The 54,554-nt window shown below is 67.2% G+C and carries 57 protein-coding genes (2 of these 57 only partly in view); 23 read left to right on the top strand and 34 right to left on the bottom strand.

Features of this window, described 5'->3' with window-relative positions; all coding sequences use genetic code 11:
- Window positions 1-68: the beginning of a type II toxin-antitoxin system VapC family toxin gene (locus ACLD0W_RS06435; RefSeq protein WP_410306651.1), read on the bottom strand. 340 nt of this gene lie to the left of the window's left edge; 68 of the gene's 408 nt are visible here — the first part of the coding sequence; its start codon is at window positions 66-68; its stop codon lies off the left edge, out of view.
- Window positions 65-262 (bottom strand): type II toxin-antitoxin system VapB family antitoxin, encoded by a 198-nt coding sequence (locus ACLD0W_RS06430; protein ID WP_410306650.1) that lies wholly within the window; start codon window positions 260-262, stop codon window positions 65-67. The genes ACLD0W_RS06435 and ACLD0W_RS06430 overlap by 4 nt, the downstream gene beginning before the upstream one ends.
- A 225-nt stretch (window positions 263-487) precedes the next feature.
- On the opposite strand from ACLD0W_RS06430, the gene ACLD0W_RS06425 reads away from it, so the two are divergent.
- Both ACLD0W_RS06425 and nhaD read left to right on the top strand, forming a co-directional pair.
- A complete protein-coding gene (locus ACLD0W_RS06425; RefSeq protein WP_410306649.1) occupies window positions 488-904 on the top strand; it encodes a MerR family transcriptional regulator in 417 nt (138 codons plus the stop codon).
- A gap of 93 nt (window positions 905-997) precedes the next feature.
- Entirely contained in the window at window positions 998-2,227 is a 1,230-nt protein-coding gene (gene nhaD / locus ACLD0W_RS06420) for a sodium:proton antiporter NhaD (RefSeq protein ID WP_410306648.1), read from the top strand.
- A gap of 7 nt (window positions 2,228-2,234) precedes the next feature.
- Here nhaD and ACLD0W_RS06415 read toward each other — a convergent pair whose 3' ends face one another.
- The 12 genes from ACLD0W_RS06415 to ACLD0W_RS06360 all read right to left on the bottom strand — a co-directional run bounded on the left by ACLD0W_RS06415 (window position 2,235) and on the right by ACLD0W_RS06360 (window position 14,551).
- The gene (locus tag ACLD0W_RS06415; protein WP_410306647.1) at window positions 2,235-3,029 is read right to left on the bottom strand and encodes a DODA-type extradiol aromatic ring-opening family dioxygenase; all 795 of its coding nucleotides are present in this window, start codon (window positions 3,027-3,029) and stop codon (window positions 2,235-2,237) included.
- Window positions 3,030-3,122: 93 nt separating this feature from the next.
- Window positions 3,123-4,592 carry an ArnT family glycosyltransferase gene (locus tag ACLD0W_RS06410; protein WP_410306646.1) on the bottom strand — a complete coding sequence of 490 codons (1,470 nt, stop codon included), beginning with the start codon at window positions 4,590-4,592 and terminating at the stop codon, window positions 3,123-3,125.
- Window positions 4,576-5,604, bottom strand: a complete 1,029-nt coding sequence (locus ACLD0W_RS06405; protein WP_410306645.1) for a glycosyltransferase family 2 protein — start codon at window positions 5,602-5,604, stop codon at window positions 4,576-4,578. Before ACLD0W_RS06405 ends, ACLD0W_RS06410 begins: the two co-directional genes overlap by 17 nt.
- The gene (locus ACLD0W_RS06400; RefSeq protein WP_410306644.1) at window positions 5,579-5,977 is read right to left on the bottom strand and encodes a GtrA family protein; all 399 of its coding nucleotides are present in this window, start codon (window positions 5,975-5,977) and stop codon (window positions 5,579-5,581) included. The genes ACLD0W_RS06405 and ACLD0W_RS06400 overlap by 26 nt, the downstream gene beginning before the upstream one ends.
- Complete coding sequence (locus ACLD0W_RS06395) at window positions 5,974-6,645, bottom strand: class I SAM-dependent methyltransferase (protein WP_410306643.1); 672 nt, start codon at window positions 6,643-6,645, stop codon at window positions 5,974-5,976. The genes ACLD0W_RS06400 and ACLD0W_RS06395 overlap by 4 nt, the downstream gene beginning before the upstream one ends.
- Complete coding sequence (locus ACLD0W_RS06390; protein WP_410306642.1) at window positions 6,638-7,363, bottom strand: lipopolysaccharide kinase InaA family protein; 726 nt, start codon at window positions 7,361-7,363, stop codon at window positions 6,638-6,640. Before ACLD0W_RS06390 ends, ACLD0W_RS06395 begins: the two co-directional genes overlap by 8 nt.
- Window positions 7,364-7,462: 99 nt before the next feature.
- Window positions 7,463-7,675 (bottom strand): hypothetical protein, encoded by a 213-nt coding sequence (locus ACLD0W_RS06385; RefSeq protein ID WP_410306641.1) that lies wholly within the window; start codon window positions 7,673-7,675, stop codon window positions 7,463-7,465.
- Window positions 7,676-7,744: 69 nt separating this feature from the next.
- Window positions 7,745-8,365 (bottom strand): class I SAM-dependent methyltransferase, encoded by a 621-nt coding sequence (locus ACLD0W_RS06380; RefSeq protein ID WP_410306640.1) that lies wholly within the window; start codon window positions 8,363-8,365, stop codon window positions 7,745-7,747.
- A 207-nt stretch (window positions 8,366-8,572) separates the two neighbouring features.
- Entirely contained in the window at window positions 8,573-11,719 is a 3,147-nt protein-coding gene (locus ACLD0W_RS06375; RefSeq protein WP_410306639.1) for an efflux RND transporter permease subunit, read from the bottom strand.
- A gap of 9 nt (window positions 11,720-11,728) precedes the next feature.
- A complete protein-coding gene (locus tag ACLD0W_RS06370; RefSeq protein ID WP_410306638.1) occupies window positions 11,729-12,889 on the bottom strand; it encodes an efflux RND transporter periplasmic adaptor subunit in 1,161 nt (386 codons plus the stop codon).
- Window positions 12,886-14,163, bottom strand: coding sequence for a TolC family protein (locus ACLD0W_RS06365; RefSeq protein WP_410306637.1), 1,278 nt, complete (start codon window positions 14,161-14,163; stop codon window positions 12,886-12,888). The genes ACLD0W_RS06370 and ACLD0W_RS06365 overlap by 4 nt, the downstream gene beginning before the upstream one ends.
- A 49-nt stretch (window positions 14,164-14,212) precedes the next feature.
- Window positions 14,213-14,551: a hypothetical protein gene (locus ACLD0W_RS06360; protein WP_410306636.1), complete on the bottom strand. Its 339-nt coding sequence runs from the start codon at window positions 14,549-14,551 to the stop codon at window positions 14,213-14,215.
- A 239-nt stretch (window positions 14,552-14,790) separates the two neighbouring features.
- On the opposite strand from ACLD0W_RS06360, the gene ACLD0W_RS06355 reads away from it, so the two are divergent.
- From ACLD0W_RS06355 to ACLD0W_RS06320, 8 genes are all read left to right on the top strand, one after another.
- Entirely contained in the window at window positions 14,791-15,240 is a 450-nt protein-coding gene (locus ACLD0W_RS06355; protein ID WP_410306635.1) for a response regulator, read from the top strand.
- Between the two features lie 30 nt (window positions 15,241-15,270).
- The gene (locus tag ACLD0W_RS06350) at window positions 15,271-16,731 is read left to right on the top strand and encodes a sensor histidine kinase (RefSeq protein ID WP_410306634.1); all 1,461 of its coding nucleotides are present in this window, start codon (window positions 15,271-15,273) and stop codon (window positions 16,729-16,731) included.
- Window positions 16,721-17,431, top strand: coding sequence for a DUF6901 family protein (locus ACLD0W_RS06345; protein ID WP_410306633.1), 711 nt, complete (start codon window positions 16,721-16,723; stop codon window positions 17,429-17,431). Before ACLD0W_RS06350 ends, ACLD0W_RS06345 begins: the two co-directional genes overlap by 11 nt.
- 39 nt (window positions 17,432-17,470) lie before the next feature.
- A complete protein-coding gene (locus ACLD0W_RS06340) occupies window positions 17,471-18,232 on the top strand; it encodes an SDR family NAD(P)-dependent oxidoreductase (protein WP_410306632.1) in 762 nt (253 codons plus the stop codon).
- A gap of 207 nt (window positions 18,233-18,439) precedes the next feature.
- A complete protein-coding gene (locus tag ACLD0W_RS06335) occupies window positions 18,440-19,036 on the top strand; it encodes an RBBP9/YdeN family alpha/beta hydrolase (protein ID WP_410306631.1) in 597 nt (198 codons plus the stop codon).
- A gap of 67 nt (window positions 19,037-19,103) precedes the next feature.
- Window positions 19,104-19,439: a hypothetical protein gene (locus tag ACLD0W_RS06330; protein ID WP_410306630.1), complete on the top strand. Its 336-nt coding sequence runs from the start codon at window positions 19,104-19,106 to the stop codon at window positions 19,437-19,439.
- Between the two features lie 55 nt (window positions 19,440-19,494).
- On the top strand, window positions 19,495-21,366 hold the full coding sequence (locus ACLD0W_RS06325) for a copper resistance system multicopper oxidase (RefSeq protein ID WP_410306629.1): 1,872 nt from the start codon (window positions 19,495-19,497) through the stop codon (window positions 21,364-21,366).
- The gene (locus tag ACLD0W_RS06320) at window positions 21,363-22,085 is read left to right on the top strand and encodes a copper resistance protein B (RefSeq protein WP_410306628.1); all 723 of its coding nucleotides are present in this window, start codon (window positions 21,363-21,365) and stop codon (window positions 22,083-22,085) included. The genes ACLD0W_RS06325 and ACLD0W_RS06320 overlap by 4 nt, the downstream gene beginning before the upstream one ends.
- 7 nt (window positions 22,086-22,092) lie before the next feature.
- Here the strand turns inward: ACLD0W_RS06320 and ACLD0W_RS06315 are convergent, their stop codons facing one another.
- From ACLD0W_RS06315 to ACLD0W_RS06290, 6 genes are all read right to left on the bottom strand, one after another.
- A complete protein-coding gene (locus ACLD0W_RS06315; protein WP_410306627.1) occupies window positions 22,093-23,142 on the bottom strand; it encodes a sulfate/molybdate ABC transporter ATP-binding protein in 1,050 nt (349 codons plus the stop codon).
- On the bottom strand, window positions 23,139-24,035 hold the full coding sequence (cysW, locus tag ACLD0W_RS06310; protein WP_410306626.1) for a sulfate ABC transporter permease subunit CysW: 897 nt from the start codon (window positions 24,033-24,035) through the stop codon (window positions 23,139-23,141). Before cysW ends, ACLD0W_RS06315 begins: the two co-directional genes overlap by 4 nt.
- A gap of 5 nt (window positions 24,036-24,040) precedes the next feature.
- Complete coding sequence (cysT, locus tag ACLD0W_RS06305) at window positions 24,041-24,859, bottom strand: sulfate ABC transporter permease subunit CysT (RefSeq protein ID WP_410306625.1); 819 nt, start codon at window positions 24,857-24,859, stop codon at window positions 24,041-24,043.
- A gap of 9 nt (window positions 24,860-24,868) precedes the next feature.
- On the bottom strand, window positions 24,869-25,867 hold the full coding sequence (locus ACLD0W_RS06300) for a sulfate ABC transporter substrate-binding protein (RefSeq protein WP_410306624.1): 999 nt from the start codon (window positions 25,865-25,867) through the stop codon (window positions 24,869-24,871).
- An 83-nt stretch (window positions 25,868-25,950) separates the two neighbouring features.
- On the bottom strand, window positions 25,951-26,121 hold the full coding sequence (locus ACLD0W_RS06295) for a YezD family protein (RefSeq protein ID WP_410306623.1): 171 nt from the start codon (window positions 26,119-26,121) through the stop codon (window positions 25,951-25,953).
- A gap of 20 nt (window positions 26,122-26,141) precedes the next feature.
- On the bottom strand, window positions 26,142-27,152 hold the full coding sequence (locus ACLD0W_RS06290; protein ID WP_410306622.1) for a porin: 1,011 nt from the start codon (window positions 27,150-27,152) through the stop codon (window positions 26,142-26,144).
- Between the two features lie 211 nt (window positions 27,153-27,363).
- Between ACLD0W_RS06290 and ACLD0W_RS06285 the strand changes: the two genes are divergently transcribed.
- Window positions 27,364-28,170 carry an EAL domain-containing protein gene (locus ACLD0W_RS06285; RefSeq protein WP_410306621.1) on the top strand — a complete coding sequence of 269 codons (807 nt, stop codon included), beginning with the start codon at window positions 27,364-27,366 and terminating at the stop codon, window positions 28,168-28,170.
- 30 nt (window positions 28,171-28,200) lie between these two features.
- Here the strand turns inward: ACLD0W_RS06285 and can are convergent, their stop codons facing one another.
- Window positions 28,201-28,839 (bottom strand): carbonate dehydratase, encoded by a 639-nt coding sequence (gene can / locus ACLD0W_RS06280; RefSeq protein ID WP_410306620.1) that lies wholly within the window; start codon window positions 28,837-28,839, stop codon window positions 28,201-28,203.
- Between the two features lie 75 nt (window positions 28,840-28,914).
- The gene (moaA, locus tag ACLD0W_RS06275; protein WP_410306619.1) at window positions 28,915-29,901 is read right to left on the bottom strand and encodes a GTP 3',8-cyclase MoaA; all 987 of its coding nucleotides are present in this window, start codon (window positions 29,899-29,901) and stop codon (window positions 28,915-28,917) included.
- 170 nt (window positions 29,902-30,071) lie between these two features.
- Here moaA and ACLD0W_RS06270 point away from each other — a divergent pair, with 170 nt between their 5' ends.
- Complete coding sequence (locus ACLD0W_RS06270) at window positions 30,072-30,560, top strand: peptidylprolyl isomerase (protein ID WP_204427573.1); 489 nt, start codon at window positions 30,072-30,074, stop codon at window positions 30,558-30,560.
- A gap of 125 nt (window positions 30,561-30,685) precedes the next feature.
- On the opposite strand, the gene ACLD0W_RS06265 is transcribed toward ACLD0W_RS06270, so the two are convergent.
- From ACLD0W_RS06265 to ACLD0W_RS06245, 5 genes are read right to left on the bottom strand one after another with little or no spacing between them, the layout of a single operon-like run.
- Complete coding sequence (locus tag ACLD0W_RS06265; protein ID WP_410306618.1) at window positions 30,686-32,092, bottom strand: FAD-dependent oxidoreductase; 1,407 nt, start codon at window positions 32,090-32,092, stop codon at window positions 30,686-30,688.
- A gap of 2 nt (window positions 32,093-32,094) precedes the next feature.
- Window positions 32,095-33,030: a polysaccharide deacetylase family protein gene (locus ACLD0W_RS06260; RefSeq protein ID WP_410306617.1), complete on the bottom strand. Its 936-nt coding sequence runs from the start codon at window positions 33,028-33,030 to the stop codon at window positions 32,095-32,097.
- Window positions 33,027-33,971 carry a polysaccharide deacetylase family protein gene (locus tag ACLD0W_RS06255; protein WP_410306616.1) on the bottom strand — a complete coding sequence of 315 codons (945 nt, stop codon included), beginning with the start codon at window positions 33,969-33,971 and terminating at the stop codon, window positions 33,027-33,029. The genes ACLD0W_RS06260 and ACLD0W_RS06255 overlap by 4 nt, the downstream gene beginning before the upstream one ends.
- Entirely contained in the window at window positions 33,968-34,636 is a 669-nt protein-coding gene (locus tag ACLD0W_RS06250; RefSeq protein ID WP_410306615.1) for an isochorismatase family protein, read from the bottom strand. The genes ACLD0W_RS06255 and ACLD0W_RS06250 overlap by 4 nt, the downstream gene beginning before the upstream one ends.
- Window positions 34,637-34,647: 11 nt before the next feature.
- Window positions 34,648-35,529, bottom strand: a complete 882-nt coding sequence (locus ACLD0W_RS06245) for an oxaloacetate decarboxylase (protein ID WP_410306614.1) — start codon at window positions 35,527-35,529, stop codon at window positions 34,648-34,650.
- A 194-nt stretch (window positions 35,530-35,723) separates the two neighbouring features.
- Between ACLD0W_RS06245 and ACLD0W_RS06240 the strand changes: the two genes are divergently transcribed.
- From ACLD0W_RS06240 to ACLD0W_RS06210, 7 genes are all read left to right on the top strand, one after another.
- Window positions 35,724-36,524: a GntR family transcriptional regulator gene (locus tag ACLD0W_RS06240; RefSeq protein ID WP_410306613.1), complete on the top strand. Its 801-nt coding sequence runs from the start codon at window positions 35,724-35,726 to the stop codon at window positions 36,522-36,524.
- Window positions 36,525-36,666: 142 nt separating this feature from the next.
- The gene (gene leuC, locus ACLD0W_RS06235; protein ID WP_410306612.1) at window positions 36,667-38,070 is read left to right on the top strand and encodes a 3-isopropylmalate dehydratase large subunit; all 1,404 of its coding nucleotides are present in this window, start codon (window positions 36,667-36,669) and stop codon (window positions 38,068-38,070) included.
- Window positions 38,071-38,073: 3 nt separating this feature from the next.
- On the top strand, window positions 38,074-38,676 hold the full coding sequence (gene leuD / locus ACLD0W_RS06230) for a 3-isopropylmalate dehydratase small subunit (protein ID WP_410306611.1): 603 nt from the start codon (window positions 38,074-38,076) through the stop codon (window positions 38,674-38,676).
- A gap of 66 nt (window positions 38,677-38,742) precedes the next feature.
- Window positions 38,743-39,798: a TRAP transporter substrate-binding protein DctP gene (gene dctP / locus ACLD0W_RS06225; RefSeq protein WP_410306610.1), complete on the top strand. Its 1,056-nt coding sequence runs from the start codon at window positions 38,743-38,745 to the stop codon at window positions 39,796-39,798.
- 6 nt (window positions 39,799-39,804) lie between these two features.
- Window positions 39,805-40,308: a TRAP transporter small permease gene (locus ACLD0W_RS06220; RefSeq protein WP_204426513.1), complete on the top strand. Its 504-nt coding sequence runs from the start codon at window positions 39,805-39,807 to the stop codon at window positions 40,306-40,308.
- On the top strand, window positions 40,308-41,621 hold the full coding sequence (locus ACLD0W_RS06215) for a TRAP transporter large permease subunit (RefSeq protein ID WP_410306609.1): 1,314 nt from the start codon (window positions 40,308-40,310) through the stop codon (window positions 41,619-41,621). The genes ACLD0W_RS06220 and ACLD0W_RS06215 overlap by 1 nt, the downstream gene beginning before the upstream one ends.
- Before the next feature lie 76 nt (window positions 41,622-41,697).
- Complete coding sequence (locus ACLD0W_RS06210) at window positions 41,698-42,873, top strand: DcaP family trimeric outer membrane transporter (RefSeq protein WP_410306608.1); 1,176 nt, start codon at window positions 41,698-41,700, stop codon at window positions 42,871-42,873.
- On the opposite strand, the gene ACLD0W_RS06205 is transcribed toward ACLD0W_RS06210, so the two are convergent.
- Window positions 42,863-43,801: a LysR family transcriptional regulator gene (locus ACLD0W_RS06205; protein WP_410306607.1), complete on the bottom strand. Its 939-nt coding sequence runs from the start codon at window positions 43,799-43,801 to the stop codon at window positions 42,863-42,865. The two genes, ACLD0W_RS06210 and ACLD0W_RS06205, sit on opposite strands and share 11 nt — an antisense overlap.
- 109 nt (window positions 43,802-43,910) lie before the next feature.
- Between ACLD0W_RS06205 and ACLD0W_RS06200 the strand changes: the two genes are divergently transcribed.
- Complete coding sequence (locus tag ACLD0W_RS06200) at window positions 43,911-45,089, top strand: YbfB/YjiJ family MFS transporter (protein WP_410306606.1); 1,179 nt, start codon at window positions 43,911-43,913, stop codon at window positions 45,087-45,089.
- 71 nt (window positions 45,090-45,160) lie between these two features.
- Complete coding sequence (locus ACLD0W_RS06195; protein ID WP_410306605.1) at window positions 45,161-46,774, top strand: glucan biosynthesis protein; 1,614 nt, start codon at window positions 45,161-45,163, stop codon at window positions 46,772-46,774.
- Window positions 46,775-46,783: 9 nt separating this feature from the next.
- Here the strand turns inward: ACLD0W_RS06195 and ACLD0W_RS06190 are convergent, their stop codons facing one another.
- Window positions 46,784-47,428: a response regulator gene (locus tag ACLD0W_RS06190; RefSeq protein ID WP_410306604.1), complete on the bottom strand. Its 645-nt coding sequence runs from the start codon at window positions 47,426-47,428 to the stop codon at window positions 46,784-46,786.
- Between the two features lie 158 nt (window positions 47,429-47,586).
- Here ACLD0W_RS06190 and ACLD0W_RS06185 point away from each other — a divergent pair, with 158 nt between their 5' ends.
- Window positions 47,587-49,692 (top strand): sensor histidine kinase, encoded by a 2,106-nt coding sequence (locus ACLD0W_RS06185; RefSeq protein WP_410306603.1) that lies wholly within the window; start codon window positions 47,587-47,589, stop codon window positions 49,690-49,692.
- Window positions 49,693-49,696: 4 nt separating this feature from the next.
- On the opposite strand, the gene ACLD0W_RS06180 is transcribed toward ACLD0W_RS06185, so the two are convergent.
- The 5 genes from ACLD0W_RS06180 to moaB form a co-directional block, all read right to left on the bottom strand.
- A complete protein-coding gene (locus ACLD0W_RS06180; RefSeq protein WP_410306602.1) occupies window positions 49,697-50,665 on the bottom strand; it encodes an NAD(P)H-dependent flavin oxidoreductase in 969 nt (322 codons plus the stop codon).
- Between the two features lie 163 nt (window positions 50,666-50,828).
- Window positions 50,829-51,461, bottom strand: a complete 633-nt coding sequence (locus ACLD0W_RS06175; RefSeq protein WP_410306601.1) for a TetR/AcrR family transcriptional regulator — start codon at window positions 51,459-51,461, stop codon at window positions 50,829-50,831.
- 6 nt (window positions 51,462-51,467) lie between these two features.
- The gene (locus ACLD0W_RS06170; RefSeq protein ID WP_410306600.1) at window positions 51,468-52,238 is read right to left on the bottom strand and encodes an SDR family oxidoreductase; all 771 of its coding nucleotides are present in this window, start codon (window positions 52,236-52,238) and stop codon (window positions 51,468-51,470) included.
- A 33-nt stretch (window positions 52,239-52,271) separates the two neighbouring features.
- Entirely contained in the window at window positions 52,272-53,492 is a 1,221-nt protein-coding gene (gene glp, locus ACLD0W_RS06165) for a gephyrin-like molybdotransferase Glp (protein WP_410306599.1), read from the bottom strand.
- Between the two features lie 2 nt (window positions 53,493-53,494).
- The gene (gene moaB, locus ACLD0W_RS06160) at window positions 53,495-54,013 is read right to left on the bottom strand and encodes a molybdenum cofactor biosynthesis protein B (RefSeq protein ID WP_204426526.1); all 519 of its coding nucleotides are present in this window, start codon (window positions 54,011-54,013) and stop codon (window positions 53,495-53,497) included.
- Between the two features lie 164 nt (window positions 54,014-54,177).
- Between moaB and ACLD0W_RS06155 the strand changes: the two genes are divergently transcribed.
- Window positions 54,178-54,554, top strand: the 5' portion of a protein-coding gene (locus ACLD0W_RS06155; RefSeq protein WP_410306598.1) for a cytochrome P450. Its footprint extends 1,003 nt past the window's final position; the window shows 377 of its 1,380 coding nt (coding positions 1-377); it begins with the start codon at window positions 54,178-54,180; the stop codon falls past the right edge of the window.

Below are 54,554 nucleotides of genomic sequence, written 5' to 3'. Positions count from 1 at the left end.
TCGCCGACGCGCAGATGGTCGACCCACACCGAGGTATCCACCAGCACCGGAGAGGCGCCGCCGCTCATCGGTAATCCGGACGCCGGCGGCCGGCCACTTCCAGGTCCGGCTCGGAGCCGCCCAGCCGCGCCAGGCGGCGGGCGCTCTCCTGCTCGATCAGCGCCACCAGCGCTTCACGGATAAGCTGGGTCCGCTCCTTGATGCCGGTGAGACGCTGCGCCTCGGCCAGCAGCTCGTCGTCGATATTGATGGTAGTGCGCATGGGACCTCCTTGCCCGACCCGGCTCTTTGACGGGCATGAACAGACGGGAAGCATCAAATATGTCACCCGATGATGCCCAAATCAAATGCGCATCCACCAATTTGTGCTTTCCGCCTCCGCGCCCCCTTCCCACACCACACCCTTTTCCGCCGGGCAATCAGCCCCAATACCTGTAATGATTACAGGTTAAAGCCAGCCACCCGCAACCCGCAAAAGGAGACCGTCATGTACGCCATCGGCGCCCTGTCCCGGGCCACCGACTGCAAGGTGGAAACCATCCGCTACTACGAAAAGATCGGCCTGATGCCGGAACCCGCCCGCAGCGAAGGCAACCAGCGACGTTACGGGGAGCGCCATCGGGAGCGGCTGTATTTCATCCGCCATTGCCGGGACCTGGGCTTCAGCATCGAAGCGATCCGCGAACTGCTGGCGCTCTCCGACGACCAGCAGCGGGACTGCGCGGCGGTGGACGCCCTGGCCCGCCGCCACCGGGACGCGGTGGACGACCGGATCCGCGCGCTCACCGCCCTGCGCGAGGAGCTGGACCGCATGATCCACCGCTGCGCCGGCGGCGATGTGGCCCACTGCGGGGTGATCGAAGCGCTCGGCGACCACCGCCTGTGCCGGCACACCCACCGGTGACCGGTGATTCAGTCTGATAGGTCGCATTCTTGACCCTCCGGGGGTAGAATCGCCCGCGTTTCAACCCCCCCTGTCCTGCCTTGGAAGTGCTCCATGTCCGCTGTGCTTCTCTTTCTCGTGGCTCTCGGGTTCGTGTCCATCGTGGCGGAGGACCTGGTCCATATCGATAAAGCCAAGACCACCCTGTTTTTCGGTTCACTGGTCTGGGTGCTGCATTTCATCTTTCCGCCCTCCGGCGAGACCTCCGACGCGCTGATGATCGCGCTGGACGAAAACCTGCTCGACATCGCTTCCCTGTGGCTGTTCCTGATGGCCGCCATGACCCTGGTGGCCTATCTGTCGCACAAGGGCGTGATCGACGGCATCGTCAATGCCCTGCTGCCGGAGCGCATGAGCGAGCGCAAGCTGATGCTGCTCACCGGTCTGTTCGCGTTCTGCTTTTCGTCCATGGCCGACAACATCACCGCCACTTTGGTGTGCATCGCGGTCTTGATGAATCTGCGTCTGCCCCGGGAAAAGATGCTGCGCTACGTGGTGCTGGTGGTGTTCTCGGTGAACGCCGGCGGTACCGCCCTGATCACCGGTGACGTGACCACGCTGATGATCTTCCTGGCCGACAAGGTGGAAATTCCCGACCTGATGCTGCTCAGCCTGCCCGCCTTCATGGCGGTGGCGGTGCTGTCGCTGCTGCTGTCCCGCGGCCTGAGCGGGGAACTGGTGATGGAGAAGCGCCACACCGAGGTGGCCAACGGCGACAAGGCGGTGGCGGTGCTGTTCTTCTGCACCATTCTCGGCACCATTTTCGGCAATGTGTTTTTCGGTATTCCGCCGGTGCTCACCTTCCTGTTCGGCCTGTCGCTGATGTTCATGGTGGTGCAGTTCCTGAACCGGGACGAGCCGACGCTGGATTACATCCGCAAGATCGAGTTCGACACCCTGCTGTTCTTCCTGGGCGTTCTGCTGCTGGTGGGCATGCTCAAGGAACAGGGCGTGCTGGCCTACTTCCCGCAGCTCTACGATGTGCTGCCGCCGCTGGCCGCCAACTATGTGATGGGCCTGGTGTCATCCCTGTTCGACAACGTGCCGCTGACCGCCGCCCTGCTCAATTCCGGCATCGAGATGACCCTGGATCAGTGGCTGACCCTGACCTACGCGGTGGGCGTGGGCGGCTCCCTGCTGGTGATCGGTTCCGCCGCCGGGGTGGTGGCGATGAGCAAGGTGGACGGCCTCACCTTCGGCAGTTATCTGAAGTTCTCCGGCTATCTGCTGGTGGCCTACACGGCGGGCTTCTTCGGCGTGCTCGCCGTGGGCAGCCTGCTCTAGGAAGCGTTCAGTCCCAAAGAACCGAGCTGACGTTCGCCGCGCCCATGCGGCCGGCGAACACCCGCCCGGCGCGGCCGCCGGCGGCGCCGGCGCACACCAGTGCCGGCATCAGATGCTCCTCGCGCGGGTGGGCGAATGCCCCGCCGGGGGCGTCACGCCAATGATCCAGCCGGTGCGCCCGCTCCGCCGCCTCCAGCCCCGGCTCCGCCAGTGTGATACGCAGCCAGTCCTCGAACGCCCGGTTGGCGTCCAGCGCCGCCGTGGACCGGTCCCTGCCCATCAGCACCGCCATGTTGTGGAACGACGAACCCGAGCCGATGATCGCCACGCCCTCCGCCCGCAGCGGCGCCAGCGCCTCGCCCAGGCGCCGGTGGGTAGCGGCGTCCAGGGACGCGTGCACCGACATCTCCACCACCGGCACGTCCGCCGCCGGGTACATCAAGGACAGCGGCACGAACACCCCATGGTCGAGGCCGCGGCTCTCGTCCACGGACGCCGGCAGGCCGGCCTCGTCCAGCAGCGCCCGCGCCCGGGCCGCCAGTGCGGGTAGCCCCGGCGCCGGATAACGCAGGGAGTAAGCCGCCTCCGGAAAGCCGTAATAATCGTAAATCAGCGACGGGTTCGGATGGCCGGTGAACGACACCGGCGCCGCCTCCCAATGGGCGCTCACCAGCAAAATCGCCTTGGGCGTCGGCGCCGCCGCCGCCAGGGCCTTCAGCGAAGCCACCAGCTCCCGGTGGCCGGGCTCGTCGAGCAGCGGCAGCGGTCCGCCGCCGTGGGTGAGGTAAGCGATGTAGGCCATGAGGTTCTCCCGAAATGAATCCTCAGGATACGCCGCCCGGCCCCGCCAATGGATTGAACCAGTGGCGCGGTACCATCGATTTTTTGCGCCGCCTCACGGGCAGGCGGCGATGTCCCGGGCGGTGGTCATCAGCCGGTAGCGTCGGTTCCGCGCCAGCTCGACCAACGGCGGTGCCGGTGGCCGCTCCAGAGCGTCCAGCTCCCGGGGCCGCACGGCCAAATAGAGAGGCCGGCGCGGAGACCCGGTCAGCGCCTCCCGCGCCTGCGCCAGAGACCGGGCCCGGGGCATCTCCCGCCCGTAGTAGCGGGCCGAGAAGGGCACCTCGTCCAGGTATATCAACGGCGCCCGGTCGACCTCGGGCTGGCGCTGGTAGCAGGCCACCAGCGCCTTTTCCGTGCGCAGGGTGTCCGGATGGATGAGCACATAGGCGCCGGCGATCAGCGACAGCACCGGCACCAGCATCGCCGGGCCGACGATCCGGCGCCAGGCGCGACCACGCGGCCCCAGCGCCCTGGCCAGCAGCAGTGCCATGAACGGCAGCCCGGGCAGTACGTAAGTGGCCAGGATATTGCCCGAGAAGGTGAAGAACAGGCCGGGCACGAACGCGGCGGCGATCAGCAGCCGGTTGTCGTCGTCCTTCAGCGCCCGCCGCAGTCGGCGCCGGCCGTCGGCATCGCGGAGCCGCGCGGCCAACAACGCCAACGCCCACAGCGACCAGGGGAAGGCGGCGTAGACGGTGAGCAGCCAGATGGTGCCACGGGCACGGTCGTGGGCACTGCCGTAGCGATCACCGCCCCAGCCCGGATCCAGAAAACGTTGAAAATGCTCACCGACGATAAAGTAGCGCAGAAACCCCGGCGTCTTGTGTTCGGCGAGCAGATACCACGGCACCGCCAGCAGCAGCGTCACCGCGCCACCCCGCCACCAGGGCAGCCGCCGCCACAGATCCGCCCAGCGCCCGCTCCACAGTGCCCACAGAAACAGCGGCGCGCCCACCAGCACCAGCGCCAGCGGCCCCTTGGCCAGCAGGCCCACCACCAGACCGGCGAAGAACAACGCACCCCAGGACCGCCCCTCGCCGCGCAGCGCCAGCCCCGCGCCCACCAGGGCAGCGGTGGTGCCCAGGGCCAGAAAGGAATCGGTGAGCACGGCACCGGCGCACACGAACAGCAGGCCGGAGGAGGCCGCGATCAGCGCCGCCACCCACCCCCCGTGGTCGCCGATCAGGCTGCGCCCATAACGGGCCACCAGCGCCACCATCGCCAGGCACGCCAGCCAGGAGGGCAAGCGCAGGGCCAGCTCATTGCCACCCAGCCATTGGAACGACAGAGCCTGGGCCCAGAACGCCAGCGGCGGCTTACCCCAGAACGGCACCCCCGGGGCGAACCAGGGGGTGACCCAGTCTCCGGTCACCGCCATCAGACGCGCGATGGCGCCATAGCGGGCCTCGGTGGTGTCGGTGAGCGGCAAGGCGGCCATCGTCGGCAAGCGGCTCAGCACCACCGCCGCCAGCAACAGCCACCCGCGTCGCGCGATGGCGGATCGCTCAGCCGGCGTCCGCATGGGGCAGCCTCAGGGTGGCGGCGGGTCGCTCCGGCCGCCGACGAACGGCGCCCGGCGTGATCACATCACGGACCAGATAGATCGGTCGTTGCTTGGTTTCCAGATATACCTTGCCGACGTATTCACCGACGATGCCGATGGTGAGCAGCTGCAGGCCACCCAGAAATGTCATCCACGCCATCAGGGACGGATAGCCGGGCACCGCCACCCCCAGGATCAACGCCTTGGCGATGATCCACACACCGAAACCGGCGCCGAGCGTGGCGGCCAGCGCGCCGACCAGCGCCGCCCAGCGCAACGGCGCCACGGAGAACGAGGTGATGCCTTCCAGGGCCAGCCCCAGCAATCGCCAGTAGCCCCATTTGCTGCGGCCGGCGAAGCGTTCCTCACGGTCATAAAGCAGCACCCGGGTGGGCAGCCCGACCCAGGCAAACAGCCCCTTCATATACCGGTTGCGCTCGTTGAGCCGGCGCACCGCCACCACCGCGCGCCGGCTCATCAGACGGAAATCGCCGGTATCCGCGGGAATGCGCGAGCGGCTCAAACGCCGCAACAAACGGTAATAGAGGTGTGCGCTGGCGCGTTTGAGCCGCGTTTCCCCGGGGCGCGAACGGCGCTGCATCAGCACCACATCGGCACCGGCCCGCCAGCTTCGAATCATTGCCGGAATGCATTCCGGCGGATCCTGCAGGTCCGCGTCCAGGATAATCACCGCCTCGCCACGGGCATGATCCAGGCCCGCGGTAAGGGCCGCTTCCTTGCCGAAGTTTCGCGACAGGCGGACCAGGCGAATCCACGGTTTATCGGCGCAGTGGCCGGCCAGCCACTGATCGCCGCCGTCGTCGCTGCCGTCATCCACGAACACCGCTTCGAAGGACACTCCGGTGGCGGCCAGGACCCGGCCCAACCGCGCCACGCATTCCGGCAACACCGCTCTTTCGTTGTAGAACGGCACCACGACGCTGATGACCGGTTCCTGCCTGTTGCTAACCGGGGGGATGAGAGCGGTCATGAAAAACACACCTCTTGTAGAGCGTATAATTGGCGACGGCCACCAGTGCCGTGGTCACCAGTTGCGCCGGCGCCACCGACAGGGCGAGACCACGGTGCAACAGCAGAAAAGCGGTACTGTTCAAGATGACGCCGAGGCCGCAGGTCAGCAGGTAGCCGGGCAAGGCCGCGAGGCCGGGGCGGGCGCCAAAGGTCCAGCGTTGTTGCAACGGATAGTTGGTGGCCGCCCCGGCCACCACCCCGCCGGCGGTGGCCACGGCGGGCGCCAGCCCGGCGCCGATCAGCGCCGCCATGGCCAGCCAGTGCACCCCTGTCGCCAGCGCCCCGGACGACACGAACCGCAGTGGCCGGGCGACGCGGGCGACCGGAATCAAGAACGCTGGCGCACGAAACGCGCCAGGTGCAGGGAATGGAAGAAACGCCGCTGCGCCACGTCCCGGTCGAGACGAAAGCCCTCCGCTTCCATATCCGCCACCAGCTCGCTCAGGGGGGTGTGGTTCTGACGGTGGCGATGGCCGCCCACGGCGGCGCGCAGGCGACGTTTCAGACCGGTGTAGGACCAGGGCGCCAGGTAGGAGACCAGCACATAGCCGCGGCTGACGCGGGCCATTTCCCGTACCAGCTCGCGGCGCTCGGCGCGCTCCGCGAAATGGTGCAGCAGGCGAAAGCAGATCACCGCGTCGAAATAGCGGCTTTCCCAGGGCAGATTGAACACGTCCCCTTCCTGCACCCGGGCCGGCTTACCGGCCTGTTCGAGCACCTCCCGGGTGTGGTCCACGGCGGCCTTGCCGAGGTCCAGGGCCGACACCTTCCAGCCCTGGCGCGCCGCCCACAGGGTCAAACGACCGGCGCCACAGGGCGCGTCCAGCACCCGTGCTTCCGGCGGCAGAGCGGGGAAGGCCCGGCTCACCAGTTGCATTTCCGCGCGGTGCTTTTCCGGCCGGCGGCGGGTGTAATGTTCGATGGTGGCGGTGTCGGCCTTGACGCGGCTCGGTGCCTGCGCAGCGGTCGCCGGGGCGTTCAGATTCAGGGTATCAGGCATGATGAAACACTCGTTCGGGCGCCGGCGGCGCGGTCAGGGTCAGGCGGGGGGCGTACAGTCGGGCGGTGCGCAGCACCGTGTCGCGGCCTCGCCCGTCAAGAAACGGGGCGCGGCGCAGCAGCTGATCCAGGTCGGCGTGGGCGGCGGCGGTGACACTCCGGCGATAACGCCAGCGTTCGTAGTCGAGCAGGCGCACGCGCAGGGTTTCCGGATCGATAAGGATGTGCTCGGGGTAGCAGGCGCCGTGCTGAATACGGCGACGGTGCAGAGCGGACAGCGCGGTGGTCACCGCGATCAGGCCGGCGAACAACCGGGCCGGTTCCACCCGGGAGGCGAAGGTGCCCAGGTCCACGAAGCCGTCCGGGGCCCGGGTCACCAGCACCGCCCGGTCGCCGTCCTCGGCAAAGAACACCCACTGCACGCGGGGGCAGTCACGAAAGGTGGAGAGCGCCAGAAAGTCCTGGAAATAGGTGGGGCGCGCGCGGCCGCCGCTGGCCAGGGTGCGGCGACGCTGGCCGGCCTGGCGCTTCACGTACAGCAGCGTTTCGGCACCGTCCGGGCCGGGCACGCGCAGGCGGGTGACACCACTCCAGCCACCGCGCCGAAAATTGGGCGGCTCCACCCAGTCGATGGCCAGATGCCACCAGTCCTGAAGCTCGCTCAACCCCTGTTCAGCCAGGGACGCCCGCCAGGCGTCCGCCACACGCACCGTTTTCATAACCTCGCTCACTCCGTAAAGCGGATAGTGAGCAAACTAGAGGTGCGGTCTTAAACCAGACTTAAGGGTGGAAAAGAAAGAGCGCGGAGAAGAAAGGCGTCAGGGACCGGGGCGCTCTTCGTCGTTATGGCCGATACGCAGGCCCGCCACATGGGTGACGCCACGCAGACGCAGCAGCGCCCAGACCGTGCCGATCAGACCGAACAGGGGCGCCAGGTAGACGGTGGTGTCGGTGAACAGATTGAGGGCCACCCCGGCCACCAGCATCAGGGCGAACACGGCCAGGAAGGCCCATAAAACGATTTTCTGCATGCCATACCCGTTCGAGAAATGATCGCGGCCAGTGTAGCAGGGCTGCCGCGACCTGGGGCCACACAACTGTCAGTGGGAAGAAAACCCTCCGGGTGAAGAATCCGCCGTGGTCGGCGACCGCCGCACGAAGCGGGCCAGATGCACGCAGGGCAGAAAGCGGCGCTGGGGAAAGTCCCGGTCCAGCTCGAACCCTTCCCGGCTCAGGGTCGACGCCAAGCGTGGCAGGGGCGTACCGTCACCGGCGCCCTCCACCGGGCCCTCCACCCGGGACCAGGGCATCAGCTGACGCCCCAGATCGGCCATGGTGGGCGTGGCGAAGTACGGCACCAGCAGGGCGTGATCGGTGACGCGGGCCAGCTCACGCAACCAGCCACGGCGCAGTTCCTCGTCGTCCGGCAGCCGCGAACAGAGCACGCCCTGAAAATACCGGTCCGGCCAGGGCAGCGACAGCGGCTCACCCAGGCGGACATCGCCACTCAGCGCCTTGGCGTCGAGTACCGAGCGAGTGTGAAAGGCGGCCCGCGCCTTGTCGACGGCGCACACCTGCCAGCCCTGTTCCGCCATCCAGGCGCTGATGCGACCGTCACCGCAGGGCACATCCAGCACCCGATCACCGCGACACAGTGCCGGAAAGGCCCGTTCCACCAGGGCCGCGTCGAAACCATCGAAAACAGCAGCTTGATTGATCACGGTAAAGCCCTCCTTGCCGGTTTGCGTGTGCCTTGAGACTCACGCTAAAGGGAGCAACTTAAATCAAACTGAATGGCCCGCCCGCCGTCCGGACCTGCATCACAGTGGTAATGCAGCCTGGTTCTCAGCGTGATTTTTTTTACCAGAAAACTCTTTTTTTATAAAAAAGCCGCCTCGAAGAGGCGGCTTGTTACGGACCGGCGCGCTTCAGGGCGCGCGCCGTTGGATGGCTTTCCAGTCGGTGAACAACGGATACAGCGCCGGCAACACCACCAATGTCAGCGCGGTGGCCGACACCAGGCCGCCGACGATCACCGCGGCCAGGGGGCGCTGCACTTCGCTGCCCACGCCGGTGGCCAGCAGCATGGGGATCAGCCCGAGCATGGAGGTAAGCGCGGTCATCAGTACCGGCCGCAGGCGCGACACCGCCCCTTCCGACACCGCCCGCTCCAGCGGCTCGCCGTCACGCAGACGCTGATTGATCGCCTCTACCATGACCACGCCGTTGAGCACCGCCACGCCGAACAGGGTGATAAAGCCCACCGAGCCCGGCACCGACAGATACTGGCCACTGATCGCCAGGGACAGAATGCCGCCGATCAGCGCCAGCGGCACATTGACCAGAATCAGCAGCGCCTGGCGCAGGGAACCGAACGCGAAATACAGCAGCAGAGCGATCAGTCCGAGCGCCACCGGCACCACCGTGGACAGACGTTTCTGGGCCCGTTGCTGGTTCTCGTACTGGCCACCGATATCGACGCTGTAGCCGGCGGGCAGATCCACCTGTTCGTCGATGGCGCGCTGAATGTCCGTCACCACCGAGCCCATGTCGCGGCCCGCCACATTGGCCTGCACCACCACCCGGCGCTGCACGTCGTCGCGGCTGATTTGCGGTGGCCCGGTGACCAGCTCCACCCGCGCCACGTCGGCCAACCGCACCCAGGCACCGTCCGGAGCGTGCAATCGCAGATTGCGGATCGCCTCCGCGTTGTCGCGGGCGGCGGCCTCGAAACGCACGTAGATGTCGTAGCGCTCGTTGCCATTGATGACCTGCCCGGCGCTGCCGCCGCCCAGCCCGTTGCCCACCAGGTTCATCACCTGGTCCACGCTCAGGCCGTAGCGGCTGAGGGCGTTACGGTCCGGCGTGATCACCAACTGCGCTTCGCCGGCGATCTGCTCCAGCTGCACATCCGTGGCACCGCTCACCTGCCCCACCGCGCGCACGATGGCGTCGCCTTTTTCCTGCAGTACGCCGAGATCGGGGCCGAACAATTTGATCGCCAGCTGGGCTTTGACCCCGGACAGCAGTTCGTCCACGCGCATGGCGATGGGCTGGGAAAAGTTGAACAACAGGCCCGGGTGCGCTTCCAGTTTTTCCTGGATGCGGGCCTGCAGTTCCGGCCGGTTGTCGGCGCTGCGCCACTGGTCCACCGGCTTGAGGCCGATGTAGATTTCCACGTTGCTGACCGGCTCCGGGTCGCCGCCGATCTCCGCGCGGCCCACCCGGCTGAGCGCGTAGGTGACCTCCGGAAAGGTCATGATCTCCCGCTCCAGTTTCTTACCCACCTCCAGGGCGGTGTCGAGACTGGACGAGGGCGCCAGGGTCACACGCAGTGCCAAGGTGCCCTCCTCCAGCGTCGGCACGAACTCGGTGCCGATAAAGGGCACCGTGGACAACGCCAGCACCAGCAGCGCCAGCGCGGCGGCGATCACCCGGCGGCGCGCGCCCAGGGCCCGCGCCAGCAAGGTCCGGTAGCGCTTTTCCAGCCAGGCCACCAGACGGTTGGGCTTTTCCTCCACGCCACGGCGGAACAAAAAACCGGCCAGCGCCGGCACCACCAGCAGCGCCACCAGCACGGCGGCGGCCATCGCCAGCATGATGCTGGTGGCCATGGGCACGAACATTTTCGCTTCCACGCCTTCGAAGGCGAACAATGGCAGGAACACCACCAGGATGATGGCGGCGGCGAAAAACACCGGCCGCGCCACTTCCCCGGCCGCCTCGCTGATGCGCAGCGGCACGCCGCCGGGGTCGTCGCCGCTGCCCTCGCGGCGGCTCAGATGTTTGAACAGGTTTTCCACCATCACCACCGAGCCGTCCACCAGCATGCCGATGGCCACCGCCAAACCGCCCAGGGACATGAGATTGGCGGACATCCCCAGGCTCGCCATCACCAGCAACGCCAGGCCGATGGACAGCGGAATCGACAACAGCACCAGCAACGTGGCGCGCAGGTTCATCAGGAACAGCGCCAGCACCACCACGATGAACAGGAAGGCCAGCAGCAGCGCGCCGACCACGGTGTCCACCGCCTGCTCCACCAGGTCGGCCTGGTCGTAGAACACCTCGAAGCGCACGCCGTCCGGCAGCGCCGCCCGGATCCGCTCGGCCCGCGCCTCGATGCCGTCGATGGTGGCCTTGGTGTTGGCGCCCATGCGCTTGAGCACGATGCCGGCCACCACCTCGCCGAGAAACTCGGGTTCGCCGCGCCCGTCCCGGCGGGTCATGGTGAGCGCGCCCTGGCGGATTTCACCGCCGAACTCCACCCGGGCCAGATCCCGCACCCGCACCTGGGTGCCGTTCACCTCCTTGAGCGGAATGTCGCCGATGTCGGCCAGCCCCTGCTGGCCGTGCCCGACCCAGCCCTGGCCGCGAATCACCAGCTGTTCGGCGCCCCGATCCAGGTACCAGCCACCGGCGTTGCGGTTGTTGGCGGCGATGGCGTCCATCACCTGCCGCAGGCTCAGATCGTAGGCCAGCAGCCGGGTGGGGTTCACATTGACCTGATACTGGCGCACCTCGCCACCGTAGCTGAGCACATCGGTGACCCCGGCCACCGGCATCAACAGCAACTTCACCACCCAGTCGTTGAGGCTGCGCAGCTGCATGGCGTCGATGCCGGAACCCGGTTCGGCGGTCAGCAGATACTGGTACACCTGGCCAAGGCCGGAGGTGTTGGGCCCCATTTCCGGAACGCCGACGCCGTCGGGAATGTCCTCGCGGGCGGCCTGCAATCGCTCGAACACCAGTTGCCGGGCGAAGTAGATGTCGGTGCCGTCCTCGAACACCACGGTGACGATGGACAGCCCGGTCTTGGAGATCGAGCGCACCTCCGCCACCTGGGGCAGGGCGTACATGACCGACTCGATGGGGTAGGTGATCAGTTGTTCCACTTCCTCCGCCGCCAGGCCCGGGGCTTCGGTGTTGACCTGCACCTGCACGTTGGTGACATCGGGGAAGGCATCCAGTTTCAGGCGCGGCAACTGCCAGCCGATCACGCCGACGGTGACCAGCAGCAGCATCAGCACCACCAGGCGGTTCCTGACCGCCCAGTCCACACAACGGTTCAACATGACGGGCTCCTAGTGGTTGTGCACGCTGAAGCCGGCCTTGGCCTGCTCGCTGGCGAGAAAGAAGGCGCCCTCGGTGACCACCGGGGTACCGGCTTCCAGGCCGGTGATCCGGCGCAGACCGTCGAGGGCGTCCAGGGCGGTGATCTCGACCGCCCGGTAGCGCCCGGGCCCGGCCTCCACGAACACCTGCCAGTCGCCGTCCGGTCCCCGGGTCAGGGCGCTCTCCGGCACCACCAGGGCGTCCTCAGGCAACGGCAGCTCAAGGGCCACGTCGGCGAACATGCCCGGGTGCAACAGATGGTCCTTATTGGGCACCGCCACCCGCACCTGCAGGGTGCGGGTCACCGGATCGAGACGGTGGCCGGCCTGGATCACCTTGCCGTCCACCCTCGCCTCACCCACCTGCACGCGGGCCGGCGTGCCGGCGGGCACGGTCAGCCCCGGCCGGGGCGGCAGGGCGGCCTCCGCCCACAGGGTCGCTTCGTCCACCAGGGTCACCAGGGATTGCCCGGCGGTCAGCCACTGCCCTTGCTGAAAGGCGTCGGTGAGGACCAGCCCGTCGTCCGGGGCGCGCAGGGTGTAGACCCCGGGATCCGCCTCGCCCTTTTCCAGGGCGGTCAGATCCGCGTCGCTGAGCCCGTAGCCGGACGCCCGGGCGCGCAGGGACTGGTAGCGGCCGCGCACCGTCAGGTAGCGCTGGTTGCCCACGGTGCGCTGGCCCAGCCGGCTGACCCGACGCCACTCGTCGGCGGCGGCCAGCAGGTCGCTTTGCAGGTCGGCCATCACCGGGCTGAACAGGGTGGCGATGGCGTCGCCCTGGCGGACGTGGGCGCCCAGGGTGACGCGCCGTTGGCGCACCTGGGAGTCCACCCGCACCGGCACCACCCAGGTGCGGTACTGGTCGCTGGTGATCTCCGCCGGCACCGTCAGGCGGCGGGACAAACCCGGGCGCGGCGCCAGTCGCGTCACCTTGAGACCAAGCATGGCGCGCTGGGCCTCGCTGAGCGTGAGGACGGCGGCGTCCTCGTCGTGGTCGTGGGCGCCCGCTTCAGCGTCCTGGTGGTCATTGGCCTCGGCGGGCTCGTGGTCGTGGTCTTGGTCGTGGGGCCCGGCCAGGGCCGGGTACGCCGGCCCCAGGGTCAGAGCCAGCAGCATCAGAAAGGTCTTCATGGCGTGGTTCCTTGGTGATCGGCGGAGAGAGAAGAGGCGGCGGCGGACCGCTGGTCGGCCAGCTGTTGCAGCCAGCCTTCCAGGCCGGCGCTCTGGTCGAGCCAGTGCACCCAGGCAAGCTGCATGGCACGGCGCAGTGCCACCCCGGCCAGCCGGGTTTCGAGCCGCTGGTCCAGGGCGCGCAGGTAGTCCTGCGTGGTCAGCTCCCCCTGGCGCCAGACCCGCTCCAGCAGTTCGGCGCTGTCCGCCAGCGGCGGCCCGGCCAGGGCGCGCCACTGGCGCCAGCGTTCATGTCGCTGACGGTAGTCCTGCAGAGCCCCTTCCAGACCGGCCAGCAGGTCATTGCGGGTTTTCTCCAGCAGCGCCCGGCGCCGCTCCACCCCGGCCAGGGCCGCCTGGTATTCCGGGGCGCCGGTATTGAACAGCGGCAACGGCAGGGAGAAATCCAGCCCCCACAGGTTCTCGTCGCCCTCGCGGCCGACACGCAGCCCCAGGGTCGGGTCGGTGCGGCGCCCCTTGCGGTCGCGCTCGGCGGCGCGGTCGGCCAGGGCCAGTTGCCCCTCCGCCAGACGCAGGTCATAGCTGGCGGCGAGGCGCGTCGCCAGATCCGGCTCGCCGTCCAGCGGGCGCCACCAATCGGCGCCGGGCAACGGCTGGCCGGGGGCACTGACCGCCAGTTGCCGGCGCAGGGTCACGGTGGCCGCGGTGGCCGCGCTTTCCGCGTCGGCCAGCTCCCGCTGCACCCGCGCCAGGGACAGGTAGGCCAGGGAGGCGTCCACCCGGCCCAGGTCACCGCTGCGCTCACGGCGGCGCACCAATTCGATCAGCCGCTGCAGGCGTTGCTCCTGTTCCCGCGCCGCCGCCAGCCGTTCACGGGCGGCGTCGAAGCGTATCAGGGCGTCCAGGGCCACGGCGGCCAGCCGGGCCCGGGCTTTATCGCCGCGCACCTCGGCCAGGTCGGCGGCCACCTGGCCGAGGCGCTGGCCGGCCCGGCCCTTGCCGGACCAGTCCAGGGTCTGACTGACGCCCACGGTGCGAGTGGTCTCGGCGCTGTTCTCGTAGCCGATGTTCAGTTCGGGGTTGTAGAGCGGTTCGGCCAGGGCGCGGCTTTCCGCCCGGTCGGCCTCCACCTTCGCCGCGATGGCGCCGCTGGCGGGCAGGTCGGCCAATTGCCGCTGCAGCCAGTGTGCCCAGCCGCCGGCGTCATCGGCACCGGCCCGGGCCGCGCACAGCACAAGCGCCAGCCCCAGGCCTGATACCCGGAGAATTTTCATGGGATTGCTCCTCGTTAACGGAAGAACGCGGGCAGGCGCCCGCGGTGAACTACACCGTCAGCGAGGCAATGGGAGGGCGGTAAGGACCGAACGACGGCGCCAGGGGCAGCGGCGGCGCCGGCGTCTTGATCAGGGTGGGCGCCGGTGCCGGGGGCGCCGGCAGCACCGCCAGCGGCGACACGAAACCGTGGCACTGGCAGCAATGGGAAGGCTGGGAGAGCCGCTCCGCGCCGGCGTCGGCATGGGCGAGGGCGTGATCGGCCCCGACGCTCAGCACCGGGTCACCGGTATGGCTGAGCCGGTGTTCGTGCACGCCCACGTCCGCCACCAGCACGTGCAGGCTGGTGAGGCAAAGGAGTGCATAGACGAAAACGCGAAAACGGGGCATCGGTACCGGTCAAGGCCATTAATCCCGGGCAGTATAGGCACCCCGTCCGGCCACCGCAAAATCGCAAACCGCTTGGCAGGGCGAGAGGGCTAGTAGTAAGTTCTTAGTCAGGGGTGAAGCATCGGTGAGAAGGCGGTGATTTTGCACGCTTTGGCGCTCATAATATCGCCAGTCCGGGGACAACGATGACAACACAGCCAACAACCACCATCCACCGGGACGCATAAGGGGGAAGCACCATGTACCGCATCATGGTCGTGGACGACGAAGATTATATTCTCAAGGCGTTGCGCCGGGTCATGGCGGCCCGCGAGGACTGGGAGGTGGAAACCTTCACCGACCCGGCCCAGGCCCTGCGCCGTGCCCGCACCACCATCTTCGACGCGGTGATCACCGACTACCGCATGCCCGAGGTGGACGGCATCGAGCTGCTGCAGGCGTTCCGGGAGATGCAGCCGGACACCATCCGCATCCTGTTGACCGGCGTGATCGACATCGACACGCTGATGTCCGCCATCAACCAGGCCAGCGCTTTCCGCTTCGTGCCCAAACCGTGGGAAGACGAACAGTTGATCCAGTGCGTGGAGGAAGGGCTCAAGTTTCGCGACGTGCTGCTGGAGAACAAGATTCTGGCCCAGACCGTGCGCGACCAGCGCGAGGCACTGAAGAGCATGGGCTACCACGGCTGACCAGCCACGCCGGCAAGGGGGTAACGGCGCATGGATTTGTTTCAGGGGTTAACGGGGCCGTTCGCCGGCATGGGCAGCCAGGGGCTGTTTCTGGTGTCGTCCACCCTGATCCTGCTGATCATCGTGTTCTTTCTGTACAAGACCTACCGCGCCTCGATGAGCGTGGAGGCCAAGCTGGCCGAATTTTCCTCGCTCAGCCAGAGCAGCTTCGGCCGCAAGCTGCGTCTGATCGAGGTCAACGCCGACGAGTACAAACTCAACAAGAAAGTGCTTGGGCCGCTGGCGCGCATCATCGATGAGTACTGCGTGCTGACCACCGACACCAAGGGTGTGATCACCTTCGCCAACGACAGCTTCCTGACCCTGGGCGGCTTTCACTTCCGCGATCTGGTCGGCCAGCACGAGAGCATGCACCACCCGCTGGACCACCCGGAGCTGGAAGCGCACTTCATGCGCAGCGACCAGGCCCGTCGTGGCGTCTGGAACGGCGAGGTCTGCTGCCGCTCGAAAAACGGCGACCTGTACTGGGTGAACATGTTCCTGTTTCCGCTCTCCTACATCACCGACGAGGACGACGGCTACATCTACTTCGGCACCGACATCACCCAGATCAAGGCGCAGAACAGCGAGCTGATCCAGGCGGTGCGCGATAAGGAACAGAAGATCAATCAGGTGGAATCGATGCTGCTGCACTCGGAAAAAATGGCGTCGCTGGGCACCATTTCCGCGGGCATCGCCCACGAAATCAACAGCCCGATTGCCTTCGTGTCCGCCAACCTGCGCCGCTGCGAACAGTATCTGGACGGGCTCGCCTCGGTGATCCAGGGGCTGCGCCGGCGCATCGATCCCCAGCGCTTCGAGCAGTTCCTGCAGACCGAAAAATCCCTGACGCTGAACGTACGCTCCCTGGAAATGGTGTTGCAGGACCATCCGGCCCTGATGCGCGAAACCGCCGAGGGCATCGAGCGCATCAAGAAGATCATTCGCGACCTCAAGCATTTCTCCTACAACAAGCAGGAAGACTTCGCGCCGGTGGACGTGGCCCGCTGCGTGAACGTGGCCCTGAGCCTGGCCGGCCACGAACTGCGTAACCGGGTCGGGGTACGCCTGGACATCGACACCAACCTGCCCCGGGTCAACGGCTCCGAGAGCCAGCTTTCCCAGGTGTTCATGAACCTGCTGGTGAACGCCGCCCAGGCCATCGAGGGACGCGGCGAGATCGTCATCGACGCGGGCGCCGACGAGCATTGGTACCGAATCTCGGTGAGCGACAACGGCAGCGGCATCGCCGAGGAACAGCTGGCCCAGATTTTCGAGCCGTTCTTCACCACCAAGCCGATCGGCAAGGGCACCGGGCTGGGTCTGTCCATCTCCCAGGACATCATCCTGCGCCACGGCGGTACCCTGACCGTGGAAAGCACCCCCGGGCAGGGCACCCGCTTCGACATCCGCCTGCCGCTGGCGCAGCAGGGCCAGGCCCATGCAGCCTGATCTGCGTTATCACTTTTTGCCGGAGGGCCGCCCCCCGGTGCACGTAACCCTGGCGCTGTCGCCCACCGACCACGGCCTGGCGGTGCCGGACGACTTTGAACCGCCGGCCTGGGCGCGGCTGGAACACCACCAATGCGCCCACTGCCCGCTGGACCCGGCCGAGCACCGCCATTGCCCGATCGCCCGTAATCTGGCCTTCGCGCTGCCGGTGCGCAATCTGGGCGAGTCGTTCGAGAGCCTGCAATTAAAGGTCGAAAGCGGTCAGCGCGAGTACCATGCCCACACCACGGTGCAACGGGCGCTCAGTTCCCTGTTCGGGCTGGTGTGCGCGCTCAGCGATTGCCCCCACACCCGCTTTCTGCGCCCCATGGCCCTGTTTCATCTGCCGGTGAGCAACGAAACCGAAACCCTGGCCCGCACCGTGGGCTTCTACCTGCTCAGCCGTTACCTGCAACGCCGCCCGCACCAGGACATGTCCCTGGATCTGGACGACCTGCACCAGGCCTACCACAACCTCGGCGAACTCAACCGCAGCTTCGTCAATCGCCTGCGCGGCGACGACTCCGACGCACCGCTCAACGCCATGATCCTGCTGCACGTGTTGTCCAAGGATGTGAACTGGGAGATCGAGGATCAGCTCGATGCCCTGGCCACCCTGTTCGCGCAGGCCACCGGCGACACCGGCCCGGGAATGCAGTAACGTCCCGGGTCATCGTTTGACTGACACGGGACCATAACAATGAAACTGAAAAACGCCGTCGCTCTGATCACCGGTTCTTCCTCCGGCATCGGCGCCGCCACCGCCCGCCTGTTCGCCGAGCAGGGCTGCCACGTGGTGATCAACTACAGCCGCAACGAGGACGGCGCCCGCGCCGTGGCCCGGGACTGCGAGGCCCAGGGCGTGCGCGCCCTGGTGGTGCGGGCCGACGTGGCCGACGACGCCCAGTGCCGGGCGCTGGTGGACGCCACCGTGAAGGAATTCGGCCGTCTCGACGTGCTGGTCAACAACGCCGGCACCACCAAATTCTGCCCGCACCATGACCTGGATGGCCTGGACAAGGACGACTTCCTGCGCCTCTACGAAGTGAACACCGTGGGCGCCTACCAGATGACCCGCGCCGCCACCCCCGCCCTGCGTCAGGCGGGCCTGGCCCATGTGGTCAACATGGCCTCCATCGCCGGCCTGGCCGGGGTCGGCAGCTCCATCGCCTACGCCGCGTCCAAGGGCGCTCTGCTGACCATGACCAAATCCCTGGCCCGGGTGCTCGGCCCGGAAGTCCGCGTCAACGCCATCTGTCCCGGCTTCGTGCAGGGCGAGTGGCTGGAGAAGGGACTGGGCAAGGAGGCCTACGACAAGATGCTGAGCAAGACCAAGGCCGGCGCCGCCCTGCACGACGCCGCTTCACCGGAGACCGTGGCGCAGGCGGTGCTGGGCCTGGTGATCGGCGGTGACCTGAGCACCGGCGAGGCGCTGCGCGTGGACGGCGGCGCCCATCTGTAAGGCCGCCGGGCGGGCCGCCCTGGCCCGCCCTGTCATCGAATCGTCCGCCATCGGTAAAAGAATCATAAACCTCCCCCTTTAGGCTTCCCGAATCCGAACCCCGGCGTATGCTGTGGCGCGTTCCTCACGCGCGCCCGCTTATGGTTCGCGCCGTTTCCGGCCGGCGCGCCGGTGTATGACGTCCGTGAGTCGCCAAGGAGAGCCCCCATGTCCGTGGTCCTGTCCACGCCCGCCGCCAGCGCCCCGCCGGCGCCGGCCCCACGCCCCGTCAAGGATGACGCCCCGTTCCAGGGCATTCTGGTGCCCGGTCTGCACGGCAGCGATGAACGCCACTGGCAAAGCCGCTGGCGCCAGCACATGCCGTGGCTGCACGACCTGCAAATGGAAGACTGGCGAAGCCCCGACCTGGACCTTTGGCAAAGCGCCCTGGACCAGGCGCTGGCACCACTGCCGGAACCGGCGGTGCTGATCGCGCACAGTTTCGGCTGCCTGGCCTGCGCCGGCTACGCGGCCCGGCGCCCGGACAAGGTGGCCGGCCTGCTGCTGGTGGCGCCGGCCTGCCCGGAGCCGCTGACCCTGAACGACCTGGGCGGAACGCTGCCGGTGCCGGCCCGGGTGATCGCCAGCACCACCGACCCGTGGATGACGCTGGACCACAGCCGCGCCCTGGCGCGCCGATGGGGCGCGGCCTTCCGCAACGGCGGCGACCTGGGGCACATCAATGCCGCCTCTGGCATCGGCGAGTGGCGCCAGGGCCTGGACGACCTTCGCTGGCTGCTGACCCGGCGCAGCGGCCACGCTTGACCCGGGGGCTACCCCGGGGTTTTATTCTGACGTCATGGACGGTGTACGGCGTGCGATAGGGTTATTGGTGCTGATGGGTCTGGGCGTATTGCCTCTGGCCATGGCCTCCGCCGTGCCCGCCATCGCCCACACCGGCCCGCACCACCCGGCTCCGGGCGGCCAGCCATCCTCCGCCTTGCCCTGTGCCGGCGCCGATCACCACGACGCGTCCATCGCCCCGGCCTGCGACCACCACACCGCGCACTGCCATTGCCCGCAGGCCTGCCAGGCCACCGGCGTACCGACCACGGCGCCACGACGGATCGCCACCCCCGCCGACCGCGAGCCCTCCGTCGCGCACCCCGCCCCGGCCACGCTCGGCTACCCCTTCGCGCCCTGGCGCCCTCCATCCTCGCCCTTCTGATTGCCGAAAAAACGGGCCTCGAAGAGGCCGGACTCAATGCATCAGGAGCTTTACGATGACTTCAAGCACCCCCTCATGGGGCCGGCGCCGTTTCGTCCAGGGCCTGGCCCTGGGCGGCGCCGCCCTCGGCCTGGGGCTTTCGCCCCGGCAACTGCTGGCCCGACAGGGCCAGACCGGCGCCGCCGAACTGAGCGGCACGGATTTCCGACTCACCCTGGACAGCGCCTCGGTAAACCTCACCGGCCGGCGCCGCCCGGCCACCCTGGTCAACGGTAGCCTGCCGGCCCCCACCCTGCGCTGGCGCGAGGGCGACACCGTTACCCTGGCGGTCACCAACCACCTGCCGGAGACCAGCTCGATCCACTGGCACGGTCTGCTGCTGCCGTTCCGGATGGACGGTGTGCCGGGCCTGTCCTTCGACGGCATCGCCCCCGGCGAGACCTTCACCTACCGCTTCCCGGTGAAGCAGAACGGCACCTATTGGTACCACAGCCATTCCGGCTTCCAGGAACAGAGCGGCCTGTATGGCGCCATCGTCATTGATCCGGCGGAGCCGGAGCCGCACCCGGTGGACCGCGACTACGTGATGGTGCTCTCGGACTGGAGCGATGAATCGCCGGACCACATTTACGCCACCCTCAAGAAGCTCAGCCACTACTACAATTTCAACGAACGCACGGTGTTCGACACGCTGCGCGATTTCCGCGAAAAAGGCGTGGTAAGGACGCTCAAGGACCGGCACATGTGGAACACCATGCGCATGAGCCAGAGCGACCTGGCCGACGTCACCGGCTACACCTATACCTACCTGCTCAACGGCCATAGCCCCAGCGGCAACTGGACCGGCCTGTTCCAGCCCGGCGAACGGGTCCGTCTGCGCTTTATCAACGCCAGCGCCATGACCTTCTTCGACATCCGCATCCCCGGCCTGGACATGACCGTGGTGGCCATGGACGGCCAGCCGGTGAAGCCGGTGCGCTTCCACGAGTGTCGCCTGGGCGTGGCGGAAACCCTGGATGTGATCGTCACCCCGGAGACCAAGCAGGCATTCACCGTGTTCGCGCAAAGCATCGACCGCTCCGGCTTCGCCCGGGGTACCCTGACCCCGGACCCGGCTCTGCGCGCCGAGGTGCCGACCATGGACAAGCCGCCGCTGCTGGGCCACACGGAAATGGGCATGGGTGCCATGGCCGGCATGGATCACGGCGGCATGAACCACGGCAACATGGACCACGGTTCCATGAGTCACGGAGCCATGGGGCATGACGACATGGATCACGGCACCTCGCACGGCGCCGCCGACGCCCCGGTGCCACTGGCCAGCGTGGCCGGCAATCCGGACCTGGCGCCCCGCGCCAGCGCCACCGAGCACCTGGACTCCGAATACGGCCCCGGCGTGGACATGCGCGCCATGGCCCCGGCGGCGCTGCTGGACGACCCGGGCGTCGGCCTGCGCGAAAGGCCCTGGAAGGTGCTGACCTACGCGGACCTGGAAACCGCCGGCGGCGCCCCGGACAGCCCCCATCCGGACCGCGAGATCGTGCTGCATCTGACCGGCAACATGGACCGCTATATGTGGAGCTTCAACGGCATCAAGTTCGCCGACGCCGTGCCCCTGGAGCTGCACCACGGCGAGCGCGCCCGCATCACCCTGGTCAACGACACCATGATGACTCACCCGATCCACCTGCACGGGATGTGGAGCGATCTGGAACTGGGCGACGGGCGCCTGCTGCGCAAGCACACCGTCACCGTGAAACCCGGCGAGAAGCTCAGCTACCTGGTACGCGCCGACGCCCTCGGCCGCTGGGCCTACCACTGCCATCTGCTCTACCACATGCAGGCGGGCATGTTCCGGGAAGTGCGCGTGGTGGAGGGCGCCACGCTTCACCACGACGGCCATCGGCACGGGGGGCATCACTCATGAAAAGCGGGACACTCAATCCGGTGCTGGCCGTGGCGGGGCTGGTTCTGTGGAGCGGCGCCCACGGCATGGACATGCGAGAGCCGGCCTTCAGCCGGGTGATCATCGATCAGTTGGAGGCCCGTGACGCGGACCGGGGCACCGTGACGGCGTGGGAGGCCTCGGCCTGGTACGGCGGCGACATCGACAAACTGTACCTGAGCACCGAAGGCGAGCGGCTCATGGACCAAGGCGGTGAAACCGACTCGTTCGAAACCCGTTTGGCCTGGAGCCATGCCTTCGCGTCATTCTGGGACTGGCAACTGGGCGCGCGCCGGGACTGGCAGCCGGACGACCCCAACCGGGACTGGGCCAGCCTGGGCGTGCAAGGCGTGGCGCCCTACCGGTTCGAAACCGACGTCAACCTGTTCATCGGCGAGGACGGCCTCACCCAGCTGCGCCTGGAGACCGAGTACGAGCTGCTGTTCACCCAGAAGCTGATCCTGGTGCCGGCTCTCGAAATGAACCTGGCCGGCAAGGCGGACGACGAGCTGCACACCGGCGCCGGCCTGATGGACGTGGAGGCCGGCCTGCGACTGCGCTACGAAATCCGCCGGGAGTTGGCGCCCTACATCGGCGTGAACTGGGAGCGGCGATTCGGCGACACCGCGTCGCGCACCCGCGACGCCGGCGGCGAGGTGGAAGACACCACCCTGGTCGCCGGCGTGCGGATCTGGTTCTGACCGGCCCTCAGCCCGCGAACACACGCCCGGCCCGGGGCCGGGCGTGCACCGCCTCCCCCACCACGAACGGCCAGCGTCCACCGTGGTGAGGCAATTCCACCTGCAGTGAGGGCGCGCTTTCGCCGACGCGCACGCTGATGCGCAGGGCCGCGCCCACCTGGGCCACGCTTTCCACATGGCCGGCCACGCCGTCGCCGCCCTCGCCTTTCAACTCAATGTCGTGGGGCCGGATATAGCCGGTCACTGGACGCGGCTCGCTTTGAGCGAACTCCGGCGCCGCCACCCTCAGCCCATGAAAGTCCGCCCAGCCGCCGGCGGCCTGGCCGTTCAATCGGTTGGCATCGCCGATAAAGCCGTACACGAACGGCGTGGCCGGGGCGTTGTAAATCTCCTGGGGGGTGCCCACCTGCTCCACTTTGCCCTGGTTGATCACCACCACCCGGTCGGCCACTTCCAGCGCCTCCTCCTGATCATGGGTGACGAACACCGAGGTCACGTGGATGTCATCGTGCAGGCGCCGCAACCAGGCGCGCAGATCCTTTCTCACCCGCGCGTCCAGGGCGCCGAACGGCTCGTCCAGCAGCAGTACCTTGGGCTCCACCGCCAGCGCGCGCGCCAGGGCGATGCGCTGGCGCTGACCACCGGACAACTGGTCCGGGTAACGGTCCGCCAGCCAGTCCAGCTGCACCAGCGCCAGCAACTCGTGCACGCGGCGGGCGATCTCGTTCCTGGCGGGGCGGTCCCGGCGTGGGCGCACCGACAACCCGAACGCCACGTTGTCGAACACCGTCATATGCCGGAACAACGCGTAGTGCTGGAACACGAAGCCCACGCCGCGCTCGCGCACGTGGGTGGTGGTCGCGTCCTTGCCCGAGAACAGGACGGTCCCGGCATCCGCGTACTCAAGCCCCGCGATGATCCTCAGCAAGGTGGTCTTGCCGCAGCCGGACGGCCCCAACAGCGCCACCAGCTCACCGCTGCGGAGCGTCAGTGATACATCATCCAGCGCCCGGAAGGCGCCGAAGTTTTTATTCAGATTGCGAATTTCGATGCTCATAGCTGTTCCTCACGGGCGGCGGCGCGCAGCGACCGCTGACGATCCTTTTGATGCTTGTATTCCAGGGCGGACTTGGCGATCAGCGTGGCCACGGCGAGCAGGGCCAGCAGCGATGCGCAGGCGAAGGCCGCGGCAAACTCGTATTCGTTGTAGAGAATTTCCACATGCAACGGCAGCGTATTGGTGACACCGCGAATATGGCCGGACACCACGCTCACCGCGCCGAACTCGCCCATCGCCCGGGCATTACACAGAATCACGCCGTATAGCAGGCCCCACTTCACCGACGGCAAGGTGACGCGCCGGAAGGTTTGCCAGCCGCTGGCGCCCAGGGTCAGCGCCGCTTCCTCGTGGGTGACGCCCTGTCCCTGCATCACCGGAATCAACTCCCGGGCCACGAACGGAAAGGTCACGAAGACGGTGGCCAGCACAATGCCGGGTACCGCGTAGATGATTTGCCAACCACTGTCTTCCAACCAGGGCCCGAGCCAGCCACGGCTGCCGAACAGCAACACATAGATCAGCCCGGCGATCACCGGCGACACCGCGAACGGCAGGTCGATGAGGGTGATCATCACCTGCTTGCCCCGGAAGCGGAACTTGGTGATCGACCAGGCCGCCGCCAGACCGAACACCACATTCAACGGCACCGCCACGGCGGCGGCGATCAACGTCAACTTGATCGCGTGCAGGGCGTCCGGATCGGACAGCGCCGCCAGATAGACCCGCAGCCCCTGGGACAGCGCCTCGCGAAACACCAGAAACAGGGGCACCAGCAAAAAGGCGAGCAGAAATGCCAGCGCGACACCGATCAGCACGCGCCGCAGCCAGGGCGCTTCGGTCACCGCGCGTTCGGTGACGCGGGCTTCCCTCGCGGGGAGTACAAAGCTCATGATCGTCAGCCTCCGGCTCGCTTGACGCTCCAGAACTGGAGCCCGTTAATGATCAACAGCAACACGAAGGAGAACAGCAGCATCACCATGCCCAGCGCCGAAGCCGAAGCGTAGTCGTACTGCTCCAGTTTGCTGTAGATCAACAGCGGTGTGATCTCGGTGCGAAACGGCATGTTGCCGCTGATGAACACCACCGAACCGTATTCGCCCACCGCGCGGGCGAACGCCAGGGCGAAGCCGGTCAACGCGGCCGGCAACAGCGCGGGAAACAGCACCCGCCGGAAGGTCTGCCAGCGATCCGCGCCCAGGCTGGCGGCGGCCTCTTCCCATTCCCGGTCCAATCCGGCCAGTACCGGCTGTACCGTGCGCACCACGAACGGCAGACCGATAAAGGTCAGCGCCAGCGTCACGCCAATCGGTGTGTAGGCCACTTTCAGCCCCAGCTCACCGAGGGGCTCACCGAACCAGCCGTTGCGTCCGTACAGTTCGGTGAGGGCGATGCCCGCCACCGCGGTGGGCAACGCGAAGGGCAGGTCCACCAGCGCATCCACCACCCGTCGCCCGGGGAAGGAGTAACGCACCAGCACCCAGGCCACCAGCACGCCGAAGACCAGATTGATCAAGGCGCCGGCCAGCGCGGCGCCGAAACTGAGCTTGTAGCTGGCCACCGCCTGGGGGTCGCTGACCACGCGCCAGAAATCGTCACCGCCCAGGGATATCCCCTTGGCGAACAGAGCCGCCAGGGGGATAAACACGATCAGGCTGGTGTAGAACGTGGCGAAGCCCAGGGACAACCCGAAGCCGGGTATGACTCGTTTGGCCATGATTCAGGATCACTCGGGCTTGTAGATCTGATCGAACACACCGCCATCATTGAAGTGCGTACGCTGGGCTTTCTGCCAACCGCCGAAGGCCTCGTTGACGGTCACCAGATTCACCTCCGGGAAGGTGTCCGCGTATTTCTTCGCGTATTCCGGGTCCACCGGGCGGTAGTAGTTCTTGCCGGCCAGATCCTGGCCCACCGGGCTGTACAAATACTCCAGGTAGGCCTTGGCGATGTCGGTGGTGCCATGTTTCCCGGCGTTCTTGTCGAGCACCGTCACCGGCGGTTCGGCGAGAATCGAGATCGATGGCACCACGATTTCAAAGTCGCCTTCTCCGAGTTTGTTGATCGACAGCAGCGCTTCATTTTCCCAGGCCAGCAGCACGTCACCGATGCCCCGTTTCACGAAGGTGGTGGTGGCGCCGCGAGCGCCGGAGTCCAGCACCGGCACCTGCTTGAACAGTTTGGTCACGAACTCGCGGGCTTTTTCCTCCGAGCCGTACGCCTTCTCGGCGTAGGCCCAGGCGGCCAGATAATTCCAGCGCGCCCCGCCGGAGGTTTTCGGGTTCGGCGTGATCACTTCCACGCCCGGTTTGAGCAGGTCTTCCCAGTCGTTCAGATCCTTGGGATTACCCTTGCGGACCAGGAACACGATGGTGGAGGTGTACGGCGCGCTGTTGTGCGGCAGCCGCGTCTGCCAATCCTCGGGAATGATGCCGGTCTTTTCGGAAATGGCGTCAATGTCGTAGGCCAGCGCCAGCGTGGCCACATCGGCCTCCAGGCCGTCGATAATGGCGCGCGTTTGCTTGCCGGCGCCGCCGTGGGACTGGCGCACGGTGACGGTTTCACCGGTTTCCTCTTTCCAATGCTCGATAAACTTTTTGTTGAACGCTTCGTAGAGTTCCCGGGTGGGATCGTAGGACACGTTCAGGATTTCACGGTCCGCCAGCGCCGTCTGGCTCAGTACCAGACCGAGGGCCGCGACGGCCAGTCCACTTTTCCAGTTCATTTTTTCAGCCTCCATCAGTGCTTATTGAATAGCGTTTTGGAGGCCTCCGGTGGTCCGGTCAGCCTGGGGTACCGCCGTGCGTCTCAACGCTTCTCGAAGCGGTATTTTTCCTTTCGTTCCACCTGGACCACGCGACCTTCGTGCACGGTGATTTCCACCGCGCCGAAACGCAGGTCCTTGATCAGCGAAGCAAGCAGGGCCGCCAGATCACCCTCATCCAGTGCCGGCGTACGCTGTGAGTGCGGGTGACTCATGATGACTTCTCCTCGACGAGTCAGAACTTGAAGGCCAGGCCGGTGCCGGCGGCACGATCCTCGGTGCCGGCGTCGTCCCGTTCCAGTTGTGAGAGATAGACATAGGCCACGGTGCCGCTACCCAATCGGTAATCGGCGCCCAGCGCCCAGAGCGTCAGCTTTTCGCCGGTTTCCTCACCCTTGGTCCGGCCGCCCTGGGCTTTCAGCGTCAGACGCTCGAAGTGCCAGGCCGAGCTGGCCAGCAGGCTGCGGTCTTCCAGATCGCTGTTCGGGGCGGCGTCCTCCGCTTGTTGCACCAGCGCGCCCAGCTCCAGCGCGCCGAGCCGGTAGGACAGGCTGGCCCGCAGCAGGTCGGCCCGGTCGATACCATCCACCGAGCGACGGGCCGCCTGATCCTTTTCGTAGGCCAGCGCGGCATAAAGGCGCTCCCGTTGCCATTCCAGGGACGCGGACACGGTATCGGCGAGACCGTCCTCATCGACGCCGTCGCCGTCCACATCGTCCTGTTCCGCCGGCGAAAAGGCCGCCTTGACGGTCAGGCCGTTCCACAGCAACGGCGTTTGGTACTGGATGATATTGCTGCTTCGATTCTGGCCGCCGATAAAGGTATCCAGGTCACCGTACAGATCATTGAACTGATCCACGGGGCCTTCGATGCGTTTCAGCGGGGTATCGAATTTGCCGGCGATCACGGTGCCGTAAGCACCCTGCAACCCGGCGTAGATATTGCGTTGGCTGAAGGTCTGGCCGCCGCTGTCACCTTCGTCCACATCGATGCCGAATTCGGCCAGGTAGACGGCCTTGAGGTTGCCCACGTCCAGATCAAAGTCCCCTTTGATCCCGATTCGGGAGTTGTTTGAATTCAGCTCCCACTCATCCGCGACGCGCGGGCCGGCCAGGCTGGCGCCCTCGAAATCGATGTTCTCCAGCGACAGATTCACTTTCCCGTACAAGGACGGTTGCGCGGCGCCGGCGATGATCGGCAGCCCCCCCAGCAAGACGGTTGTGACCAGCACAATCCCGTTTTTCATGACGGTGTTCTCCAGACAGCGTGAAACTCGACAAGACGAAAATCGCCTCCCGCTGTCGGGTGGGCCGCGCCGAACCGTTCGGCGATGGGGAACATGCTAGTCGCCGGCCCGAAAGATCATAAAGGAATATATTTCTATTGAATTATTCTTTTTGGGAATAAAAAGCATGAGTTACGCTGCCTGCCATCGTCATCGTCCGCCAGGAGGTCCCATGCCCATTCACGAACTACTGGACTACTTCAATCGGGAACAGGTCCGCCAGTACGGCGAGCGGGTGGCGCTGCGTGACGCCCTGAGCATGGAAGGCGACCGGGTGGTGGCCGACTATGCCGGCCTGAAGCTGGGGACCCTGTTCCAGCCCATGGTGGCGCTGACCTCGGAGCAACAGGGCGGGCACGAGGCGTTGCTGAGCGTTACCGGCCGGGTCGGCCGGCTGACGCCATCGTCGCTGTTCATGCTGGCCAGCAGCGCGGAGGACATCATCTATCTGGATCGTCTCTGCCGCACCCTGCACGCGCTCAATTTCCTGCTGCAGCCCAGCGTCGGCGGTCTGCTGTCGTTGAACGTGCATCCGCGCCATCTGGCCAGCGTGCGCCGCGAACATGGGCTGGCGTTCGAGCGTATCCTGCGCGAGTGCGGGCTGGAGCCTTCAAGGGTAATGCTGGAAATCCAGCAGGGCTCCCGGGGTGGCGGCGAGGATCTGGCGCGGGCGCTGGACAGTTACCGGGACTACGGCTATCGCATTGCCCTGGATCGGGTCACGGCGTCGCCGGCGGCGGACTTCTGGGGCGCCCGCCCACCGGATCTGATCAAACTGCACCCCGACCTGAACGACGGCGCGGCACGGCGGCGGATACAGGACGGGGTGGCGGCGCTGGGCGTGCCCGCCACCCTGCAGCTGGGGCTGACCGTGGACCAGGCGCGGGACGGCGGCTTCAGCCACGTTCAGAGCCGTGCCCTGTTCGCGCCCGGGGCGCAGCTGGCCGGACCCACCTGGCGGCGGGCCCGGTTTCCGTAACCGCCCCTGACCGCCCCGGGCCGGGACAGGTCAGGAGGCGTAGCTGTCCGCTTCCAGGCCGCGCAGTTCCTGATTGGTCTGCACGCCCAGGTCCAGGTCGCTGAGACGACCGTCGGCGATGGAGTAAATCCAGCCGTGGATGGTCAGCGGCTGCTCGCGGCGCCAGGCCTCCTGGACCACGGTGGTGTTGGCCACGTTGATCACCTGACGGGTGACGTTCAGCTCGCACATGCGGTCCAGGCGGGCGCCGTCGTCGGGCAGTTCGGCCAGCGCCTTGCGGTTGCGCAGGTAGAGTTCGCGCACCTGACGCAGCCAGTTGTCGATCAGACCGTGGGGCTGATCCTCCATGGCGGCGCGCACCCCGCCGCAACCGTAATGGCCGACCACCATGATGTGCTCCACCTTGAGCACGTCCACGGCGAACTGCAGCACGGACAGCAGGTTCAGGTCGGTGTGGTTGACCAGGTTGGCCACATTGCGGTGCACGAACAGCTCGCCGGGCATCAGGCCGACGATCTGGTTGGCCGGCACCCGGGAGTCGGCGCAGCCGATCCACAGAAAGCGCGGGCTCTGCTGGTTTTCCAGGGTTTTGAAAAAGCCGGGGGAGTCGAGTTCGATCTGACGACGCCAGTCGTCGTTGTTCTGGAACAGCTCGGGCAGGGTTTTCACGGTGGGCCTCCAATTGCGACGGTCCAATGATGCCGCAACCAGCCTGAACCGCAACGTGAAAAGTCTTTCGAAAGGTTAGCCGCCGGTCATGTTCATGAAACGCACCAGTTGCTCGCCCTCGGCCAGGTCGAATTCGTGCCGTTCCGGCTTGATCTGCATGCCCCGGTGCAGGGCATCGATAAGCGGCTGATCGTCGTCCGGATGGGCGCGCAGGATGCCACGCAGGTCCAGGCTGTGCTCATGGCCCAGACACAGCAGCAGGCGCCCCTCGGCGGTGACCCGCACCCGGTTGCAGGCGTGGCAGAAGTTGTTGGAATGGGGCGAGATAAAGCCCACCCGGCTGTCCGGGTAGCCGTCCGCCTGCCAGTAGCGGGACGGGCCGGCGGTGCCGGCGGCCAACGGCACCAGGGTGAAGCGCTCGGCCAGCTGATCGCGCAGTTCCTCGGAGGAAACGAACGCTTCCTGGCGGCTGTGCTCGCCGATCTGGCCCAGGGGCATCTCCTCGATAAAGGCGATGTCCAGGCCCCGCTGCAGGGCGAAGTCCACCAGGTCGGCGACCTCGTCCTCGTTGCGGCCACGCATGATCACGCTGTTCAGGCGCACCCGCCGGAAGCCCGCCTGGCGCGCCGCCTCGATGCCTTCCAGCACGTCCTCGAGACGGCCGGTGCGGGTAAGCTCACGGAAGCGGTCCGGACGCAGGGAATCCAGGCTGATATTGACGCGGGTGACGCCGGCCTCGCGCAGCTCGCCGGCGAAACGGCCCAGGCGCGCGCCGTTGGTGGTCAGGTTCAGTTCTTCCAGGCCGGGCAAGGCGCCCAGTTCCCGCGCCAGCGCGGTAAAGTTCTTGCGCACCAGCGGCTCGCCACCGGTCAGGCGGATGCGGCGCACGCCCTGGCTCACCAGCACGCGCCCCAGGCGGGCCATTTCTTCCAGGGTCAGCACCCGCGCCCGGGGTACGAAGGTCATGTCCTCCGCCATGCAGTACACGCAGCGGAAATCGCAGCGGTCGGTCACCGACAGCCGGACATAATCGATAATGCGTCCAAAACGATCTTCAAGCATGGCGCCATGATGCCAGATTCCGGCGGTCAGTGGGTACGACTGTTATGGTCATTTCGAGCCAGCGCCCCGGGGCCGGTTGGTCAGCGGCTTGGCCGGGCTGTTACCATAGTGGCCTGAGACGGCGCCGGGCGCCGGTCATTCACACCCGATTCAACCCCAAAGGGGCATGCATGCAAATCGCAGACAACAAGGTAGTGGCCTTCCACTACACGCTGACCAACGAAGCCGGCCAGACCATCGATTCCTCCCGTCAGCGCGAGGAACCGCTGAGCTACCTGCACGGCCACGGCAATATCATTCCGGGCCTGGAAAAAGCGCTGGTCGGCAAAGAAGCCGGCGACAAGCTGGAAGTGAAGGTGGCGCCGGAAGAAGGCTACGGCGAGCGCAACGAAGGTCTGATCCAGCAAGTACCGACCTCCGCCTTTGAAGGCGCCGGCGGTGAGCTGCAGCCCGGCATGCAATTCCAGGCACAGACCGAAGCCGGTCCGCGCATTTTCACCATCACCGCGGTGGAAGGCGAGGAAGTGACCGTGGACGGCAACCACCCGCTGGCCGGCGAGACCCTGAACTTCGACGTGGAAGTCACCGAAGTCCGTGAAGCCACCGACGAAGAGCAGGAGCACGGCCACGTGCACGGCCCGGGCGGCCACGAGCACTGAGCTCCGCTCCCCGTCGCGCCGATCCGCTGTAACGTGGATCGCTCCGAGAAGGCCCCGAACGGGGCCTTTTTTGCGCCCACCGTCGCTGACGCGACGTCAAAAAACGCTACTGGCGTTTTTCCGTTTCAGGGGGCGCCGGCCAGGGCCGCCGCCGTCTCTCCGGCGATGGCGCCCAGCACCACCGCGCTGAGCAGACCATTGCCGGACATATAGCCATCGTCGCCGGCACCGGACACGCCGCGGGCGGCGCCACCGGCGGCCAGCAGATTGGGCAGCGGCCCGCGGTCCCGGTCCAGCACCCGACCGTCGGTGTCCACTTCCAGACCACCCTGGGTGTGGAACAGGGCACCGGTGACCCGGATCGCAAAGTACGGCGGCGCCAGCCGGTGGGCGGGCTCGAAGGTCCGACCGAAACGGTCCGCCTGGCCGCTGTCCGCGGCCGCCGCCATGGCGTCGAACTCCCCGCGCAGCGTCTCCAGCGGCACCGCCAGCCCCTCGGCCAGGGCCTCCAGACCGTCGAATCGCTTCACCGCGCCGGCGGCCTCGGCGTTGCGGTAATCCTCGAATTTGAGCGCCTGTTCATGAATGCGCCGGTCGTACAGGTTCCAGGCCCGGCTCTCCGGCTGGGCGTTGACCTTGGCGGCCTGCTCCGAATAGCCCAGGTGCTCGTTGGAGAAGCGCGCCCCGTGCAGGTTCACCTGCACCCCGCCCTGCATCATCACCGCCCAGGAAATCAGGGTCTGGTGGGGCCAGGCCAGGGAGCCGTGGCCCTGATAGGCACCCATGTCCCTGAGGCTGGCGTCCAGCGCCTCGCCCCATTGCACCGCCTCGCCGCGGTTGCCTTCGTGACCGAAGTAGAGAGCCCCGGCCATGGCGGGAATGTGGCGGGCGATCAGCTCCGGATTGCCGCCGTAGCCGTTGCAGGCCAGCACCAGCGCCTCACAGCCGAGACGCTCCTCGACGCCGTCGGGACGTTGATAGGTCAGGCCGCGCACCCGGCGTCGTTCGTCCACATGCAGGGTGGTGACCCGCGCCCGGGTGAGCACATCCAGCTCCGCCGCCTCGGCGGCGTTGAGCAGGCAGCTCATCAGTTCCTCGCCGGTACGACGCGGCGTGCAGTGCATCCGCAGGCGGCTGTGGCCAGGGTAGAGAAAGCCCTCCACCAGCTCGAAGGGCACGCCGTGCCGGTCCGCCAGCCATTCGATCACGGCGCCGGAACGCCGTGCCAGGGTGTCGACGATGGCCGGGTCGGCCTGACCGTGATTCTTGCCCTGAATGTCCGCCGCCATGCGCGCCGCGTCGTCCTCCACGCCGGCGGCGCGCTGGAAACGGGTGCCCGCCGCCGGCACGAAGCCGGACGACATAAAGGTGCTGCCCCGGGGTACCGCGTCCCGTTCCAGCACCACCACCTCCACGCCCAGGGAGCGGATCGCCAGGCCGGCGACCAGACCGCAGGCGCCGGCGCCCACCACCACCACCGGCAGGGTCAGCTCGAATTCCAGCTCGGCGCCGTCGGTTCGGACCTCGGCCATGCTCAGCGCTCCGACCGGGTCTGGGTGTTGAACGCGTCGAGAATCTCGCCGGCGGTGGCCAGCCAGACGTCGTCACGGCGACTCAATTGCTCAAGCACCGCTTCCAGGCAGGCGATGCGGTGCGGTTGGCCGATCAGCCAGGGATGCAGGCTGAGTCCCAGCATCCGTCCACCCTGCCCGGCGGCTTCGCCGGCGAGAAAGTCCGCCGCGTCCTGGACCTGTTCCACCCAGCTGTCCTCGGAGTGCAGGTTCTGTCCGATCACGAACTGATCCTCGATCTCGGTGGACAGCGGCATCATGGTGAGCGGGCCGTGGTCGGTCCGGAACGGGTACGGCATGTCGTCGTTGACCCAGTCGGCACAGTATTCCACGCCGTGCTCGGCGAGCAGGTCCGGCGTGTGCCAGCTCTGGTTGCGCGCCGGGCTGAGCCAGCCGCGCACCGGCCGTCCGGCCAATTGATTGAGGGTGTCCAGGGAGCGCTTCACCTGCTCCCGTTCTTCCCGGGGATCCTGGCCACCGTAGTGCAGGTGATCCATGTTCCAGCCGTGGCACAGCAGCTCGGTGTCGCGCTCCAGCAGACGCCGGGTCAGGTAGGGCGTGTCCCGCGCCAGCTGACTGTTGATCGCCACCGTGGGGCGCACGCCGTACCGGTCGAACGCCTTCAGACAGCGGAACACGCCCACCCGGTTGCCGTAGTCGCGCAGGGTGAAGTGGCGCAGGTCCGGGTACGGCATCTTCATGCCGTTGGGCACCTTGAAGGGCTCGCCGCGCTGGTTGAGCGGGTAGAACTCCAGGGACAGGTTCACCCACACCGCCAGACGCTTGCCGCCCGGCCAGGTGACCGGCGGGCGGTCCGCCAGCATGGTCCAGTCATAGCGGTCGTGGTCATAGCCGTGCCGGCGCCAGGGGTACTCGAAGTAGCGGTCGTCCAGGCTCATTGGGCGCCTCCCTTGCGGCGTTCGATGTCGGCCACGGCAGTGTCGTAATGGTGGGCCAGATAGTGCTCGGCGATTTCCCGGCCGGTGGCCAGCCAGACGCCGTCGTGGCCGGTGATGTATTCCAGGGCCTCTTCCAGCGCCTTGATGCGGTGCGGGCAGCTCACCTGGTAGTTGTGGGTGGGAATGCACATCACCGTGCCGGACTCGGCGCCCTCTTCGTAGAGCCGGTCGAAGTGCCGCTTGAGCATGGTGGCGTAATGGCGCGGCTCCACCTTGTTGACGGTGTAGACGATGGTGTCGTTCATCTCCAGGGAATACGGCACCGAAATAAAGCGCTTGCCGTTGCGCACCGACACCGGCGTGGGCTGATCGTCGTGGAACAGATCGCAGGTGTAGAAGCCGCCCTCGTCACCGAACAGTTCGCTGCCGACCTCGGCAAACAGGTCCAGGGTGCGCTCGGAGTGGGACAGCGCCGGGGCCAGATAGCCGGCGCACTGCTGGCCGGTGTGGTGATGGATGGATTCCATGGCGTCGCGGATCATGGCCCGTTCCTGGGCCTCGCTCATGCCGTAGGTGTAGCGGGTGTTGTAGATGCCGTGGCTGAACAGCTCCCAATCCCGCTCCCGACACATGTCGATGATCTCCGGGTGGTGCTCGCACAGCGCCACGGACAGGGACACCGAGCCGCGAATGCCATACTTGTCGAGCAACGCCATCTGCCGGCGGTGGCCCACCCGGTTGCCGTAATCGCGGATGCTGTATCCGGGCACCGCCGGGCTCGGCTGGGGCCAGGCCTTGCGGTGCGGGTTGGCCGGCGGGTCCAGTTCGTAGAACTCGATATTGGGAGCCACCCAGAACGCCACCCGGGCGCCGTTGGGCCACTCCAGCTTGGGGCGGTCCTCATAGGGCCAGTAATCGTAAACGCCGAGACTTTCCTTCATGCGCTTTCACCGTCCAGCCAGGCCAGCACGTCGGCCACGTTCATCACGTCGGCGTACTTCAGATGCAGGTCGGTGAGGTTGGCGTAGTGGTAGCTCTCGTGCTTATCCGCCACGCACTCCTGGGGCACGATGGTGCGGTAACCCCGCGACAGGCTTTCCACCGCGGTGGCGCGGATGCAGCCGGAGGTGGAGCCGCCGGTGATGATCACCGTGTCCACCTGGTGCCACACCAGCAAGGATTGCAGCGGCGTTTCGAAGAAGGCGGAGGGCATGCGTTTGGTATAGACCACGTCGCGGTGGTGGTCGATGTTGACCCGCTCATCGAAAGCGGCCCGGTCCGAGCCGTACTTGATGTTCTGCAGCGAGTCCGGAGTGTCGGTGCGGGTGCCCCAGACGCCGGCGTCCTCGGCGGACTCCAGAAAGGCCACATGGGTCCAGACCACCGGCCAGTTCAGCGTGCGGAAGTGTTCGGCCAGCGCGTTGACGTACTCGAGCTGGCGCGGATCGGTTTCATAGGCCGTCTTGTAGAGGTCGGTGCGCGTGTACGCCTTCTGCGGGTCCACGTTCACCAGCACCGCCTTTTTGCCGAACCCGAAAGGCACACGCTGCGGGTTGGCGATCACGTCCTGGAAAATCTGCTTGGCTGTTTTGTCGGTGGTAATCATGCTGTCTCCGCCTAGCTGGTGGGGTCTTCGTATTGCTTGCCCGCGGCCAGAATCCGTTCCGTGCCGAGGAATTCATTGAGCTGCTTGAAGTCGAGCATCCGGTCGCGGAAGTTGTCGGTGGTGCCATCGTTTTTCAGGGTGCCGAAGAAGCGGTTGGCCATGAAGGTGAAGGCCCGTACCAGCGCCCCGGGGAAAATCACCATGGAAAAACCCAGCGCTTGCAGGGCGGCGGCATCCTGGATCGGCGTGTCGCCGCCTTCCACCATGTTGGCCATTACCGGCACGTGCCCCTTGAAACGGCCCATGACCGCGTCGATGTCATCGGTGCCGCGCAGCCCTTCCACGAACAACAGATCGCAGCCCGCTTCGCGGTAGGCCTCGGCGCGCGCCAGGGCGGCCTCGATGCCGTCCACCGCCAGCGCGTCGGTGCGACCGATGATCAGCGTCTGCGAGTCGCGGCGCGCGTCCACCGCCGCCTTGATCTTGCCGACCATCTCCCCGGCCGGCACCAGGCTCTTGCCACGCAGGTGACCGCAGCGCTTCGGATAGGTCTGGTCTTCCAATTGAATGGCGTTGGCGCCGGCGGCTTCCATCAGCCGCACGGTGCGCGCCACGTTCATGGCGTTGCCGAAACCGGTGTCGCCGTCGACCACGATGGACACCTCGGTGCGCTCGCGAATGTGGGCCAGGGTGTCCACCACCTCGGTGAAGCTGGTCAGGCCGATGTCCGGCCGGCCCAGCTTGGTGTAGGCGATGCTGGCCCCGGACAGGTACACGGTATCGAAGCCGCTCTGCTCGGCGATCGACGCGCTCAGCGCGTCGTAAACGCCCGGCGCCACCACGATATCATCCTGCCCCAGTCGATCCTTGAAATTACTACTCACTTGACTCATTCGCTCTCTCGGTTGCCGTTTCCCGGTGCGCTGGCGCCGACCGACACCGGACTAAACAGAGGTCCGGAACTGGCCTACAATGCAGATCACACCAAACATCAAAATGACTTATATATAATACATTTATATGTTTAAAGAAGAACAGCGTCAAGCCGGGTCACCGGTCCGTCATCGATCCCAGGGGGCCCCGCGCCATGAATGAATCGTCGTTGCAAACCGCGGTCAGCGGCACCAAATCCCACAACCTCTACCTGCTGCTGCGCGACGCCATCCTCAGCCGCCGCCTGGAGCCGGGGGACAAGCTGCCCGGCGAGCTGAAGCTGGCGGAGCAGTACAAGGTATCGCGGGTGACGGTGCGCCGGGCCATGGAAGCCCTGCAACGGGCCGGGCTGATCGCGCGCCGCCCCGGGGTCGGCACGGTGGTGCTGGAGCAGCCCCTGGACGCCACCGTGATGACCGCCAGCGTCTCCAATCTGCTGCCCAATATGCTGAAGATGAGCCGCACCTCGAAGGTGCGCCTGCTGGAGTTCGCCTATGTGACGCCGGAACCGTCGATCCGCGACAAGCTCAAGCTGGCCAGCGGCGAAAAGACCCAGCGTTCAGTGCGCGTGCGGCAGGTGGAAGACCAGCCGTTCTCCTACCTCACCACCCATGTGCCGGCGCGCATCGCGCACCACTACAGCGAGTCGGATCTGGCCCATACGCCCCTGTTCGTGCTGCTGGAGCAAAGCGGGGTAACCATCGACCACGCCACCCAGACGATCTCCGCCGCCCTGGCCACGCAGACCGAAGCGGAGGCCCTGGGCGTGGCGGTGGGCTCGCCGTTGCTGGCGCTGACCCGGGTGGTCTATGACCGTAACGGCGAGGGCGTGGAACACCTGGACGCCCTGTACCGCCCGGACCGCTACCGCTTCCAGATCGACCTCAATCGTACCGGCGAAGACGACGCCCGCTATTGGGAGCCCCTGCCCGGGGACAAGGAGCCGGGGGCATGATTACGGTTTGACATGCCCTGGGGGGCCGACTATCTTTGCGCGATAGATGTAGTACATTTAATACATATATCGGGCATAGATAAATACATAGCGGAGTGCCATTCGGGGCACCCCGCGACGGCGAACCCCCAAAGGCATGGTCGTGACAAAAGCACCGAGAACCCTCTTCGACAAGATCTGGGACGCGCACGAGATCCTGCGTAACGAAAGCGGCCAGAGCCTGCTCTGGATCGACCGGCACTTCGTTCACGAGGGCTCCTTCCACGCGTTCAATAAACTCAATGCCCGCGACCTGAAGGTCGCCCATCCGGCGCTGACCACCGGCATCGCCGACCACTACGTGCCGACCCGGGGCCGCTCCATTCAGGTGGTCACCGACAAGGTGCGCTCGGTGATCGAGCAGCTGGAGCACAACACCCGCGAGCACGGCGTCACCCTGCTCGGCCTGGACGATCCGCGCCAGGGCATCGTGCACGTGGTCGGTCCCGAACAGGGGCTCACCCAGCCCGGCCTGCTGATGGTGTGCGGCGACAGCCACACCTCCACCCACGGCGCCCTGGGCGCTCTGGCGTTCGGCATCGGCGCCTCGGAAGTGGCCCATGTGCTGGCCACCCAGACCCTCTGGCAAACCCGCCCCAAACGTCTGCGCATCACCGTGGACGGCCGGCTCGGCGCGGGCGTCACCGCCAAGGACATCGCTCTGGCCTGGATCGCCCGGCTGGGCGCCGACGGCGCCCGGGGCCATGCCATCGAATACGCCGGCGAGGCGATCCGTGCGCTCAGCGTGGAAGCGAGACTGACTCTGTGCAACCTGTCCATCGAAGGCGGCGGCCGCTGCGGCATGATCGCCCCGGACGACAAGACCCTGGCCTATCTGAAAGGCCGCCCGGACGCCCCCGAGGGCGAGCAATGGGAGCAGGCCGAACACTACTGGCGCACGCTGCACAGCGACGAAGGCGCGGTGTTTGATCGGGAAGTGACCCTGCGCGCCGAGGAGATCGCGCCCCAGGTCACCTGGGGCGTATCGCCGGAGGAAGCCCTGCCCATCGACGGCACCGTGCCCGACCCGGCGCGGGCGGCCTCCCCGGCCAAGGCCCGCCAGATCCAGGACAGCCTGGACTACATGGGTCTGCGCGCCGGCCAGAAACTCACCGAAGTCGCCGTCGATTCAGTGTTCATCGGCTCCTGCACCAACGCGCGCCTGGAAGATCTGCGCGCCGCCGCCGAGGTGCTGCGCGGCCGCCACTGCCGGGTGCCCGGCATCGTCTCCCCGGGCTCCACCCAGGTGAAGCAGCAGGCGGAAGCCGAAGGGCTGGACCGGGTGTTCATCGATGCCGGTCTGGAATGGCGCGAGTCCGGCTGCTCCATGTGCGTGGGTATGAACGGCGACCAGGTGGGCAGTGGCGAACGCTGCGCCTCCACCACCAACCGCAACTTCAAGGGTCGCCAGGGCCCCGGGGCACGCACCCATCTCATGTCTCCGGCGATGGTGGCGGCGGCGGCGCTGACCGGCCATCTCACCGATATTCGCGAGCTGACGAGGTAACCCATGACGCCTTTTACCGAACTTTCCGCGCTCGCCTGCCCGCTGCCCCTGGAAAACGTGGACACCGACCAGCTGATTCCGGCGCGCTTCATGAAGGAGTCCCGGGATAAGGGCTACGGCGGTTTTCTGCTGCATGACATGCGCTTCGGCGCGGACGGCACGCCCACGGATTTCGTGCTCAATGACGCCCGCGCCAAGGGCTCGGAGATTCTGGTGGCGCGGCGCAACTTCGGTGCCGGCTCCTCCCGGGAAGCGGCGGTGTACGCGCTGGTGGACTACGGCTTCCGCTGCGTCATCGCGCCCAGCTTCGGCGACATCTTTTCGTCCAACTCGGTGAACAACGGCCTGCTGCCGGCGCTGGTCAGCGAAGACGATTGCGAAGCGATTCTCGACGCCCTGGGCGACCGGCCCGGCGAGCTGCGCGTGGACCTGAACGCGCAGACCATCACCGCCGGCGGCCGGGATTTTTCCTTCGAGATCAACGCCACCTGGAAGATCAAGCTGCTGAACGGCTGGGACGACATCGACCTGACCCGGGCCCGGGCGGAGGAGATAGAGCGCTTCCGCGAGCACTACACCGCCGCTTATCCCTGGGTCACATCCTGACAGCGGGCGGCCCGCGCCGCCCGCCACGACGCCGATAACCCGAAGAACACAATAAAAGAGGATTTCATGAGACCTTCCCTGCGCCTGATGGCGGCCGGCCTCTCATTGCTGTTCGCGTCCCTGACGCACGCGGACGAGCAGGTGATCACGGCCCTGCATGCCTTTCCGCCCTCGCTGATCTATACGCAAAGCTTTCTCGAGTTCGTCGATGACGTGAACGAGGAAGGCAAGGGCGTGATCCGCATCGACGTGCTCGGCGGGCCGGAGGTGATCGGCCTGTCCCAGCAACCCTACGCGGTGCGCAACGGCGTGGTGGACATGGCCTATACCGCGGCCAGCTTCTACGCCGGCACTCTGCCCGAGCGCGACGCCCTGATCTCGTCCAACACCAACGCCATCCATGCGCGACAAAGCGGCGGCATTGACCTGCTCAACCGCATCCACCAGCGCAAGATGGACGTGTTTTACCTGGGCTGGTTCGACAGCGGCATCAAGTACAACCTCTACACCATCAACAAGCCGGTGGTGAACGACCAGGGTGACCTGGCGCTGCCCAGCCTGCGTCTGCGCAGTAACCCGGTGTACGACGCCTTCTTCACCGATTACCTGAAAGCCCAGCCCATCAGCCTGCCCACCACCGACGTGTATTCCGCCCTGGAACGGTCCGTGGTCAATGCCACCGGCTGGACCCAGATCGGCATGAACGATCTGGGTTGGAACAAGTTTCTGCGCTACCGCATCGACCCGGCGTTCTATTCCACCGACATGGGCGTGATCGTCAATCTTGAGAGCTGGAACGCGCTCAGCGACGACGCGCGACGCATCCTTCAGGACGTGGCCATTCGCCATGAACGGGACAGCGCCCTGCGCTTCGCCAAGGCCGCCACCGAACAGCAGCGGCAGCTGGAAGCCAATGGCATGACGCCGTTCAAACTCGATCCGGCGGCGGCGGACCGCTACCTGCGCGCCGCCCGCGAAGCTTCCTGGCGGCGCATGAAGCGCTACATGGAACATCAGCCCGGCGGGCTCAGCCATTACCAGGACCTGATCGAAAAATTCAACGACCCCGCGGTCGATGCCGGCAAGGACGCCGCCGACACCGCCCGGTCCACCACCCGGTAGCGCGCCATGCATGCACTTTCCCGACTCTATAACAAATTGATCGACGCCATGGCGTTGGTGTCCGCCGTGCTGCTGGTGTGGCTGATGGTCGCCATCGTCACCTCCGTGGTGATTCGTAACCTGGGCGTGCAATCGCCGGCCTGGCTGTTCACCTCCACGGAATACGCCATGTTCTATCTCACCTTGCTGGGCGCCCCCTGGCTGGTGCGTGAGAAAGGCCACGTCTACATCGAAATCTTCATCAAGCCGCTGCCCGACGCCGCCCGCAATCTGCTCAGCCGCGTGGTGATGGTGATCTGCGCGGCCATCTGCCTGGTGCTGGCGGTCAAGGGCGTGGAGCTGGTGAGCACCAACATCGACCGGGTGGATTACGACGTGCGCACCTACTACTTCCCGATGTGGATGCTGACCATCACCTATCCGATCAGCTTTTCGCTGATGGGTCTGGAGTTCATCCGCTTTCTGTTTTCCGACCAGCCCTATCACAGTGAAGAACAGGAGACGCACTGATGGAATGGTATTACGCGCTTCTGTTCCTGCTGTCCCTGGTGCTGGTGCTGATGTTCATCGGCGTGCCGGTGGCGATCGCCTTTATCGGCGCCAACCTGGTCGGCGCCTGGGTGTTCATGCGCGGCGACGCCGGTCTGATTCAACTGCTCAATAACGGCTTCGGTGCCCTGTCCAGCTTCAGCCTGGTGCCGATTCCCCTGTTTCTGCTGATGGGCGAACTGTTCTTCCGCACCGGCCTGGGCATGCGCATGTTCAACGCCATCGATCAGTTGATGGGGCGGGTGCCCGGGCGCTTGTCCTACGTCACCGTGGTGGGCGGCACCGCCTTCTCCACCCTGAGCGGGTCCTCCATGGGTTCCACCGCCCTGCTCGGCTCCCTGCTGGTGCCGGAGATGGAACGCCGCGGCTACAAGAAGTACATGTCCATCGGGCCGATTCTCGGTACCGGTGGCCTGGCCATCATCATTCCGCCCTCGGCCATCGCCGTGCTGCTCGCCACCCTGGCCAAGATCGACATCGGCGACGTACTGATCGGCGGCGTGCTGCCCGGGGTACTGCTGGCCTCCCTGTACATGTTCACCATCTGGCTGAAGACCCGGCTGAAACCGGATTCGGCGCCGGCCTACGACGTGGACGCGCTGCCCCTGGCCACCAAGCTCAAGGTACTGAGCCGGGACATCCTGCCCATGCTCAGCATCATCGTGCTGATCATCGTGATGATGCTCACCGGCTTCGCCACCCCGTCGGAATCCGCCGCCTTCGGCGCGCTCGGCGTGATCGTGCTGGCGCTGGTATTCCGCACCATGACCCGGAAGGCGTTCAAACAGTCGGTGATGGGCGCGCTCAAGGTCACCCTGATGGCGTATCTGATCGTGTTCGGCTCCGCCACCTTCAGCCAGTTGCTGGCGTTTTCCGGCGCCTCCCACGGGCTGATTCAGTGGGCCACCCATTTCGATCTGCATCCGTTGCTGATGCTGGGCGCCATGCTGCTGGTGTTGCTGGTGCTGGGCACCTTCATGGAAGCGATCTCGATCATGATGATCACCGTGCCGTTCTTTTTCCCCCTGGCCCAGTCCCTGGGCTTCGACCTGGTGTGGTTCTCGGTGGTCACCCTGATCGCCCTGGAGATCGGCTTCTCCACCCCGCCCCTGGGTTTGAACCTGTTCGTCATGAAAGGCGTGGCGCCGGCCGGCACCACCATGCGCGAGATCTACCTCTCCGCCATTCCCTACATCCTTTGTTCGCTGTTGCTGCTGGCGGTGCTGACCGCCTTCCCCGGCATCGTGACCTGGCTCCCCTCGTTGTCGGGCTGAGCGCCGACAACGGGTCTCCATGGCGGCCGACCTCCGGCCGCCTTTTTTTTACCACTCCGCTCTCCGAGAGGAACGTATGAAAATCATAACCTCCAAGCGTATTTCCGCTCTTTCCCTGGGCACCGTGTTCGCGGTGCTGACCTGTTCCGCCCAGGCGGTCGGCTTCAAGGCCGGCGAAACCGACCTGGAACTGTACGGCTATGCCAAACTCGATGTGATCTATGATCTCGACGCGGACCTGGGCAATGCGATTCTGCGCAATCGGATCCCGCTGGACGACGACCCCGGCGCCGACGGCCATCTCACCATGCACGCCTTCGAAAGCCGGCTGGGTTTCACCACCGCCACCATGGTGGACGGGGACGTACTGCGCACGGTGATCGAAACCGATTTCTATGGCGGCGGCGGCTTCGCCGACGGCGGTGGCGAGCTGCGTCTGCGTCATGCCTACGGCGAGTGGAAGGGCCTGCTGGCCGGTCAGACCTGGACCAACTTCGGCAATGTGCTGAGCCTCTACGAGACCATCGACTTCAACCGGGACCTGGGCCAGGGCGGCGGCCGCCAGGCGCAGATCCGCTACACCACCGGCCCGTTCTCGTTCTCCGCGGAAGACCCGAAAGGCACCGGCACCGGCCACGCCGGAGGCGAAGTGATCGCCGAGGACACCAATCAATTCCGTTTCCCGGATCTCACCGCCCGCTACCAGGGCAGCGCCGGGCCGGTGCAGTTCGCCACCGCCGCGCTGGTGCGTTTCCTGGAATACGACGCGGACGGCGAAACCGTCAGCAACAGCGCCTGGAGCGACGACTCCGCCACCGGCTGGGGGGTAATGGCCGAGGCCCGCGCCCGGCTCACCGACACCCTGACCCTGCGCGGCTCGGTGACCCACGGTGACGGCATCGGCGGCTATCTGTACCTGAGCCCGGCGGCGCCCGGCTACGTCAGCAGCAGCGGCAAGCTGGAAACCATCGAAGGCACCGGCGGCGGCGTCAGCCTCAGCGCCAAGACCGGTCCGGGCCTGCTAACCCTGGCCTACGGCGTGGCCCGGGCCGACGTGGACGACGCCTATCGGGACGGCGCCATCGCCGGCACCGCCGACGAGCGCTACACCAGCACCACGCTCAACTACCTGTGGTCCACGACAAAGTACCTGACCTACGGCGTGGAAGCGGGCTATCACACCCGCGAGCAGGTGGACGGTCGCGACGGCGACGCGGTGCGTCTGCAGGGCATGGTGCGCTTCAACTTCTGAGCCCCTGGATCACCGACGGACCACGGGCCGACACCGGCGTCGGCCCGAGGTCCGTCGGTCCGGCGTCTTCCGGCACCGGCAGGCTCTCCATGAACACTTCCAGCGCCCGGCTCCAGCTGGCCGGCGGCGGCGTGGCCACCACCGTGGTGACCTGACCCAGAGCGTCCGGCAACGGCAGGGTGTGCAGGTCGAAACGCTGCCGGTACTGCGCCACCGTGGAGGCCGGTAGCACCGCCAGCCCCATGCCGGCACTGACGCAGCCGACGATGGCGTCGAGACTGCCGAATTCGTGGATGCGCGGCGCCGGCACCCGCCGTTCCGCCAGCAACAGTTCAATGGTGCGCCGGTAGCCGCAGCCCTGGCGGAAGGCCAGAAACGGCGTGCGCAGCAGTTCCGCGTGCGTCGGCATGGCCGGCAGGGGCCGGGCGCTGACCAGCACCAGCCGCTCCCGGAACACCGGTCGCAGGGCCAGCTCCTCGCCGACGTCCTCGGCGGCCACGAAGGCCGCATCCAATTGGCCGGCGCGCATCGCCTCGATCAATTCGCCGCTGGTGCCGGTGCGCAGGTGCACCGCCAGCTGCGGCCAGCGCCGGCTGAGGGCGGTCAACAGGCCGGGCAGGTGCACCGCCGCGGTGGTTTCCATACTGCCCAGGCGCAGCTCGCCGAGCGGTTCGCCGTCCGGCCGGAAGCGGGCCAGGGCGTCGTCGTGCAGTTCCACGATGCGGCTGGCGTAGGCCAGCAACTGGCGGCCCGCCGGCGTCGCCACCACCGGATTGCGCCGGTCCAGCAGGTGCGCGCCGAGCTCGCCTTCCAGCTTCTTGATGTGCGCGGTGACATTGGACTGCACCGTGTGCAGCCGCTCGGCGGCGGCGCTGAAGCTGCCGGTTTCCACCACGGCGCGGAAGATTTCCAGGGAACGGATCAACATGGGGCGCCTCTTCACCGTTTGAGATACACCCCATCTTAAAAAATCATTTCCAGTGATAGAAGGGCTCTGGTTAACTGGCGCCTTTCAGCCTTGCCGCCGGAGCCCGACGATGTCCTCCCAATCCGCCGTTCCCTCCCCCGTCCGTCTGGTGGCCATGGCCGCCTCCGCGACCCTGGTGGGCATCGGCCTGGGCCGTTTCGCCTACGCGGCGCTGTTGCCCGGGGTGATCCAGCGCGGCTGGCTGAGCGAGGCGGACGCCGGCTATGTGGGCGCCGCCAACCTGCTCGGCTATCTGGTGGGCGCGGTGCTGGCCGGCCGTGTCGGCCGGCGCTGGGGGGCCACCCCGGTGATCCGCCTGTCGGCGCTGCTGGTGGCGGTGGGTTTCGCCGCCAGCGCCTGGCCCGGACCGGTGTGGTGGTTCAGCCTTTGGCGGTTCGTGGCCGGGGTCACCGGGGCCTTGCTGATGGTGCTGGCGCCGTCGCTGATCGCCGGCCATCTGCCGGAATCCATGCGCAAAAGGGGCACCACCTGGATCTTCACCGGCGTCGGCGTGGGGGTGCTGTTCTCCGCCACCCTGGTGCCGTTGCTGATCGACAGCGGCCTGATGCTGGCCTGGCTGGGGCTGGCCCTGGCCTGTCTGCCGCCGATCTGGGTGCTGTGGCGACGCTGGCCGCCGGTGGCCGCCGCCAATCCCCATGACCAGGGCCCCGGCCGTGGCGCCGGCCTGCTGCTGGGGGTGGTTTACGTGGCCTACCTGCTGGACGCGGTGGGCTTCGTGCCGCACACCGTGTTCTGGGTGGACTACCTGGAGCGCCAGCGCGGCTTCAGCCATTGGGCCGGCGCCCTGCAATGGGCGGTGTTCGCGGTGGGCGCGGTGTCCGGGCCGTTCCTGGCCGGCGCCCTGGCCCGGCGGCTGGGCTGGCACCGCACCCTGATCACCGCCCTGACCCTGAAGGGCACCGGCGTGCTGTTGCCCATGCTGGTGCCCGGCCTGGCGGCGGTGACCGCCTCCTCGTTTCTGGTCGGCGCCATGATCCCGACCATGGTGTCCGGCGTCATGGGGCGCACCGCCGAGCTGGTACCGCCGCGCCTGGCCACCCAGGCCTGGGGCCGCGCCACCGCCCTGTTCGCGGTGGGCCAGGCGATCGCCGCCTATGCGCTGGCGGCGCTCTATGCCCGCCCCGGCGGCGGCCCGCTGATCTTTCAGATCGGCGGCGTGGTGCTGCTGGCGGCGGCGCTGCTGATGGCCCTGTCCGGGGTGGCGGCACGGCGCGCCGAGGGCCGCTGAAAGCCGGGCGTTTTTCCCGGTGGTTTTCCCGTAGAATCCGGTCAACGACCACACGGAATGCGGAGAACGCCATGGATCGACGTGCCCTTCTCAAGGCCCTGGGACTACTGGGCGGCGCCCTGCTGCTGACCCCCGGGCGCCTGCCCGCCGCACCGCCCGGCGCCGGGCCGGCGCGCCACGGGGAGCCGTTCAGCTACGCCGCCCTCAAGGGCATGGCCCGGCACTTCGCCGGGCGCCCCTATCACGCCCACGAAAAGACCCTGCCCAAGGCGATCCAGGCGCTCACCTGGGACCATTACCAGGCGATTCGCTACCGCCCGGACCATGCCCTGTGGGCGGATCTGCCGGGGGCTGACTTCCAGGTGCAGTTCTTCCATATGGGGCTGAATTTCACCACCCCGGTGAAAATCCACGAGGTGATCGACGGCGAGGCCCACCCGGTCCCCTACCGCACCGATCAGTTCGATTTCAGCGGCACCGGCGTGGACGCCGGCCAGCTCCCCGAAGGGTTGGGCTTCGCCGGCTTCCGCCTGCTGCATCACAGTGACTGGAAGCGGGATGTGGCGGCGTTTCTCGGCGCCAGCTATTTCCGAGCCACCGGCGCGTCGCGGCAGTTCGGCCTGTCCGCCCGCGGGCTGGCGGTGAACACCGCCCTGCCGGAGCCGGAGGAGTTTCCGGAGTTCACCCATTTCTGGTTCGAGCGCACCGACCACCCGGACCGGGTACTGGTCTATGCCTTCCTGGATTCCCCCAGCGTCACCGGCGCCTACCGGTTCACCATCGAGCGGGTGGACGGCGACGTGATCATGGACGTGGACGCCGCCCTTTACCCCCGCCAGCCCATCGAGCGGCTGGGGGTGGCGCCGCTCACCAGCATGTACCAGATCGGCGAGAACAGCCGCCGGGTGGCCTGGGACTGGCGCCCGGAGATCCACGATTCCGACGGCCTGGCCCTGCACACCGGTGGCGGCGAATGGCTGTGGCGGCCGCTGGTCAATCCACCGCAGTTGCGCTTCAACAGCTACAGCGACAACAACCCGCGCGGCTTCGGCCTGCTGCAGCGGGACCAGGATTTCGACCATTACCAGGACGACGGCGTGTTCTACGAGCGACGCCCGAGCCTGTGGGTGGAGCCGCGCGGCGATTGGGGCAAGGGCGCGGTGCAGCTGGTGGAAATTCCCACCCTGGACGAAACCTTCGACAACATCGTGGCGTTCTGGAAACCGGACCAGCCGGTGCAGCCGGGCCAGGAATACCTGTTCGCCTACCGTCTGTCCTGGACCGGCCAACCGCCACGCCCGTCCCTGGCCCGCTGCGTGGCCACCCGCACCGGCCTGGGCGGGGTAATCGGCCAGGTCCGGGAGTACTTCAGCTGGCGCTTCGTGGTGGATTTCCGTGGCGGGCCGCTGTCCGACGGCGGCCTGCCCGACGACGTGGAGGTGGTGCCGGTGATCGACGCCAGCGCCGGCCGGGTGGAAGTGACCTCGGCCCGGCCCCTGCATCAGATCGACGGCTACCGGGCCATGTTCGATGTGGTGCCGCCGGAGGACGATCTGACGCCGATCAACCTGCGCCTGTTCCTCAAGCGCAAGGACAACGGCGAGCCGCTCACCGAAACCTGGATCTATCAGTGGTCGCCACCGCCCCTGGACCAGCGCGACCTGCGCAACCCCGGGCATCTCTAGCGCCGGCTCTCAGGACGGGTTGACCAGCCCCAGGTTGACCGCCTTGAGGGCCGCCTCGGCGCGGCTGTTCACCTGCAGCTTCTGGTAGATGTCCTTCAGGTAGCCGGCGGCGGTGTGGTGGGAAATATTCAGCTGGCGGGCGGCGTGCTTCACGCTCAGCCCCTTGGCGATCAGGGTCAGCAGATCGGTTTCCCGGGGCGTCAGCGGCGTCTCGGCCGGACCCGGCTGCGATCGGAACTGGTGCAGCAGCCGCCGGGCGATGGACGAGGACAGCGGCGGGCGGCCGTCAAGAATGCCGGTAAGCTGGCGGGTGAATTCCGCTTCGGTGTCGTCCTTGAGCAAGTAGCCGTCGGCGCCGGCGCGCAGGCAGCCGAACAGATGCTCGGCGTCGTCGAAGATGGTGGTGACGATGCACGGCGCCTGGGGGTGCGCGCTTTTGAAGCCACGGATCAGATCGGCCCCGTCGCCGTCCGGCAACCCCAGATCGAGCAGCAGCAGATCGTAACGATACTCGCCAAGCGAACGACGGGCGCCGGCCAGGTCACCGGCGTGGTCGATCCGCTGGGGCGCCAGGGCGCTCTGCAGGCAGGCGCGCAGCCACAGGGCCACGTCCGGCAGATCCTCGACGATCAACACATGGTGCGGGCGGTTCATGGCGTGCGCTCCGGCGACACAAACAGAACGAACTTCATCAGGAAGCCATTCCCCTGCTTTGTTATTCATGGATACTGCGGCTATAGATACTACAGCCGGAGCGGCAAGGGGACCCCTTAAACGCGGGGTCGCGACACCGGGGGCGGGGAGCGACGGGGATGTTTTCATTACGGGCGAGAATCATTGCCGGCCTGCTGGCGGTGGCGGCCTACGGCCTGCTGGCCCTGGGCGTGGCGCTGTCATTACCGCAAGGGTCGCTGACGTTCCAGCAGGACGGCGAGCGGCTGCGCGCCGATGACGGCCAGGGCGGCGTGTTCACGGTGGTGGCCTTCGACGTGGGCGGCGATCGGCTGCCGGCGGACCCGCTGCTGGCGGTGGAAGAGCCGGACGTGCTGCCGGACTACGCCGCCATGGAGGCGCTGTTCCAGAACCACCAGCGGCTGTACCAGGCGCTGCGCGACGGTCGGCTGGTGGCGCTCGGCGACGGCGGCCAGCGCCTGCCGGTGACGCCGCTGGAGCGGGGGCTGACCGACCTGCCCGGCCTGTTCTGGCTGCAGCTGTTGTGCGGCCTAGCGGGCATGGTGATCTGTCTGCTGGTGTGGATTCCGGGCCAGCGCGAGGTGGCGATTCATGCCTTCGCCCTGACCGGGCTCAGCTATGTGCTGTTCTCATCGGCGGCGGCGATCTACAGCACCCGGGCGCTGTTCATTCCCGGCGATCTGTTCGCGCTGCTGTCCGGGCTCAATCACGTGGGCGCGCTGCTGTTTTCCGCCTCCCTGGGCGCCTTCCTCTGGAATTACCCGCGCCGGGCACCCTCGGCCCGGGTGGCCGGGGCCTTTTACGGCGCCTTCCTGGTGGCCATCGTTATTGATCAGGGCCGCCTGACCGCCTCGCCGGTGACCGGCTTCCATCTGTGGGTGATGGGCATCTTCCTGATCGGCCTGGCCGGCGCCGGCTGGCAATGGTGGCGCACCCGGGGCCGGCCCCTGGAGCGGGCCGCCCTGCGCTGGGTGGTGATCTCGATCGTCGCCGGCACCGCCTTTTTCGCCGGCGGCATGATTCTGCCGGCGATCAAGCAATCCGCCCAGGCGTCCTCCCAGGGGCTGCTGTTCACCACCTTTCTGCTGATGTACGCGGGCATGGCCCTGGGCGTGGTGCGCTATCGGCTGTTCGATCTGGAACGCTGGTGGTTCTCGCTGTGGGCCTGGCTGCTGGGCGGCATCGTGGTGATGCTCACGGACCTGGTGCTGGCTTCGCTGTTGAGCCTGTCCGGCCCGGCCACCCTGAGCCTGTCCCTGGCGCTGGTGGGCTGGTGCTATTTCCCGCTGCGTCAGTATGTGTGGGGGCGCCTGTTCGCGCGCCGCGAGCCGGGCCTGGACGCCTGGCTGGCGCGGGCCCTGCCGGCCATGCTGCGGGCCCGTCACGAACGGCTGGACGACTCCGGCGTGGAGGACGCCCTGCGGGCGGTGTTCCGGCCCCTGTCCCTGGAAAGCGAAACCGCGCAAAAGGGATCGCCGGCCGCCGCTGAATTGGCCGACAACGGCGCCGCCCTACGGGTCCCCGACCCCGCCGGCGACCGGGTGCATGTGCTGCGTCATCCCCAGGAGGGCGCGCGCCTGTTCACCCGCCAGGACGTGGACATCGCCGGCCTGGTGCTGTCCCTGCACGAACTGGTGAACCGGTCGCAGACCGCCCGGGCGGAGGGCGCCAGCGAGGAACGCAATCGCATTCGCCAGGACATCCACGACGACCTGGGCGCCAAGCTGCTGCATCTGCTGCACGCCGGCGCCGAGGAATACCGGCCGCTGGTGCGCGATGCCATTCGTGACCTGCGCGATCTGCTGCAGAACATGGAGGGCCGCGCGGTGCGGCTGGACGCCGCCGCCGCCCAGTGGCGGGAGGAAACCGGCCGGCGCTGCGAGGACCACGGGGTGGAACTGCACTGGCACCAGGTGCTGCCCGCCGTGACCCTGGACGCCGACCAGTACAGCGAGCTGACCCGCATCGTCCGCGAGGCGGTCAGCAACGCGCTGCGCCACGCCCGGGCGTCCACGCTGGAGGTGTCCCTGACCAGCGAGCAAGAAGGCATTGTGATCGTGATCGTCAACGACGGTCTGGCGGACAGCGGCGACGGGGCCGTGGGGCGGGGTCTGATGATCATGGCCAATCGCGCCCGCAAGCTGGGCGGCGAGTGCCAGTACGGCAGCGAGGGGGACCGCTGGCGCGTGCGCCTGCACGCGCCGCTGGTCCGTTATTCCGCCTGAGCGGTCAGCTTCGAGCGCACAGCGCCTCTTTGGCGGCGGCGTATTCCCGCGCCAGCCGCGCCACGTGCTCGCCGGCGGGCAGGATGTCGTCGACCACGCCGATGCCCTGGCCGCAGCCCCAGATGTCTTTCCAGGCCTTGGACTTGCTGCTGCTGCCGGAGCCGAAGTTCATCTTCGAGGGGTCGCTCTCCGGCAGGTTGGCCGGGTCCATGCCCGCATTGACGATGGACGGCGCCAGATAGTTGCCGTGCACGCCGGTGAAGAGGTTGCTGTAAACGATGTCCGACGCCTTGCTGTCGACGATCATCTGCTTATAGCCCTCCACCGCGTTGGCTTCCTTGGAGGCGATGAACATGGAGCCGATGTAGGCCAGATCCGCGCCCATGGCCTGGGCCGCCAGCACCGAGGCGCCGCTGGCGATGGAGCCGGACAGGGCGATGGGGCCGTCGAACCACTGGCGCAGTTCCTGGATCAGCGCGAACGGCGACAGCTGGCCGGCGTGGCCACCGGCACCGGCGGCCACGGCGATCAGGCCGTCGGCGCCCTTCTCGATGGCCTTGCGGCCGAAGCGGTCGTTGATCACGTCGTGCATCACCAGGCCACCCCAGCCGTGCACCGCCTGGTTCAGGTCCTCGCGGGCGCCCAGGGAGGTGATGACCATGGGCACCTTGTACTTCTCGCACAGGGCCAGGTCTTCCTCCAGACGGTCATTGGTTTTATGCACGATCTGGTTGACCGCGAACGGCGCGGACGGGGTGTCCGGGTTGTCCCGGTCCCAGGCGGCCAGTTCCTCGGTGATACGGGCCAGCCACTCGTCCAGTTGCGACACCGGCCGCGCGTTCAGCGACGGGAAGGAGCCGACGATGCCGGCCTTGCACTGGGCGATCACCAGGTCCGGGTTGGAAATAATGAACAGCGGGGAGGCGATCACCGGCAAGCGCAGCCGGTCCGCCAAATGCGCGGGTAAAGCCATGTCGGACTCTCTCCAGGGGTCATGGGTCCAATAATTTACGGCGTATACTTTATGCCGGCGAGGGGCGCTCGACAACCCCCTTGGTGGCGGGGAGGTTTCGCGACTGAAGTCGCTCCTACGGGGGCCCTGATCGGTCGTAGGAGCGACCGGGCGGCGCTCCGCTTCAGTCGCGATCCCCCTCGTCCCAATAGGGCGGCAGCACGCCCATGCCGGCGAACAAGGTGCGCATGGTGGTCTGGCGCAGAAACTCCACGTCCACGCCGCGCCCCAGGGCGCCGGTCTGCTCCAGCACCACGGTGCCGTGCAGGGTGGCCCAGAACATGTAACCGATCAGTTTGGCGTCGCCACGTACCAGGCCGGCGTCGATCATTTCCTGCACGTAGCCGGCCATGGTCTCGTTGGCCCGGGCGTGGGCCTTGACCAGTTCCGGGTAGCGTTCCTCGTCGGCCTGGGTGTGCTCGAACAGCAACTGATAGGTGTCCGGAAAGCGATGGGCGAAATCCAGGTAGGCGACGCCCGCCGCCCGGGCCTTGGCGCGGGCATCGCCGGCGGCGCGCACCGCCTGCTCCAGGTTCTCGGCGAATTGATTGAAGGCGGCGGCGCGCACCAGCGCCAGGATCTCGTCCTTGTCGCGGAAATAGCGGTACGGGGTCATCGGGCTGACGCCCATCTCGGCGGCGATCTGGCGCATGGTCACGTTGTCCGGCCCCCGCTCCAGGAACAGCCGGGTGGCGGCGTCGCGCACCCGTTCGCGGAATGCCGCCACCTCGCGGTCGGTCTTCGGTTTCTTGGCCACGGGCGCTCAGCCGCGCCCGATAAAGGGCATGCGGGTGGCCATGATGGTCATGAACTGGACGTTGGCGTCCAGCGGCAGGGCCGCCATCTGTACCACCGCCTCGGCCACATGGGCCACGTCCATGCGGTCCTCCACCAGAATCTCGCCGTTGGCCTGGGGAATGCCGCGCTTCATCGGTTCGGTCATTTCGGTGGCGGCGTTGCCGATGTCGATCTGCCCGCAGGCGATGTGATAGCGGCGGCCGTCCAGGGAGGTGGCCTTGGTGAGGCCGGTCATGGCGTGCTTGGTGGCGGTGTAGGGCGCTGAATTGGGACGCGGCGACTGGGCGGAGATGGAGCCGTTGTTGATGATGCGCCCGCCCATGGGATCCTGGGCCTTCATGATCCGGAACGCCGCCTGGGTGCAGTAGAAGGCGCCGGACAGATTGACGTCCACCACCCGGCGCCACTGGTCCGGCGTCAGGTCTTCCAGGGGCACCGGCGGCGCGCCGGTGCCGGCGTTGTTGAACAGCAGATCGAGCCGGCCGAAGGCCGCCCGGGTCCGTTCGAACAGGGCGTCCACCTGGTCCGGGTCGCCCACGTCGGTGGGCACCGCCAGGGCCTGATCCGGCCCCAGGCCGGCCTCGGCCAGCACCCGCTCCAGGCGGGCGCCGTCGCGGCCGGCGAACGCCACCCGATAGCCCGCCGCCACCAGCGCCAGGGCGCTGGCCTTGCCGATGCCGGTGCCGGCCCCGGTGACGATGGCCACCTTGCCGTGGCGGGGAGAGTCTTGCTGCATGGGTTCAGCCTCTTAGTGTGATGGCGCCGACCGTCAGGCCAGCAAATCCGCGAACGCGTAATAGTCCAGCGGGTCACCGGCGGCCACGGTGGCGTCCACCGGCACCACCGCCAGACCCTCCGCCCACACCGCCGAGCTGAGCATGCCGGAGCTCTGGTTGGGGTGCCGTTGCAGCCACGCCTGCCCGTCCCGCTCCACCCGGCGCACGCGCAGGTACTCCTGGCGCGGTCCGGGCCGCGCCACGGTGAAGTCCGACGGCAGCCGCTGGGGCACCGGCAGCACCGGTTCCGCGCCCAGGCAACGGCGCAGGTAAGGCAGCACCAGGGTCAGGTAGCACACCAGCACCGCCGAAGGGTTACCGGGCAGCCCGAAGAACGGCAGGCCGCCGTCGCCGAGCCGGCCGAAGGTGAACGGCTTGCCGGGCTTGATCGCCAGGCGCCAGAAATCCAGCTCGCCCCGTTCCTCCAGGGCGGCGCGCAGGTGGTCTTCCTCGCCCACCGACACGCCGCCGCTGGCCAGCACCAGGTCCGGCGGGTCCGCCAGCAGGGCGTCCAACTGCTCGCGGGTGCGGGCACGGTCGTCGGGCAACCACAGGGCGGTGACGTCGGTGAAGCCGCTTTGCGCCAGCAGCGCACTCATCAGCGGGCCGTTGCTGTTGTAGATCTTGCCCGGCCCCGCCGGCGTGCCGGGGGGCACCAGTTCGTCGCCGCTGCTGATCACCGTGACCCGCAGGCGACGCACCGGCAAGGTGGCCACCCCCACCGAGGCGGCCAGCCCGATGGCCATGGGCGTGATCCGCGCGCCGGCTTCCAGCACCACCTCGCCCTGCCGGGAGTCCTGCCCGGCGGGGCGAATGTTCTGCCCGGCCTGTACCCCCTCGGCGGCGGGGGGCGTCACCGTGCCGTCGCCGAACACGCAGTCTTCCTGCATCAGCACGGTGTCGGCGCCGGCGGGCACCGGCGCGCCGGTGAAAATCCGCGCCGCGCCGCCGGGGGCCAGTTCCCCCGGCGGGTCACCGGCGGGCACCCGCAGGGTGATCGGCAGGCTCACCGTGCCGTCGCCCAGATCCGCCCGGCGCACGGCGATGCCGTCCACTGCGGAATTGTCGTGGGGCGGCACCGTGACCCGGGCCGCCACCGGCGCCGCCAGCCAGCCACCCAGGGCCCGTTCCAGCGGTTCCTCCACCACTCGGCCCAGGGGCCGGGCGGTGGCCAGCAGCCGTTGGCGGGCCTCGTCCACGGGCATCAGCGTCATGATCAGGCTCCGCGGCTGACCAGGCCCGCGAAGTTGCACGGGCGGGTGCGGCTGTCGAGCTGGTTGGCGATGATCTTGTCCCAGCCGGTGGCGCAGGCGTTGTTGGAGCCCGGCAGGCAGAAGATCAGGGTGCCGTTGGCGACCCCGGCCAGGCAGCGGGACTGGATGGTGGACGGGCCGATTTCGTCCAGGCTGACCTGGCGGAACAGTTCGCCGAAGCCTTCCACGTGCTTGTCGAACAGCACGCCCAGAGCCTCCGGCGTGCTGTCGCGGCCGGAGAAGCCGGTGCCGCCGGTGACCAGCACCACCTGCACCGCCGGGTCGGCGATCCACGCCGACACCACCCGGCGCAGCTGGTAGATGTCGTCGCGCACCAGGTCCCGGGCCACCACGTTATGGCCGGCACCGGTGGCGCGCTCGGCGAGCAGATCGCCGGAGGTGTCGTTGTCCGTGGTGCGGGTGTCGCTGACGGTAAGAACCGCCAGCGCCAGCGGTTGGAAGTCGGTGTCGTGGTGAGCCATGGGTACTTTCCTTAACGAAGGACCTGATCAACGGGACCGCCGATGGTACCAGCGCCCTTACCCGACCGCACAGCACCGTTTGACCGCTGCCGACAGAGGCTGGCGAACGGCGCCGGCCGGCGGGTATGTTGCCGGGCTATACAGGCTGTTTATCGGAGTACGCCATGACCACCCTGGAAGAGGCCCAAAGCCGGGCCGCGCGCCTGCCGCGCCTGCCCCAGCGCAAACTCGACCACATCCCCGGCGACTACGGCTGGCCGCTGTTCGGCCAGACCCTGGCGTTCCTGCGCGACTATCAGGGTCTGGTGCGGCGGCAGGCGCAACGCTACGGGCCGGTGCACCGGGGCAGCATCCTGTTCCAGCGCGGCGTCACCCTGCTGGGCCCGGAGGCCAACGAGTTCGTGCTGCGCGACCAGGCCCATGTGTTTTCCAGCCGCGCAGCCTGGAATCCGATTCTGGAGCGGCTGTTCACCGACGGGCTGATGCTGCGCGACTTCGCCGACCACAAGTTCCACCGCCGCATCATGCAGCAGGCGTTCAA

The sequence above is a fragment of the Alloalcanivorax sp. C16-1 genome, from assembly GCF_046507805.1.
In the GTDB taxonomy this organism is placed as follows: Bacteria; Pseudomonadota; Gammaproteobacteria; order Pseudomonadales; family Alcanivoracaceae; genus Alloalcanivorax.
Note: the sequence above shows the minus strand (reverse complement) of the source record. Positions and strands in the feature narration are given on the sequence as shown.

What these genes read in the sequence shown, in the direction of transcription:
- ACLD0W_RS06260 (WP_410306617.1), bottom strand. Translation starts at nt 33,030, where the DNA reads ATGAGCCTGGACGACCGCTACTTCGAGTACCCCTGGCGCCGGCACGGC.
- ACLD0W_RS06180 (WP_410306602.1), bottom strand. Translation starts at nt 50,665, where the DNA reads ATGGCTTTACCCGCGCATTTGGCGGACCGGCTGCGCTTGCCGGTGATC.
- ACLD0W_RS06250 (WP_410306615.1), bottom strand. Translation starts at nt 34,636, where the DNA reads ATGATTACCACCGACAAAACAGCCAAGCAGATTTTCCAGGACGTGATC.
- ACLD0W_RS06320 (WP_410306628.1), top strand. Translation starts at nt 21,363, where the DNA reads ATGAAAAGCGGGACACTCAATCCGGTGCTGGCCGTGGCGGGGCTGGTT.
- ACLD0W_RS06365 (WP_410306637.1), bottom strand. Translation starts at nt 14,163, where the DNA reads ATGAAAATTCTCCGGGTATCAGGCCTGGGGCTGGCGCTTGTGCTGTGC.
- cysT (WP_410306625.1), bottom strand. Translation starts at nt 24,859, where the DNA reads ATGGCCAAACGAGTCATACCCGGCTTCGGGTTGTCCCTGGGCTTCGCC.
- ACLD0W_RS06195 (WP_410306605.1), top strand. Translation starts at nt 45,161, where the DNA reads ATGGATCGACGTGCCCTTCTCAAGGCCCTGGGACTACTGGGCGGCGCC.
- ACLD0W_RS06295 (WP_410306623.1), bottom strand. Translation starts at nt 26,121, where the DNA reads ATGAGTCACCCGCACTCACAGCGTACGCCGGCACTGGATGAGGGTGAT.
- ACLD0W_RS06395 (WP_410306643.1), bottom strand. Translation starts at nt 6,645, where the DNA reads ATGCCTGATACCCTGAATCTGAACGCCCCGGCGACCGCTGCGCAGGCA.
- ACLD0W_RS06270 (WP_204427573.1), top strand. Translation starts at nt 30,072, where the DNA reads ATGCAAATCGCAGACAACAAGGTAGTGGCCTTCCACTACACGCTGACC.
- ACLD0W_RS06325 (WP_410306629.1), top strand. Translation starts at nt 19,495, where the DNA reads ATGACTTCAAGCACCCCCTCATGGGGCCGGCGCCGTTTCGTCCAGGGC.
- ACLD0W_RS06415 (WP_410306647.1), bottom strand. Translation starts at nt 3,029, where the DNA reads ATGGCCTACATCGCTTACCTCACCCACGGCGGCGGACCGCTGCCGCTG.
- ACLD0W_RS06335 (WP_410306631.1), top strand. Translation starts at nt 18,440, where the DNA reads ATGTCCGTGGTCCTGTCCACGCCCGCCGCCAGCGCCCCGCCGGCGCCG.
- ACLD0W_RS06215 (WP_410306609.1), top strand. Translation starts at nt 40,308, where the DNA reads ATGGAATGGTATTACGCGCTTCTGTTCCTGCTGTCCCTGGTGCTGGTG.
- ACLD0W_RS06220 (WP_204426513.1), top strand. Translation starts at nt 39,805, where the DNA reads ATGCATGCACTTTCCCGACTCTATAACAAATTGATCGACGCCATGGCG.
- cysW (WP_410306626.1), bottom strand. Translation starts at nt 24,035, where the DNA reads ATGAGCTTTGTACTCCCCGCGAGGGAAGCCCGCGTCACCGAACGCGCG.
- ACLD0W_RS06185 (WP_410306603.1), top strand. Translation starts at nt 47,587, where the DNA reads ATGTTTTCATTACGGGCGAGAATCATTGCCGGCCTGCTGGCGGTGGCG.
- ACLD0W_RS06315 (WP_410306627.1), bottom strand. Translation starts at nt 23,142, where the DNA reads ATGAGCATCGAAATTCGCAATCTGAATAAAAACTTCGGCGCCTTCCGG.
- ACLD0W_RS06200 (WP_410306606.1), top strand. Translation starts at nt 43,911, where the DNA reads ATGTCCTCCCAATCCGCCGTTCCCTCCCCCGTCCGTCTGGTGGCCATG.
- glp (WP_410306599.1), bottom strand. Translation starts at nt 53,492, where the DNA reads ATGACGCTGATGCCCGTGGACGAGGCCCGCCAACGGCTGCTGGCCACC.
- ACLD0W_RS06170 (WP_410306600.1), bottom strand. Translation starts at nt 52,238, where the DNA reads ATGCAGCAAGACTCTCCCCGCCACGGCAAGGTGGCCATCGTCACCGGG.
- ACLD0W_RS06425 (WP_410306649.1), top strand. Translation starts at nt 488, where the DNA reads ATGTACGCCATCGGCGCCCTGTCCCGGGCCACCGACTGCAAGGTGGAA.
- ACLD0W_RS06205 (WP_410306607.1), bottom strand. Translation starts at nt 43,801, where the DNA reads ATGTTGATCCGTTCCCTGGAAATCTTCCGCGCCGTGGTGGAAACCGGC.
- ACLD0W_RS06410 (WP_410306646.1), bottom strand. Translation starts at nt 4,592, where the DNA reads ATGCGGACGCCGGCTGAGCGATCCGCCATCGCGCGACGCGGGTGGCTG.
- ACLD0W_RS06390 (WP_410306642.1), bottom strand. Translation starts at nt 7,363, where the DNA reads ATGAAAACGGTGCGTGTGGCGGACGCCTGGCGGGCGTCCCTGGCTGAA.
- ACLD0W_RS06300 (WP_410306624.1), bottom strand. Translation starts at nt 25,867, where the DNA reads ATGAACTGGAAAAGTGGACTGGCCGTCGCGGCCCTCGGTCTGGTACTG.
- ACLD0W_RS06285 (WP_410306621.1), top strand. Translation starts at nt 27,364, where the DNA reads ATGCCCATTCACGAACTACTGGACTACTTCAATCGGGAACAGGTCCGC.
- ACLD0W_RS06340 (WP_410306632.1), top strand. Translation starts at nt 17,471, where the DNA reads ATGAAACTGAAAAACGCCGTCGCTCTGATCACCGGTTCTTCCTCCGGC.
- ACLD0W_RS06355 (WP_410306635.1), top strand. Translation starts at nt 14,791, where the DNA reads ATGTACCGCATCATGGTCGTGGACGACGAAGATTATATTCTCAAGGCG.
- ACLD0W_RS06245 (WP_410306614.1), bottom strand. Translation starts at nt 35,529, where the DNA reads ATGAGTCAAGTGAGTAGTAATTTCAAGGATCGACTGGGGCAGGATGAT.
- ACLD0W_RS06360 (WP_410306636.1), bottom strand. Translation starts at nt 14,551, where the DNA reads ATGCCCCGTTTTCGCGTTTTCGTCTATGCACTCCTTTGCCTCACCAGC.
- ACLD0W_RS06255 (WP_410306616.1), bottom strand. Translation starts at nt 33,971, where the DNA reads ATGAAGGAAAGTCTCGGCGTTTACGATTACTGGCCCTATGAGGACCGC.
- moaA (WP_410306619.1), bottom strand. Translation starts at nt 29,901, where the DNA reads ATGCTTGAAGATCGTTTTGGACGCATTATCGATTATGTCCGGCTGTCG.
- ACLD0W_RS06190 (WP_410306604.1), bottom strand. Translation starts at nt 47,428, where the DNA reads ATGAACCGCCCGCACCATGTGTTGATCGTCGAGGATCTGCCGGACGTG.
- ACLD0W_RS06370 (WP_410306638.1), bottom strand. Translation starts at nt 12,889, where the DNA reads ATGAAGACCTTTCTGATGCTGCTGGCTCTGACCCTGGGGCCGGCGTAC.
- nhaD (WP_410306648.1), top strand. Translation starts at nt 998, where the DNA reads ATGTCCGCTGTGCTTCTCTTTCTCGTGGCTCTCGGGTTCGTGTCCATC.
- moaB (WP_204426526.1), bottom strand. Translation starts at nt 54,013, where the DNA reads ATGGCTCACCACGACACCGACTTCCAACCGCTGGCGCTGGCGGTTCTT.
- ACLD0W_RS06375 (WP_410306639.1), bottom strand. Translation starts at nt 11,719, where the DNA reads ATGTTGAACCGTTGTGTGGACTGGGCGGTCAGGAACCGCCTGGTGGTG.
- ACLD0W_RS06290 (WP_410306622.1), bottom strand. Translation starts at nt 27,152, where the DNA reads ATGAAAAACGGGATTGTGCTGGTCACAACCGTCTTGCTGGGGGGGCTG.
- ACLD0W_RS06350 (WP_410306634.1), top strand. Translation starts at nt 15,271, where the DNA reads ATGGATTTGTTTCAGGGGTTAACGGGGCCGTTCGCCGGCATGGGCAGC.
- ACLD0W_RS06405 (WP_410306645.1), bottom strand. Translation starts at nt 5,604, where the DNA reads ATGACCGCTCTCATCCCCCCGGTTAGCAACAGGCAGGAACCGGTCATC.
- ACLD0W_RS06385 (WP_410306641.1), bottom strand. Translation starts at nt 7,675, where the DNA reads ATGCAGAAAATCGTTTTATGGGCCTTCCTGGCCGTGTTCGCCCTGATG.
- ACLD0W_RS06430 (WP_410306650.1), bottom strand. Translation starts at nt 262, where the DNA reads ATGCGCACTACCATCAATATCGACGACGAGCTGCTGGCCGAGGCGCAG.
- ACLD0W_RS06345 (WP_410306633.1), top strand. Translation starts at nt 16,721, where the DNA reads ATGCAGCCTGATCTGCGTTATCACTTTTTGCCGGAGGGCCGCCCCCCG.
- ACLD0W_RS06210 (WP_410306608.1), top strand. Translation starts at nt 41,698, where the DNA reads ATGAAAATCATAACCTCCAAGCGTATTTCCGCTCTTTCCCTGGGCACC.
- ACLD0W_RS06240 (WP_410306613.1), top strand. Translation starts at nt 35,724, where the DNA reads ATGAATGAATCGTCGTTGCAAACCGCGGTCAGCGGCACCAAATCCCAC.
- ACLD0W_RS06265 (WP_410306618.1), bottom strand. Translation starts at nt 32,092, where the DNA reads ATGGCCGAGGTCCGAACCGACGGCGCCGAGCTGGAATTCGAGCTGACC.
- dctP (WP_410306610.1), top strand. Translation starts at nt 38,743, where the DNA reads ATGAGACCTTCCCTGCGCCTGATGGCGGCCGGCCTCTCATTGCTGTTC.
- leuD (WP_410306611.1), top strand. Translation starts at nt 38,074, where the DNA reads ATGACGCCTTTTACCGAACTTTCCGCGCTCGCCTGCCCGCTGCCCCTG.